At 58.2% G+C, this 56123-nt stretch carries 60 protein-coding genes (1 of these 60 running past the window's edge); 18 read left to right on the top strand and 42 right to left on the bottom strand.

Translation table 11 applies throughout. The features are described from left to right. Together BMX80_RS16195 and BMX80_RS16190 are read right to left on the bottom strand one after the other, a co-directional pair. Nucleotides 1–343: the start of a CheR family methyltransferase gene (locus BMX80_RS16195; RefSeq protein WP_074870453.1), read on the bottom strand. 494 nt of this gene lie to the left of the window's left edge; 343 of the gene's 837 nt are visible here — the first part of the coding sequence; its start codon is at nt 341–343; its stop codon lies beyond the left edge, outside the window. A gap of 38 nt (nt 344–381) precedes the next feature. Next, nucleotides 382–1314 (bottom strand): chemotaxis protein CheV, encoded by a 933-nt coding sequence (locus tag BMX80_RS16190; RefSeq protein WP_071871707.1) that lies wholly within the window; start codon nt 1312–1314, stop codon nt 382–384. A gap of 123 nt (nt 1315–1437) precedes the next feature. On the opposite strand from BMX80_RS16190, the gene flgA reads away from it, so the two are divergent. From flgA to BMX80_RS16170, 4 genes are all read left to right on the top strand, one after another. After that, the gene (gene flgA, locus BMX80_RS16185) at nt 1438–2145 is read left to right on the top strand and encodes a flagellar basal body P-ring formation chaperone FlgA (protein ID WP_074870451.1); all 708 of its coding nucleotides are present in this window, start codon (nt 1438–1440) and stop codon (nt 2143–2145) included. 150 nt (nt 2146–2295) lie between these two features. After that, nucleotides 2296–2622, top strand: a complete 327-nt coding sequence (flgM, locus tag BMX80_RS16180) for a flagellar biosynthesis anti-sigma factor FlgM (protein ID WP_074870449.1) — start codon at nt 2296–2298, stop codon at nt 2620–2622. Nucleotides 2623–2632: 10 nt separating this feature from the next. Beyond that, nucleotides 2633–3094, top strand: a complete 462-nt coding sequence (locus BMX80_RS16175) for a flagella synthesis protein FlgN (RefSeq protein ID WP_074870448.1) — start codon at nt 2633–2635, stop codon at nt 3092–3094. A 68-nt stretch (nt 3095–3162) separates the two neighbouring features. Beyond that, complete coding sequence (locus BMX80_RS16170) at nt 3163–3906, top strand: flagellar brake protein (RefSeq protein WP_074870446.1); 744 nt, start codon at nt 3163–3165, stop codon at nt 3904–3906. Here the strand turns inward: BMX80_RS16170 and BMX80_RS16165 are convergent. The 13 genes from BMX80_RS16165 to BMX80_RS16105 all read right to left on the bottom strand — a co-directional run bounded on the left by BMX80_RS16165 (nt 3903) and on the right by BMX80_RS16105 (nt 13913). After that, on the bottom strand, nt 3903–4679 hold the full coding sequence (locus BMX80_RS16165; protein WP_074870444.1) for a TatD family hydrolase: 777 nt from the start codon (nt 4677–4679) through the stop codon (nt 3903–3905). The genes BMX80_RS16170 and BMX80_RS16165 overlap by 4 nt on opposite strands. Nucleotides 4680–4687: 8 nt before the next feature. Next, complete coding sequence (locus tag BMX80_RS16160) at nt 4688–5044, bottom strand: PilZ domain-containing protein (protein WP_071871713.1); 357 nt, start codon at nt 5042–5044, stop codon at nt 4688–4690. A 69-nt stretch (nt 5045–5113) separates the two neighbouring features. Then, entirely contained in the window at nt 5114–6094 is a 981-nt protein-coding gene (locus BMX80_RS16155; protein WP_074870443.1) for a DNA polymerase III subunit delta', read from the bottom strand. Further along, complete coding sequence (gene tmk / locus BMX80_RS16150; protein WP_074870441.1) at nt 6091–6726, bottom strand: dTMP kinase; 636 nt, start codon at nt 6724–6726, stop codon at nt 6091–6093. The genes BMX80_RS16155 and tmk overlap by 4 nt, the downstream gene beginning before the upstream one ends. A gap of 1 nt (nt 6727) precedes the next feature. Further along, nucleotides 6728–7768, bottom strand: a complete 1041-nt coding sequence (gene mltG / locus BMX80_RS16145) for an endolytic transglycosylase MltG (protein ID WP_074870439.1) — start codon at nt 7766–7768, stop codon at nt 6728–6730. Next, nucleotides 7758–8588 (bottom strand): aminodeoxychorismate lyase, encoded by an 831-nt coding sequence (pabC, locus tag BMX80_RS16140; RefSeq protein ID WP_235821663.1) that lies wholly within the window; start codon nt 8586–8588, stop codon nt 7758–7760. Before pabC ends, mltG begins: the two co-directional genes overlap by 11 nt. After that, nucleotides 8585–9826 (bottom strand): beta-ketoacyl-ACP synthase II, encoded by a 1242-nt coding sequence (gene fabF, locus BMX80_RS16135; protein WP_071871948.1) that lies wholly within the window; start codon nt 9824–9826, stop codon nt 8585–8587. The genes pabC and fabF overlap by 4 nt, the downstream gene beginning before the upstream one ends. A 107-nt stretch (nt 9827–9933) precedes the next feature. Continuing rightward, nucleotides 9934–10173, bottom strand: a complete 240-nt coding sequence (gene acpP, locus BMX80_RS16130) for an acyl carrier protein (protein ID WP_071871718.1) — start codon at nt 10171–10173, stop codon at nt 9934–9936. Nucleotides 10174–10371: 198 nt separating this feature from the next. Next, a complete protein-coding gene (gene fabG, locus BMX80_RS16125) occupies nt 10372–11115 on the bottom strand; it encodes a 3-oxoacyl-ACP reductase FabG (RefSeq protein ID WP_071871719.1) in 744 nt (247 codons plus the stop codon). A gap of 12 nt (nt 11116–11127) precedes the next feature. Then, nucleotides 11128–12069 (bottom strand): ACP S-malonyltransferase, encoded by a 942-nt coding sequence (gene fabD, locus BMX80_RS16120; protein ID WP_074870438.1) that lies wholly within the window; start codon nt 12067–12069, stop codon nt 11128–11130. A gap of 107 nt (nt 12070–12176) precedes the next feature. Further along, a complete protein-coding gene (gene plsX, locus BMX80_RS16115; protein WP_074870436.1) occupies nt 12177–13184 on the bottom strand; it encodes a phosphate acyltransferase PlsX in 1008 nt (335 codons plus the stop codon). A gap of 3 nt (nt 13185–13187) precedes the next feature. Further along, entirely contained in the window at nt 13188–13370 is a 183-nt protein-coding gene (gene rpmF / locus BMX80_RS16110) for a 50S ribosomal protein L32 (RefSeq protein ID WP_071871722.1), read from the bottom strand. 12 nt (nt 13371–13382) lie between these two features. Then, nucleotides 13383–13913 carry a YceD family protein gene (locus BMX80_RS16105; RefSeq protein ID WP_071871723.1) on the bottom strand — a complete coding sequence of 177 codons (531 nt, stop codon included), beginning with the start codon at nt 13911–13913 and terminating at the stop codon, nt 13383–13385. A 110-nt stretch (nt 13914–14023) separates the two neighbouring features. On the opposite strand from BMX80_RS16105, the gene BMX80_RS16100 reads away from it, so the two are divergent. Next, nucleotides 14024–14602 (top strand): Maf family protein, encoded by a 579-nt coding sequence (locus BMX80_RS16100; RefSeq protein ID WP_071871724.1) that lies wholly within the window; start codon nt 14024–14026, stop codon nt 14600–14602. Between the two features lie 50 nt (nt 14603–14652). Here BMX80_RS16100 and BMX80_RS16095 read toward each other — a convergent pair whose 3' ends face one another. After that, entirely contained in the window at nt 14653–15474 is an 822-nt protein-coding gene (locus tag BMX80_RS16095; protein ID WP_071871725.1) for a nitrate- and nitrite sensing domain-containing protein, read from the bottom strand. Nucleotides 15475–15750: 276 nt separating this feature from the next. Between BMX80_RS16095 and BMX80_RS16090 the strand changes: the two genes are divergently transcribed. Further along, nucleotides 15751–16500 (top strand): substrate-binding periplasmic protein, encoded by a 750-nt coding sequence (locus BMX80_RS16090; RefSeq protein ID WP_074870434.1) that lies wholly within the window; start codon nt 15751–15753, stop codon nt 16498–16500. Nucleotides 16501–16531: 31 nt separating this feature from the next. Here the strand turns inward: BMX80_RS16090 and cysB are convergent, their stop codons facing one another. The 4 genes from cysB to BMX80_RS16070 all read right to left on the bottom strand — a co-directional run bounded on the left by cysB (nt 16532) and on the right by BMX80_RS16070 (nt 20016). Then, on the bottom strand, nt 16532–17506 hold the full coding sequence (gene cysB / locus BMX80_RS16085) for an HTH-type transcriptional regulator CysB (RefSeq protein WP_071871727.1): 975 nt from the start codon (nt 17504–17506) through the stop codon (nt 16532–16534). A gap of 102 nt (nt 17507–17608) precedes the next feature. After that, nucleotides 17609–18100, bottom strand: a complete 492-nt coding sequence (locus BMX80_RS16080) for a universal stress protein (RefSeq protein WP_071871728.1) — start codon at nt 18098–18100, stop codon at nt 17609–17611. A 72-nt stretch (nt 18101–18172) separates the two neighbouring features. After that, nucleotides 18173–19072, bottom strand: a complete 900-nt coding sequence (locus BMX80_RS16075; protein ID WP_074870432.1) for a 5'-nucleotidase — start codon at nt 19070–19072, stop codon at nt 18173–18175. 2 nt (nt 19073–19074) lie between these two features. Then, nucleotides 19075–20016, bottom strand: a complete 942-nt coding sequence (locus BMX80_RS16070) for a putative 2-dehydropantoate 2-reductase (protein ID WP_074870431.1) — start codon at nt 20014–20016, stop codon at nt 19075–19077. 187 nt (nt 20017–20203) lie between these two features. Here BMX80_RS16070 and BMX80_RS16065 point away from each other — a divergent pair, with 187 nt between their 5' ends. Further along, nucleotides 20204–20629 (top strand): PilZ domain-containing protein, encoded by a 426-nt coding sequence (locus tag BMX80_RS16065; RefSeq protein ID WP_071871731.1) that lies wholly within the window; start codon nt 20204–20206, stop codon nt 20627–20629. A 121-nt stretch (nt 20630–20750) separates the two neighbouring features. Further along, entirely contained in the window at nt 20751–21830 is a 1080-nt protein-coding gene (locus BMX80_RS16060) for a 3-deoxy-7-phosphoheptulonate synthase (protein WP_074870429.1), read from the top strand. A gap of 206 nt (nt 21831–22036) precedes the next feature. Here the strand turns inward: BMX80_RS16060 and BMX80_RS16055 are convergent, their stop codons facing one another. Then, on the bottom strand, nt 22037–22858 hold the full coding sequence (locus BMX80_RS16055; protein WP_074870427.1) for a hypothetical protein: 822 nt from the start codon (nt 22856–22858) through the stop codon (nt 22037–22039). 257 nt (nt 22859–23115) lie between these two features. Here BMX80_RS16055 and BMX80_RS16050 point away from each other — a divergent pair, with 257 nt between their 5' ends. Continuing rightward, nucleotides 23116–23445 (top strand): hypothetical protein, encoded by a 330-nt coding sequence (locus tag BMX80_RS16050; RefSeq protein ID WP_074870425.1) that lies wholly within the window; start codon nt 23116–23118, stop codon nt 23443–23445. Here the strand turns inward: BMX80_RS16050 and BMX80_RS16045 are convergent. Together BMX80_RS16045 and BMX80_RS16040 are read right to left on the bottom strand one after the other, a co-directional pair. Further along, complete coding sequence (locus BMX80_RS16045; RefSeq protein ID WP_074870423.1) at nt 23436–24425, bottom strand: NAD-dependent epimerase/dehydratase family protein; 990 nt, start codon at nt 24423–24425, stop codon at nt 23436–23438. The two genes, BMX80_RS16050 and BMX80_RS16045, sit on opposite strands and share 10 nt — an antisense overlap. Before the next feature lie 60 nt (nt 24426–24485). Then, on the bottom strand, nt 24486–25385 hold the full coding sequence (locus BMX80_RS16040; RefSeq protein ID WP_074870420.1) for a LysR family transcriptional regulator ArgP: 900 nt from the start codon (nt 25383–25385) through the stop codon (nt 24486–24488). Between the two features lie 101 nt (nt 25386–25486). Here BMX80_RS16040 and BMX80_RS16035 point away from each other — a divergent pair, with 101 nt between their 5' ends. Both BMX80_RS16035 and sodB read left to right on the top strand, forming a co-directional pair. Next, a complete protein-coding gene (locus BMX80_RS16035; protein WP_074870418.1) occupies nt 25487–26092 on the top strand; it encodes a LysE/ArgO family amino acid transporter in 606 nt (201 codons plus the stop codon). 167 nt (nt 26093–26259) lie between these two features. Beyond that, a complete protein-coding gene (gene sodB, locus BMX80_RS16030) occupies nt 26260–26841 on the top strand; it encodes a superoxide dismutase [Fe] (protein WP_071871738.1) in 582 nt (193 codons plus the stop codon). A gap of 76 nt (nt 26842–26917) precedes the next feature. Here the strand turns inward: sodB and pssA are convergent, their stop codons facing one another. The 4 genes from pssA to BMX80_RS16010 form a co-directional block, all read right to left on the bottom strand. Next, on the bottom strand, nt 26918–27757 hold the full coding sequence (gene pssA / locus BMX80_RS16025; RefSeq protein ID WP_071871739.1) for a CDP-diacylglycerol--serine O-phosphatidyltransferase: 840 nt from the start codon (nt 27755–27757) through the stop codon (nt 26918–26920). A gap of 102 nt (nt 27758–27859) precedes the next feature. Beyond that, nucleotides 27860–28876: a ketol-acid reductoisomerase gene (ilvC, locus tag BMX80_RS16020; protein ID WP_071871949.1), complete on the bottom strand. Its 1017-nt coding sequence runs from the start codon at nt 28874–28876 to the stop codon at nt 27860–27862. A 51-nt stretch (nt 28877–28927) separates the two neighbouring features. Then, nucleotides 28928–29419 carry an acetolactate synthase small subunit gene (ilvN, locus tag BMX80_RS16015; protein WP_071871740.1) on the bottom strand — a complete coding sequence of 164 codons (492 nt, stop codon included), beginning with the start codon at nt 29417–29419 and terminating at the stop codon, nt 28928–28930. 1 nt (nt 29420) lies between these two features. Next, nucleotides 29421–31145: an acetolactate synthase 3 large subunit gene (locus BMX80_RS16010; protein ID WP_074870459.1), complete on the bottom strand. Its 1725-nt coding sequence runs from the start codon at nt 31143–31145 to the stop codon at nt 29421–29423. A gap of 383 nt (nt 31146–31528) precedes the next feature. Between BMX80_RS16010 and BMX80_RS16005 the strand changes: the two genes are divergently transcribed. Next, nucleotides 31529–32230 carry a hypothetical protein gene (locus BMX80_RS16005; RefSeq protein WP_074870417.1) on the top strand — a complete coding sequence of 234 codons (702 nt, stop codon included), beginning with the start codon at nt 31529–31531 and terminating at the stop codon, nt 32228–32230. A gap of 92 nt (nt 32231–32322) precedes the next feature. Beyond that, entirely contained in the window at nt 32323–32763 is a 441-nt protein-coding gene (locus BMX80_RS16000) for a DUF4124 domain-containing protein (RefSeq protein WP_074870416.1), read from the top strand. A 219-nt stretch (nt 32764–32982) separates the two neighbouring features. Here BMX80_RS16000 and putP read toward each other — a convergent pair whose 3' ends face one another. The 7 genes from putP to BMX80_RS15965 form a co-directional block, all read right to left on the bottom strand. Beyond that, a complete protein-coding gene (gene putP / locus BMX80_RS15995; protein ID WP_074870414.1) occupies nt 32983–34473 on the bottom strand; it encodes a sodium/proline symporter PutP in 1491 nt (496 codons plus the stop codon). A gap of 165 nt (nt 34474–34638) precedes the next feature. After that, entirely contained in the window at nt 34639–37791 is a 3153-nt protein-coding gene (gene putA, locus BMX80_RS15990) for a bifunctional proline dehydrogenase/L-glutamate gamma-semialdehyde dehydrogenase PutA (RefSeq protein ID WP_074870413.1), read from the bottom strand. A gap of 156 nt (nt 37792–37947) precedes the next feature. Further along, a complete protein-coding gene (locus tag BMX80_RS15985; protein ID WP_074870411.1) occupies nt 37948–38949 on the bottom strand; it encodes an MBL fold metallo-hydrolase in 1002 nt (333 codons plus the stop codon). A gap of 164 nt (nt 38950–39113) precedes the next feature. Next, the gene (locus BMX80_RS15980) at nt 39114–40052 is read right to left on the bottom strand and encodes a glutathione S-transferase family protein (RefSeq protein WP_074870409.1); all 939 of its coding nucleotides are present in this window, start codon (nt 40050–40052) and stop codon (nt 39114–39116) included. 126 nt (nt 40053–40178) lie between these two features. Next, entirely contained in the window at nt 40179–40451 is a 273-nt protein-coding gene (locus BMX80_RS15975; RefSeq protein WP_235821662.1) for a GIY-YIG nuclease family protein, read from the bottom strand. Beyond that, entirely contained in the window at nt 40442–41140 is a 699-nt protein-coding gene (locus BMX80_RS15970; protein ID WP_071872031.1) for a glutathione S-transferase family protein, read from the bottom strand. The genes BMX80_RS15975 and BMX80_RS15970 overlap by 10 nt, the downstream gene beginning before the upstream one ends. A gap of 61 nt (nt 41141–41201) precedes the next feature. Then, a complete protein-coding gene (locus tag BMX80_RS15965) occupies nt 41202–41675 on the bottom strand; it encodes a nuclear transport factor 2 family protein (RefSeq protein WP_074870406.1) in 474 nt (157 codons plus the stop codon). Nucleotides 41676–41798: 123 nt separating this feature from the next. Between BMX80_RS15965 and BMX80_RS15960 the strand changes: the two genes are divergently transcribed. Both BMX80_RS15960 and BMX80_RS15955 read left to right on the top strand, forming a co-directional pair. After that, the gene (locus BMX80_RS15960; protein WP_074870404.1) at nt 41799–42740 is read left to right on the top strand and encodes a GlxA family transcriptional regulator; all 942 of its coding nucleotides are present in this window, start codon (nt 41799–41801) and stop codon (nt 42738–42740) included. Nucleotides 42741–42804: 64 nt separating this feature from the next. Next, nucleotides 42805–44205, top strand: a complete 1401-nt coding sequence (locus tag BMX80_RS15955; RefSeq protein WP_074870403.1) for a sensor domain-containing diguanylate cyclase — start codon at nt 42805–42807, stop codon at nt 44203–44205. Here BMX80_RS15955 and BMX80_RS15950 read toward each other — a convergent pair. From BMX80_RS15950 to BMX80_RS15935, 4 genes are all read right to left on the bottom strand, one after another. Next, on the bottom strand, nt 44202–45497 hold the full coding sequence (locus tag BMX80_RS15950; RefSeq protein ID WP_074870400.1) for a hemolysin family protein: 1296 nt from the start codon (nt 45495–45497) through the stop codon (nt 44202–44204). The genes BMX80_RS15955 and BMX80_RS15950 overlap by 4 nt on opposite strands. A 115-nt stretch (nt 45498–45612) precedes the next feature. After that, complete coding sequence (gene cysN, locus BMX80_RS15945) at nt 45613–47514, bottom strand: sulfate adenylyltransferase subunit CysN (RefSeq protein WP_074870398.1); 1902 nt, start codon at nt 47512–47514, stop codon at nt 45613–45615. Nucleotides 47515–47526: 12 nt separating this feature from the next. Further along, on the bottom strand, nt 47527–48444 hold the full coding sequence (gene cysD, locus BMX80_RS15940; protein WP_071872150.1) for a sulfate adenylyltransferase subunit CysD: 918 nt from the start codon (nt 48442–48444) through the stop codon (nt 47527–47529). A 140-nt stretch (nt 48445–48584) separates the two neighbouring features. Then, nucleotides 48585–49343 carry a Nif3-like dinuclear metal center hexameric protein gene (locus BMX80_RS15935; RefSeq protein ID WP_074870396.1) on the bottom strand — a complete coding sequence of 253 codons (759 nt, stop codon included), beginning with the start codon at nt 49341–49343 and terminating at the stop codon, nt 48585–48587. A 112-nt stretch (nt 49344–49455) separates the two neighbouring features. Here BMX80_RS15935 and BMX80_RS15930 point away from each other — a divergent pair, with 112 nt between their 5' ends. Then, nucleotides 49456–50589 carry a S1C family serine protease gene (locus BMX80_RS15930; protein ID WP_074870394.1) on the top strand — a complete coding sequence of 378 codons (1134 nt, stop codon included), beginning with the start codon at nt 49456–49458 and terminating at the stop codon, nt 50587–50589. A 79-nt stretch (nt 50590–50668) separates the two neighbouring features. Here the strand turns inward: BMX80_RS15930 and BMX80_RS15925 are convergent, their stop codons facing one another. From BMX80_RS15925 to BMX80_RS15910, 4 genes are all read right to left on the bottom strand, one after another. Next, nucleotides 50669–51430: an amino acid ABC transporter ATP-binding protein gene (locus tag BMX80_RS15925; RefSeq protein WP_074870393.1), complete on the bottom strand. Its 762-nt coding sequence runs from the start codon at nt 51428–51430 to the stop codon at nt 50669–50671. A gap of 11 nt (nt 51431–51441) precedes the next feature. Continuing rightward, complete coding sequence (locus tag BMX80_RS15920; RefSeq protein ID WP_071872022.1) at nt 51442–52536, bottom strand: amino acid ABC transporter permease; 1095 nt, start codon at nt 52534–52536, stop codon at nt 51442–51444. 9 nt (nt 52537–52545) lie between these two features. Further along, the gene (locus BMX80_RS15915; protein WP_074870391.1) at nt 52546–53730 is read right to left on the bottom strand and encodes an amino acid ABC transporter permease; all 1185 of its coding nucleotides are present in this window, start codon (nt 53728–53730) and stop codon (nt 52546–52548) included. Between the two features lie 151 nt (nt 53731–53881). Continuing rightward, nucleotides 53882–54910 (bottom strand): amino acid ABC transporter substrate-binding protein, encoded by a 1029-nt coding sequence (locus BMX80_RS15910; RefSeq protein WP_074870389.1) that lies wholly within the window; start codon nt 54908–54910, stop codon nt 53882–53884. A gap of 561 nt (nt 54911–55471) precedes the next feature. On the opposite strand from BMX80_RS15910, the gene BMX80_RS15905 reads away from it, so the two are divergent. Next, nucleotides 55472–55912 (top strand): alpha/beta hydrolase family protein, encoded by a 441-nt coding sequence (locus tag BMX80_RS15905; RefSeq protein WP_074870387.1) that lies wholly within the window; start codon nt 55472–55474, stop codon nt 55910–55912. After that, nucleotides 55864–56123, top strand: a 260-nt coding sequence (locus BMX80_RS15900) for a transposase (protein ID WP_139214142.1), incomplete at its 3' end; no start/stop codon positions are given. The genes BMX80_RS15905 and BMX80_RS15900, both read left to right, overlap by 49 nt.

The raw sequence follows: 56123 nt of genomic DNA, 5'->3' as shown, positions 1-56123 counted from the left end.
GCCCGGACGAGCACGCCGCCGACCAAATACGCAGGCGCATGCCGTTGGCCGCCTTAGCCACCTCGGGCAACAGGCGACTTTTCAGCACCTCAAACGGATAGGTATCGCGAAACCATAAGGTTTCATTGGTGGTCATGGCGTCCACCACCTGCTCGCGCAAACCGCCGCGCGGCATGGACTCAATCTTACGCACCAGCTCGCCCAAGCTTTGCAGGTGATTGTCTTGCATGAGCCGATTCAGGCGACTGGTGACCAAATACTGTTTATTGCTGCCCAGCACAATGCCGCAGCTCTTCTCCAGAAAAGCCCGAAACTGCTCAAAATCAGCGTTGGAGACCGTCACGCGTTAAACACCTTCTGTCATTGGAAAACAAGGGGCCATCAGGCCCCTTCGCTTAAGTTGATGCGCTCAATCACGCGCGAGGCAAGATCATCAGGACGGAACTTCGCCAAGAAGTCATTCGCCCCAACCTTCTTCACCATAGCCTGGTTGAACACGCCCGACAGCGAGGTATGCAAGAGAATATGCAAGCCCTCAAGACGCGGATCAGCACGAATCTCAGCCGTCAGGGTATAGCCATCCATCTCTGGCATTTCGATGTCGGAAACGATCATCAGCAGCTCTTTGCACGGATCTTTACCTTCCGCTAACAGCTCGCGCAGGTAGTTGTAGGCTTGGCGCCCATCATTCAGCGCCACTACTTCCACCCCAATTGTTTCCAAACAGCGCGTTACCTGCTTGCGCGCCACCGAAGAGTCATCACAAATCAGCACGCGCTTGGTGACCGCCTTGGACTGCGCCTCTTGCGTGATCACCCCTTCGGAGATCTGCTCATGGGTTGGCGAAACTTCGGAGAGAATCTTCTCGACGTCGATAATCTCAACCAGCTTTTTATCCACGCGCGTGACCGCTGTTAGGTAGTGATCACGACCGGTACCCTTTGGCGGCGGATGGATTTCTTCCCAATTCATGTTCACGATGCGCTCGACCGAACGCACCAGAAAACCCTGAATTTTCATGTTGTACTCCGTGATAATCACGAAGCTGTCTTTCAGGTTATCCAGCGACTGTTTTCCGGTCGCCATGGACAAATCCATGATCGGAATCGTTCCACCACGAATATTGGCCACCCCGCGCACAACGGGGCTCGACTTCGGCATTACGGTCAAGTTAGGGCATTGCAGCACCTCTTTAACCTTAAACACGTTAATGCCATAGAGCTGCGGGCCATCCAGGCGAAACAGCAGTAACTCCAGTCGGTTCTGGCCAACCAGCTGTGTCCGCTGGTTCACTGAATCCAACACACCGGCCATAGGGGGCTCCTGTGGTTTTAAGGGCACCTGCCGCTAGCTTAGTTCAGTTAACGGCACGTGCTTTGCTTTTTTTACATTGTAGGCCGCTTTTCGACAGTCTTTTGGCGGCAAGGAAAAAGCCTTATGCAACGACTGCTTGTTCTATTAAGCCTGACATTCTTGAGCGCAACGTACACCAGCGCTGCAAGCCTATCCGAGCAAATTATCGGCAGCGCCGAGCGCTTTCTTGAGCAACTAGTGCAGGACTATTTAGACAACAGTCAAATTACCGGCCGCACCAGCATTCCGCCCTTACGCCTTGATCCGCGTTTGCGCCTCCCCACCTGTGACAAACCCTTGGCGATTAGCCAAGAGAGCCAAGGCGAGCCCATTGGTCGCGTAACCTTAGGCGTACGCTGCAGCGGCAGCAGCCCGTGGCGAATTTTTATTCCCGCCGAAGTGCGCCTATATCGCGACGTAGTGGTCATGCGTCGCCCCATGGCGCGCAAAAGCAAGCTCGCCGCTGATGACTTAAGCCTGCGTGAAGAAGACGTCAGCCAATTGCGGCAAACCTATCTGACCGACATCAGCCAAGCGACTGGGCAAACCCTTAAGCGCGGCGTCGCCAGCGGCGATATTCTGACCAGCAATCTATTGCAGCCCAGCAGCCTCATTAAACGCGGTGATCGCGTGGTGATTGTCGCGCGCAGCGGCGACTTTTTCGTCAAGATGCAAGGCGAGGCCCTCAGCGACGGTGCTAAGGGCCAGCAAATCCGTATCCGCAATATCACCTCTGATCGCGTGATACGCGCACGCGTCGTCGGACCAAGTGAGGTGGAAGTGGCCCTCTAGGCACGCTTCTTGTATTGTTGACGTTAATAACAGCGCGCTTTGCGCTTTTGCCAAGTTAATGACGCTTTTCACATTTTTGGCCTAAAGTTTTCTTCAGTAGTGCCGATCTAGTAGGCAGTCAGACTTAAAACGCTTCGAGGCACACGCGCCATGGTTATCGATTTCAATCGCCTCAATACAGGCAACAGCAGCAACAACACGGTGAACAAGCCGTCTGTTGCGCAAAACCAGCCCCCGAGCAGCGGCACCGGCGCAGCACCAGAAGCCGCGCCCAACAAACCCGCCGGCAGTGGGGAATCCGTGCAACTTAGTCAGCAGGCTCAAGCCTTGAAACAGGCAGAATCTCGCTTAAACGACCTGCCAAGCGTCGACAAAGAACGTGTCGAGCGCCTGAAAGCCGCCATCGCTGACGGCAGCTACAGTGTCGACGCTAAGCGCGTCGCGCAAAAGCTGGCTGCCTTCGAAACCCAACGCTAAGGGCCAAGCCATGCACGCCGAGCTGTTTGAGAGCCTGCAACACGATCGCCAGCACGCCGACGAGCTGCACGCGCTGCTACTGCGCGAACAGCAAGCCCTGCGCGACCGTCAGCTCAGCACCTTGCAAGAAGAGCTTGGCCGTAAACAGTTTCTGCTTAGCCTGCTGGAAAGCGGCAGTCGTACACGCACTCAGCTGCTTCAACAACTCGGCCTTCCCGCCACGCTCAACAGCCTAAAAAAAGTCGCCCAAGACGCACCGAATGGCGAGCAGCTGTTAGAAGCCGCGCACGAGGTCGATACTCGTCTTCGCGAGTGCCGCGACGCCAACGAACTGAACGGCCGCCTGATGCGCGCCAGCCAGAATAGCGTCAACCAATTGCTCAGCGTATTACGCGGGCAAGAAAAGCCGCTGTATAACCGCTACGGCAGCAATGCCAGCGGTAATAATCCGCGCCCCCTATCAAGCGCCTGACTGGCGTTAGTCGGCACTCTGCCACTATGCTTGGATAGCCACCCACACGGTCAGGAGTTTTAAGGCCCGTGCCCAATCCCTTTGCCATTGATGATGATCCACAGCAACCGCGACTACTGAGCAGTCTCGGCGAGATCGTCGCCAACCTTCGCACGCTGATGGATAGCCATGATCCGCTGATCGTGCGCTTTGCAGAACGCAATCGGAAATTTCAAAGCTACGTGGTAGCCGTCGACAAAGACGCACAGCGTTTCGCTTTGGATGAGTTTATTCCCAACGATGGCGACAAGCTGATGCAAGCCGGCGAAGCTTTCTCGGTTGAGGCCTTTCATGACGGCGTGCGCATTACCTGGAGCTGCGAAAAAGGCCAAGCCAAGCAAGAAAAAATGGGCGGTGCGCCCTGTTTTTGGCTACCCCTGCCAACCCAGATTACTTACCACCAACGCCGCGCAGCTTTTCGGGTCAGCTTAAAGCACAGCCAGAAAGTACCGCTGCGCGTTACCGATGTGAGCCATAACGTTCAGGCCACTGGGCTACTGATGGACATCTCGGCAACCGGTTGCCGCTGCTTATTCAAGGGCGATCTCACCGGCAAACTACACCCCGGCGAGCGTTATGATCAGCTGACCATTGCGATGGATAACACCCGGGTTAATTGCCAAGCAGAGATACGCCACGTAGCCCATGACAGCGCCCGCAACTTAAGCGTTGTCGGCTTGCGTTTTGTTGAGCTGAACGGCTTAGACCAACGCGCTATCGAGCGTTTTGTTTATCAGCAGCAGCGCGAAGCACGCCGTACCGAAACCGACTAGCGCGCCAGCGGGAATAAGCACTCGAAGTTTTGGGTAGTCTGCTCCGCGAGCGCTTCCAAGCTCACGCCACGCAACTCGGCGATAAACTCTGCCACATCGCGTACAAACTGCGGCTCGTTACTCTTGCCGCGATGCGGCACGGGGGCGAGATAGGGCGAGTCTGTTTCTACCAGCAGGCGATCTGCAGGGACTTTTCTCGCCACATCGCGCAGTGCCTCGGCATTACGGAACGTCACAATGCCCGACAACGAGATGTAATAGCCCATATCCAAGGCTGCCTCGGCCATGGGCCAATCTTCGGTGAAGCAGTGCAACACGCCGGCATTGGGCAAGCCCGCCTCACGCAGCTGCGTCAAAGTATCTTCTTTCGCCGCACGCGTATGGATAACCACCGGCTTGCCGGTTTGCTTAGCCGCCTCTAAATGCAAGGCAAAAGCTCGCTGCTGCAGCGGCGCCGAATCTGGCTGATAGTGATAGTCGAGGCCAGTCTCGCCAATCGCCACGACTCGTGGGTCGTTAAGCTCGGTGAGTAGCCAGTCCAGATCGGGCTCTTTGCCCTCTTGCAAGTCCAGCGGATGCACGCCAACGCTGGCAAACACATCGGCGTATTGATGAGCTAACTGCTTAACCGCCTGCGCGTTATCCGCGCTCACACCAATACACAGAAAACGACTCACCCCGCGCGCGCGCGCAGCGTCTAAGGCCGCGGACAAGTCGCCGCCGTACGGCGCAAGATCAAGCCGATCGAGATGACAGTGGGAATCTACCAACATGACAGCAATTACATCGTATGGGTGGGACGATCCGACTTCAGCGCGCCGGCCAGGTAGGTTTCGATCTTATTGCGAGCGGTGGGGTCACCTTCATTGAACTGCACGCCGATACCGGCAGCACGGTTGCCCTGCGCACCTTTGGGGGTGATCCAGATGACCTTGCCGGCTACCGGAATTTTCTCTGGCTCGTCCATTAAGTTCAGCAGCATGAACACTTCATCACCCAACTTGTAGCTTTTCGCCGTGGGAATAAACAGCCCGCCGTGCTTAACAAACGGCATGTAGGCGGCATACAGCACGGATTTGTCTTTGATGGTGAGCGACAAAATTCCGTTACGCGGGCCAAGATTGGGCGGCAGACTCATAGGCAATCCAAAACCATTAGTTACGCGTTATGAAGTTACCTGAAATAACTTCAGCATCCTTTAGGCATTCTAGCCTTTTGCCGCCAAGCTTGCCCACCGCAACAACAGGGCTTCGAGAAGCAGCACACGATTGAGATTAGCCTTACCCAGCACCTTTTGACGCTGTTCGAGCAACCATTGCTGCAGCGTTAGCACATCCTGTTGCGAGCTACGCTGCGCCAGATAGCCCAGCACTTTGTGCATTTCTGGCTCGAGTGCCTCGTCGCTAACCCCGGCCAATTGCTGACGCACTATGGCTTGGCTCCAGGCAAAAAACCAATCGAACACGCGGGCCAAGTCGAGCTTATTCCAGCTCTCAGCCAGCTGACTGGCGGTTTGCTGATTTTTCAGCAAAGCCTTCACGCCCTCCACCACGGCACTGCGCTGGGCTAAACCGTCTGCTTGGAGCAGGGTTTGCGCCAACAGCGGCGAACCGCCAGCCCAGTGCAGCGCCTGAGCGCACAGGGCTGGGTCTTGCTCAGGCACTTGCTCGCTTAACCACTGCAAGCTTTGTGCGCTGCTGGGGTGCGGGCACGCCTGCTGCAAGCAGCGACTGCGAATGGTCGGCAACAAACGGCTCGGCGCGTCGCTGAGCAACACCAACACCGTATTACCGGATGGCTCTTCAAGGCTCTTGAGTAGCGCATTGGCGGCGTTAAGGTTCATCGCTTCTGCCGGCGCCAGCAAAACCACCTTACGCCCGCCTAACTGCGCGGTTTGCGCGACGAAATCCACCAGCGCACGTACTTGGTCAATTTTGATTGGTTTATCCGCTTCCTCCGGCAGTACGCGCTGCAAATCGGGATGCGTGCCCGCCTGGCGCAGCAAACAGGCTTTGCACGTCTCACAGGCCTGGCCACCCTCAGGGCGCTGGCATAACAGCAGCGCCACAAAGGTTTCGGCAAAAGCACGCTTGCCCGTACCGCCCTGCCCATACAGCAAATAGGCATGCGCATGCTGAACACGCTGACTGAGCTGCTGCCACAGGCCTTGCTGCCACGGATAAATCATCGCGCAGCCACCTTGGCGAGAATTTCTGGCAGTAAATCACGCACCGCTTGCTGCACCTGCTCTAGCGTTTGACTGGCATCTAGCAAACGGTAACGCTCGGGGCTGGCCTTGGCTTGGGCTAAATAGCCCTGGCGTACCCGCTGGAAAAACACCTGCGCTTCTTGCTCAAACCGATCCAAACGGCCACGCGCCGCAGCACGTTGCATACCAACCTCGATCGGCAGGTCGAACAACAGCGTCATATCCGGGCGTAAATCGCCCTGCACAAACTGCTCAAGCGCGGCGATACGCGTTTCGGGCAAGCCACGGCCAGCGCCCTGATAGGCGTAGGTGGCGTCGGTAAAGCGATCACACAGCACCACGGCCCCACGGGCTAACGCCGGCTTGATCACCTGCGCAATGTGCTGCGCACGGCCAGCGAAGACCAAGAGCAACTCGGCATCCACAGCCATCGGCTCTTCGCGCGGGGTTAGCAGCAACTGGCGGATTTCTTCTGCCAGCGGTGTGCCGCCCGGCTCGCGACTGAGCACTACCTCTAGCCCGGCAGCACGCAGACCTTCGGCTAACACCTCACGGTTAGTGGTTTTACCAGCCCCTTCGGGGCCTTCTAGGGTAATGAACAGGCCGGGCATGTTAGTTCCTAGGCGCGGGGCTTGAGCGGTAGTCCGCACGGCGTTTGAGCTGGTATTGGCGCACGGCACGGTTGTGCTCGGCCAAGGTATTAGAAAACTGGTGGCTGCCATCGCCCTTGGCGACAAAGTACAAACTCTTTCCTGCCGCAGGTTTTAGCGCCGCCTCAATGGCAGCTCGCCCCGGCATGGCAATCGGCGTGGGTGGCAGACCACTGATCACATAGGTGTTGTACGGTGTTGGGCGGCGTAAATCGGCGCGCGTAATGCGACCTTGATAACGCTCGCCCATGCCGTAGATAACCGTCGGGTCAGTTTGCAGCAGCATGCCTTTTTGCAGGCGCCGCACGAACACACCGGCAATTTCTTCACGCTCGTCGGCCACCCCGGTTTCGCGCTCGATGATCGAGGCCATGATCAAGGCTTGATAAGGCTCTTTATACGGCAGACCTGGAGCACGCTCGGCCCAAGCGCTCTCCAGCGTTTTAGCTTGTGCCTGATAGGCTTGGCGCAAAAGCTCACTGGCTTTGATGCCATAGGTGTACGTGTAGGTATCGGGGGCAAAGCGGCCCTCAGGGTGCTGCCCGGCAAAGCCTAGCTGCGCCATGACCTCGGCATCGCTGAACTCAGCCAAATCATTGTCGAGCTTTTCTGCCTGACTGAGGCTCTCGCGCCACTGCGCAAAGGTGCGCCCTTCGACTAACGTCAGCCGATACTGGATGACTTCGCCCGAACGCAAATACGCCAGCAGCTCATAAGCTGTCATTTCAGGCGTGATGGCGTATTCGCCTTGATGCAAGCGCGGATCTTGCCAACGCCAGCGCCAGAACAGCCCCAGCCAGCGCGCGCCATGCAACGTGCCTTGTTGTTCCAAGTTATGCAGCACACGTGTTGGGCTATCGCCAGCGCGTACTAAGACGCTGCCTGCGGCTGTCACCTGCAATGGCTGCTGCAATAACCAACGACCCGCTAACAACGCGGCTAACGCCATAACAACCAACAGCAACACGGCTGCTATAAGAATTTTTAGCGCTTTACGCTTCACACGACCCGACCATTAACCCCTGAGCAAGAGCTTGGATTTTACGGGTCACAGGCCCAACTGGCCATGTTCGATCGCACAGCGCGCGCACCGGCCAAACGCCGTACAGGCTGTTGCAGCAAAACACTTCGTCGGCTGCCAACAATTGCGCCCGACTCACCGTCGCCACCTGCACGGCGAAACCTTGTTGAGCAGCAGCTTGCAGCAACGCAGCACGCATCACCCCGGCCACACCTGACTGCGACAAATCCGGTGTAATCAGACTGCCCTGCTGAACGATAAACAGGTTACTGAACACCCCTTCGATGACATCACCTTGCTCATCACAGAGCAAGCCTTCGGCATACGCAGGATCATCCCACTCACTGCGCGCCAACACCTGCTCAAGACGATTTAAATGCTTCAGCCCGGCCAACAAGGGCTGACGCGCCAAGCGAGTTTGGCAATCAAACAGGGCAATACCCTGCTCGGCATTCTGTGCGGGATAAGCCGGCAGCGCAGCAGTCTGCACAATGCGCCGCACCATCGCAGCTTGAGGCATGGCATAACCGCGCAAGCCATCGCCACGAGTGATGATCAGCTTCAACACACCTTCACCTAGGAGGCGTGCATGACCAAGCAACTCAGTGATGATGAGCTCAATGTCAGCGGCTAAGCGCAAGCGCTGACAGCCCTCGGTTAAGCGCTGGCGATGAAACGACAACAGGGGCATCTGCCCCTGTTGTACGCGAATGGTTTCAAACAGCCCGTCGCCATAAGCCAAGCCGCGGTCTTGTACCGGCAGCGTGGCAATGGCTTGACCATCAACCCATATCGCCGTCACGCAAACCGCCGGAACACCAGGGTGCCGTTGGTGCCGCCAAAACCGAAGGAGTTGGACAGTGCCACCTCAATCGCGCGCGACTGCGCGGTGTGCGCCACTAAGTTCAGGTCGCAACCTTCGCTGGGGTTATCCAGATTGATAGTTGGTGGCGCCACTTGGTCGCGCAGTGCCAAGACGCTGAACACCGCCTCTACCGCACCCGCTGCGCCGAGCAAATGCCCGGTCATGGATTTGGTCGAACTCATCGCCAGCTGATAAGCATGATCGCCGAACACCGACTTTACCGCGCCAATTTCAGCGATATCGCCCGCAGGCGTCGACGTGCCATGGGCATTGATATAGCCCACTTCCTGCGGATTAACGCCGGCGTCTTTCAGTGCATTGGCCATGCAGCGCGCCGCGCCCTCGCCGTTTTCTGGCGGCGCGGTCATGTGGTAGGCATCACCGCTCATACCAAAGCCTATCAGCTCGGCATAAATGGTCGCGCCGCGGGCTTTGGCATGTTCTAACTCTTCCAGCACTAAAGCGCCGGCGCCGTCAGACAGCACGAAGCCATCGCGGTCTTTATCCCACGGACGGCTCGCTTTAGTGGGCTCGTCGTTACGGGTCGACAAAGCACGCGCGGCGCCAAAGCCACCCAGCCCTAAGCCCGTGGTGGCCATTTCCGCGCCGCCAGCCAGCATCACATCGGCTTCGCCATAGGCGATATTGCGTGCCGCCATGCCAATGCAGTGGGTGCCGGTGGTGCACGCCGTGGTAATGGCATAGTTGGGGCCTTTTAAACCCAGTTGAATCGACAAAAAGCCCGACACCATATTGATGATCGAACCCGGCACGAAGAACGGCGAAATTTTCCGCGGCCCAGACTGGCTGAGCGCGTCGCAGTTCTTCTCAATATTGGTCAGACCGCCGATGCCTGAACCCATGGCCACACCAATGCGCTCAGCATTGGCCTCGGTCACTTCCAGCCCGGACTGCTGAAAGGCTTGCAAACAAGCAATCAGGCCGTACTGGATAAACAAATCTTGTTTGCGGGCCTCTTTCGCGGAGAGGTACTGCTCCACATCAAGGCCCCGTACAGAGCCACCGAAACGGGTAGCAAAGGCACTGACATCCATATGTTCGATTGCCGCGATGCCGCTGCGCCCAGCCAAAATACCTGCCCAGCTGGCAGCCACATCGTTGCCCAACGGACTGAGCATACCCATGCCCGTCACGACTACTCTTCTGCGCGCCACAATCATTCCTCACGCCTATCCGTTACATCCAACTCAACTGGCAGCCGCAATAAAAAGGCCGCACGCCCGAAGACAGTGCGGCCTTTTTGGCTGCGCAGAACGCTCGCTTACTTGGCCTGGTGGGCCAGAACGTAATCGATAGCTTCCTGAACAGTGGTGATCTTCTCGGCGTCTTCGTCCGGGATTTCGGTCTCGAATTCCTCTTCCAGGGCCATCACCAGCTCAACGGTGTCAAGCGAGTCAGCGCCGAGGTCCTCGACGAAGGAAGCAGCATTGGTTACTTCTTCTTCTTTAACGCCCAGTTGCTCAGCAACGATTTTCTTGACGCGTTCTTCGATGGTGCTCATAAGGTATTTTCACTCCTAGGTACGGAATTCGTGCAGCCACGCTGCGAGTAAGTTTATAAAAACAATTTTCAGCTTTTCAAGCTGGCCGCCGAAACCCGGATAATGCCATATTTACAGAATATGTCAGCAAGCATCCGGCGAATTCTACGGCGATCCTAATGTGCCATTGTGACAACGCCCTTACAGGCAAAGTCACAATTAGCTCATATACATGCCACCATTGACCGGAATCGTTGCCCCAGTCACGTAGGCTGCGCCGTCGGAAGCCAAGAACGCCACCACTTTGGCAATCTCTTCAGCTTCACCCAAACGACCCAACGGAATCTGCCCCAACATGGCCTCGCGCTGCGCATCGCTCAGCTCTTTAGTCATGTCGGTATCAATAAAGCCCGGCGCTACGGCGTTCACCGTAATAGCGCGCGAACCCACCTCACGCGCCAAGGCGCGGGTAAAGCCCTCAAGACCAGCTTTGGCTGCTGCGTAGTTACACTGCCCGGCATTACCCATGGCGCCCACTACCGAGCCAATGCTGATGATGCGCCCCCAGCGGGCCTTGGTCATGCCACGCAGCATGGCCTTACTCATGCGGTACAGACTGTTGAGGTTGGTGTTGATCACGTCAAACCACTCATCGTCTTTCATCCGCATCATTAGATTATCGCGGGTAATGCCGGCGTTATTGACCAAGATCAGCGGCTGGCCCAAATGCTCTTGCACGTGCTTAAGAGTCTCCGCTACCGACGCATCATCCGCCACGTTCAGGCACAGACCAGCGCCTTCGATGCCGGCCGCTTTCAGGTATTCGGCGATCTGCTCTGCACCACGATCGGTAGTAGCAGTGCCGATAACCACGGCGCCGTGGCTACCCAACTCCAGCGCGATGGCGCGCCCGATACCGCGACTAGCGCCAGTGACCAGCGCTACCTTGCCTTGCAAACTCATCGTTTTGTCCTCTTAGAGTGCGGCGAGCGCAGCTAGCGCTTGCGCAAATGCATCCGGGGTATCGGTGCTGTAGCCGTTAATGCCTTTCACACAGCGCTTGTTCAAGCCGCCCAGCACCTTGCCTGGGCCACACTCCACCAAGTGCTCGGTACCCGCGGCATGCAGCGCTTGCACAGACTCAACCCAGCGCACTGGGCTATACAGCTGCGCAATCAAATCGGCACGCAGTGATTCAAGATTACCAGCCACCTGCGCACTGACGTTTTGCACCAAAGGAATAGCCGGCGCCGACCAATCGGCCGCGGCCAAATCGGCAGCAAATTGTTCTGCCGCCGGACGCATCAGGGCGCAATGCGACGGCACACTCACCGGCAGCGGCATGGCGCGCTTAGCACCACGTGCTTTACAAGCTTCAACTGCACGGGCCACGGCTTCAGCACTACCAGCAATAACGACTTGGCCGGGGGCATTAAAGTTTACCGGGGCAATCACATCACCTTGCGCGGCTTCTTCACAGGCGGCGCGCACATCGGCGTCTTCCAAACCCAGAATCGCCGCCATGCCGCCTTGACCAGCCGGCACAGCCTGCTGCATTAACTGACCACGACGCTGCACCAAGCGCACGGCCTGCGCAAAAGGCAGCGCCTCGGCAGCGACCAACGCGGAATACTCACCCAAGCTGTGGCCTGCCACCTGGGCAGGTTTAGCACCACCTTGGGCCTGCCACAAACGCCACAGCGCAATCGAGGCGGTGAGAATCGCCGGTTGCGTGGTGTCGGTTTGATTGAGTTTGGTTTCGTCGCCTTGGGTGACTGACCAGAGGTCATAACCCAGCGCCTCGGAGGCCTCGGCGAAGGTTTGTTGAATAAGCGGCTGCGCCTCGGCGTGCTCAGCCAACATACCCAGAGCCTGAGAACCCTGCCCGGGGAATACGAAAGCAATGGAGGAAGTCATGCTGCTTTCCCTGTCTGATTAATCGATAGCCTGAAGCGCGCTTCAGAGCTTAAAACTGACTGTTGGATGAAAACTCCGTCGCCAAGGTCACACGCAAGGCACGAAGATTACAACAGCAAGTCTCCCAAATGACCGTGGAGCTTTTGTGGCAGGTTCTCCGCCACCGCCTGTTTGGCGCGCCGTATGGCGCTTAAAAACGCCTGCTGATCAGCACTGCCATGGCTTTTAATCACCACACCGGGCAAGCCCAAAAAGCTCGCACCATTATGCGTGGCAGGCGACAGCTCATCCTGCAAACGCTTGAGCAGCGGCAAGGCTATGCCACCGACCAAACGCCCAGTGAGCGACTCTTGAAACACGCGCCGAATGCGCTCGGTAATTAACTGCGCCAAGCCTTCGCTGGACTTGAGCAGCACATTGCCGACAAAACCATCGCACACCACCACATCGGCCTCGCCACGAAACACCGCATCGCCTTCAATAAAGCCGATGTAATTCAGATGCTCGGCTTGCTCCAGCAAACTGGCGGCAAATTTGACCTGCTGATTGCCCTTGATCGCCTCGCTGCCAATATTCAGCAGCGCCACACGCGGATTAGCCACACCCATGCTGGCCGCCGCCAACGAACCCATCACAGCGAACTGATACAGGTGTTCGGCACTGCAATCGACATTGGCGCCCAAATCAAGCAAATGGCATTCATCCTGCTGCGTGGGGATCGCCGTCATCATCGCCGGTCGATCGACCCCGGGTAGGGTTTTCAGCGTGAAGCGCGCCAAGGCCATTAAAGCCCCGGTATTGCCCGCACTGACACAGCCTTGCACACGCTGGTCACGCAGCAGCTCCAGAGCAATGCGCATCGATGAATCGGGCTTGCCGCGCAGCGCGCTGCTGGGCTTCTCGGCCATGCTGATCACTTCGCTGGCGTGCTCAACGTGCAGGCGCGCGCGATCCCAGCCGGAATGCTGAGTTAACAGATCTGAAAGCAGTGAGGCATCGCCAACCAAGGTGAGGGTTAGCGAACTGTCTTCAGCCAGAGCGGCTAGACAGGCGGGAATAAGCAAGTGGGGACCGAAGTCCCCACTCATTGCATCGATCGCGATATGCGCGCTCAAGGATTACTCTTCAGTACCCTTGTCGATGACTTTACGGCCACGGTAAACGCCTTCCGGGCTTACGTGGTGACGCAGGTGTACTTCACCAGTGCTCTTTTCTACCGACAGAGCGCTGGAAGTCAGGGCATCGTGCGAACGACGCATGTCACGTGCAGAACGAGACTTTTTGTTCTGTTGAACAGCCATAATTAAAAACTCCTAAGCGTTGGGGTCACGTTTCAACTGCGCCAGTACGTCGAACGGGTTGGACCGCTTAACCTCGTTCTCGCGCGGCTCAGGCGCGGTTGCAAAACCCGCCGGATGCTGGCATTTGTCGCTGTCGTGCATAGGCACAATGGGCAGTGCCAGAATCAACTCATCTTCAACCAATTCGGCCAAGACAAGCGGTTCTTCACCCAGCTCCAGCGCATCATAATCCTTGGGCAGTGCCTTACCCTGCTCTTCTGACCACACTATGGCGTAGTGGCAATCAGCTTCGACAGGGAGCGTCACTGGCTCCAAACAACGTTGACAGTGCATCTTTGCCTGCACGGTGAAGTGGCCTTGCACAACAATGAAGTTCTGCTCGTCCCGATCAAACACCAGACGCACCTGTACCTCCCCGACATTGTCAACCAGCGCACTGGTCAAACGTGTCATGGGAGCCAGCGGCAGGCTGCCCTCAACGACTGCGCCGCGATCGGCGAGTTTGCGAGGATCAACCTGGGAAGGAATAGGCCCGGTCAACATAAGCGCGCGATTCTAGGGATGCGGGGGGCGTGTGTCAAAGAAAATCCGCCGTATTGTGCTGACATTTCAGACGCTTAGAATCAGCGACTGGTACAAATAGGAAATAAGCCATGCTGCCTTTATTACTGGCATCTTCATCACCCTATCGCCGAGCGCTGCTTGAGCGCTTGCACTTGCCTTTTAGCTGCGCCTCGCCGGATATCGATGAAAGCGCACACGCTAATGAAACGCCAGAGGCACTGTGCCGGCGCCTGGCTATCAGCAAGGCGCAGGCCTTGGCCGACAGCCATCCACAGCATTTAATCATTGGTTCTGACCAAGTTGCGGTACTCAACGGCCGCGTACTGGGCAAGCCCCACACCGCTGCCAACGCGTGTCGGCAGCTGGCGGACTGCTCAGGGCAAACCGTGCAGTTTTTAACCAGCCTGTGCTTATTAAATAGTGCTAGCGGCAACTACCAGTGCGACGTGGTGCCGTTCAGCGTGCAATTTCGCCAACTGAACCAGGCCGAGATAGAGCGTTACGTAGCACTGGAACAACCGCTGGACTGCGCCGGCAGCTTTAAGGTGGAAGGCTTAGGCATTAGCTTGTTTGCAAGCACCCACGGTGAAGACCAAAACAGCTTGATCGGCTTGCCGCTGATTGCCCTGTGCCGCATGTTGCGCGAAGCGGGCTGGCAGATTCCTTAAGAAGACGCCGCGCCGCTCGGCATCTTCTCTGCTTATTTATAGGTAACCGATTAGGCGACTTCGGCGTAGAGCAGATCCAGCCCGTCTTCGATCACCACCTGAATCGCCTGCATCACCAAAGAGATACGGTCGAAAATCACTTCTACCGGCAGCTGCACCAGCTCTACATCAAGGATCTCGTGCTGCACCATGCGGCTTAGATCGGCGATTTGCCGGCGCACATCAAAGCTTGAGGGTAAGTCTTTTAACTGCACCTGCGCCGGTCCCTGAATATCCGCCAAGCGCTGCAGCATGGCCTGACGAACCTCCGGCGAGCAACTGCCCGACTGCGCGCAAATGGCGCTGTAGGCGCGCAGCTGGCCGCAGTTTTCCACTAACTGCGGCAAGGTACGCACGCAGTAAATAGCCAGTGTTCGCTGAAAATGGCTGCCGGCACTGGTTAAGCCGGCGCTATCGGCGGTCTTCTCGACACACTCAAATAGCCGCGCGATGACTTCGGTATGGCAATGCATGCTTTCCAGCGCCGCTTGCTGATCACGCATTTTGGCGAGGTTAAACAGCCCCACCGAGGCCTCTTGCCAAGCACGCTTGACCACATGCGCGGTGCCATCTTGCAGAAGACGGGTCATCTGCCGTGCTTCTTCGGCCACCTGCTGCTCGATAGATTTCAACTGCGGCAACGCGTTCTGCTTACCGCTCAGGTAGCCGGTGGTCAAACCACGATGGCGCTGCACCCAGTTGATAATGCGCATGAGACTTTGCAGCTGACGCAAGCTCACCTCACCACGGGCGCCGCGCAACAAGCGCAGCCACCACGCCAACACTAAGCCTGCTACCAGCAGCACTATGACTGCCCACACACCTTCTTCCATCGAAGCGCTCCTCCACGCATGCCACCTCAAGCGGGCGACTTAGCGTTTTCTCAGCAGGCTTTATGCCAAGCCGCAGCGAGCGCTCTAGATCAACACTTCCACGCGAGCCAAGCCAATCGCGCGCACCAATTCAGCGCACCCCAATAGCGCAGCAAACTTTACGCCGCATAAAGGTGCAACTAGGCTAAAAAGACCGTTTACAGCGGCGAGATCACCTGCGTGAGAGCCTTACTAGCACTGTTTTCGGCGCTGCTGTGTGTATCACCTGCAGCAGCCATGACGCTCTGCATCGAAGATGCCGACTACAGCCCGTTCATCCTGCCTGATGTGCCTGCGCAGCACGCCGGCGTTTTACCGGCATTAGCGATGCACGCTGCCGAACAAACCCAGCAACCGCTGAAGCTGATCCGCCACCCATGGAAACGCTGCATTGATATGGTGCAAAAGGGCCAAGTTGATCTGATTCTGGCGGCCATTTGGCTACCCGAGCGTGACGTTTGGGGGCAGTACCCCAAACACGCCAACGCCCCCAGCGGCCCGCCTGATCGCAGCAAACGTCTTTGGACTGCCGAATACCCAGTGTTTGTCGCCAACAACAGCAGCCTGACTTATGACGGAAAAGCCTTTAACGCCACAAAAGTCGGTTTAGCCGGCCCGCCTGGCTACGTGGTGACCAAACGCTTAGCCGCCATGGGCCTGCTGTACGCCCAACCACTCATGCCAGCCACCGGCCTACGACTGGTCGCGCTGGAGCGTTTAGATGGCTACGCGGTCGAGCGGCATATCGGCACCCACCTGCTGTATCAGCAAAACCTGCAAAACAAAGTGCGCACGCTGAGCCCTGTGTTTCAGCGTGATGATTGGTATGTGGTGTTTTCCTACCCCTTTGCTGAGCAGCACCCCGAGCAGGTGGCGGCTTTTTATGCCGCGCTGGAGCAAGCTCGCGAGCGCTTTGGCCAAGCGCTACTAGAGCGCCACCTTAATCAAGCCAAACGCCAGTACTCAGCAACGACAACGCCGCGCTAAGTAGCGCGGCGTTGTTAATCGCGGCAACCCGCTAGTAAACCGGCAAGTCGGTTTCAGCAAACAACTCATCCAGCTCAGTGCGGCTGTGACACTGCACCGCGGCATCAACACGCTCGCGGGTTAAGTGCGGGGCGAACTGCTCGATAAAGTCGTACATATAGCCGCGCAAGAAGGTGCCCTTACGGAAGCCAATTTTGGTGACGCTGGACTCAAACAGCTCGCTGGCATCCAGCACCACTAAGTCTTTGTCGATCTGCTCATCCACCGCCATGCGCGCGACAATGCCGACACCCAAGCCTAAGCGCACATAGGTTTTGATCACGTCGGCATCGGCAGCGGTAAACACCACCTTCGGCGACAGACCTTTGTGGGTGAACGCCTCATCGAGCTTAGAACGCCCGGTGAAACCAAACACATAGGTGACCAGCGGATGCTCGGCCAAGGCTTCTAACGTCAACTTTGGCAAACGTGTGAGCGGATGGCCCTGCGGCACGATCACGCAGCGATTCCAGCGGTAGCACGGCATCATGATCAGATCGCTGAACAGCTCCAGCGCTTCGGTGGCAATGGCAAAATCCACCGTGCCGTCAGCCGCCATTTCCGAAATCTGCATAGGCGTGCCTTGGTTCATCTGCAGCGCCACATCGGGATACTGGTCAATAAAGCGGCGAATCACCGGCGGCAAGGCATAACGCGCCTGGGTATGGGTGGTGGCAATCGACAGCGTGCCTTTTTTCTCGTTAGAGAACTCTTGGGCAATCTGCTTGATGCTTTCGACTTTGCGCAGGATCTCGCCAGCGGTTTGAATAATCCGCTCGCCGGCCGGGGTAATACGCGTTAAATGCTTACCCGAGCGGGAGAACACTTCCACGCCTAGCTCGTCTTCCAGCAAGCGAATTTGCTTACTGATACCCGGCTGCGAGGTGTACAGACTTTGCGCCGTGGCCGATACGTTGAGATCGTGATGCGCGACTTCCCAGATGTAGCGCAGTTGCTGCAATTTCATTCCCTAACCCCTTACACCTTAGCCCGCCGCTTGTAACCGCAGCGTTATAACCAAGGCTGTGCATATTCAAAAGCTAGACGATATTTTAGGCGCTGCACAGTTTTACGCCGAGCGGTGTTGCAGCATCGGCACCAGATAAACCGGCACCTGTGACAGCTGTAACAAACGCGCGGCGGTGCGCCCCAGCGACGAGTGCAACGAGTCGCCATGACTGTGACTGCCAATCACTAATAGATCGACACCCAGCACTTCGGCCTCTTGCAGAATCACTTGGGGTGGATCGCCCTGCACCACCCGCACGCCTTTGAGCGAGTCTAAATCGGTGAGCCCCTCGGTGAGGTCATCACGAAAGGCTTCCAGCACACGCTCTTCGATACTCGACATCACCACTGACAAGCCGTTTTCGCGCAGCTCATCGAGCACGCTGTCATCCAGATAGGTTTGTAAAACTGACTCCGCAAATAATCCCAATGGCTCAACCGCATGAATCACGTGCAATTGCGCCCCGTGCGCGCGGGCCAGTTGCAGCGCGTGCTGCAACACATACGGCGCATACAGGCCCAGATCGGTGGCATACAGAATGGAACTGATCATCAAGCCTCCAGCACAACAGGGAGTCCTGACCTCAGCTTAGCAGGGCTTTACGCTCGGCACGTTTTCGCTGGCCTAGCGCTGATTGCTGATGCCGTGCGGCACATGCCCGGTGCTGACCACGCCGCTGGCGGCCTCGCAGTGGCCTTGCTGGTCATCAAAAAATAAATCGGCGCCAAAGGCCTGCAAAAATTCGGCTTTGCTTAAGCCGCCCAAAAACAGCGATTCATCCAAGCGAATATCCCACTCACGCAAAGTACGAATCACCCGCTCGTGCGCCGGCGCCGAACGCGCGGTGACCAGCGCGGTGCGAATCGGGCACTCCTCGGGGCTGAACTCTTTTTGCAGCTGATTAAGCACGGTTAAAAACGGCTTGAACGGCCCACCACCTAACGGCTTGCGCGCCGCTTGCTGTTCGCTGTTTTGAAAGGCGGCTAAGCCTTCGCGCTGAAATACCTGCTCGGACTCATCGGAAAACAGCACCGCATCGCCATCAAAGGCAAGCAATAAAGGCCCATCGGCGCGGTTTTTCGGCCCACCGGGGATAATCGTTGCCGCAGCAAACCCCGCCTGCAGCGCCAAGCGCACATCGTCGGCATGGGTGGATAAAAACAGCTGGCAGTTGAACGCGCGCAAATAGTTATGCGGCGTGCGCCCGCCGGAAAACGCCGCACGGGTGATGTTCAAACCGTAATGCTGAATCGAATTGAACACCCGCAGCCCGGTATCGGCGCTATTGCGCGACACCAACACCACCTCGACTTTGTGGTTATCCAGCTGCTGGTTAATCCGCAGCAGCTTTTCCACCATGGCATAGGCTTCGCCCTTACCGAGCACTTCGTCTTCGTGATCGATTTGAAAGCGCCGGTAGGCCTCGACGCCCTCTTGTTCGTACACCGCGTGACTGTCATCCAAGTCAAACAATGCACGGGAGGAAATCGCCACCACCAGTTTGTCCTGCAGGGTGACGGGCATGCTTAATCCTCAGCTTGGGTTTTAAAACGCAAACAGTTGAGCAGCATCTGCACCTGCGGCATGTTCACCCCGTTACCTATGGCGGCCTTGAGCGGCGCGGCATAAATAGCGGCTAGTTCCAGTGGGCGCTGCTGTGCGTAGTCGTGATACATGCTGGGGAAGTAGTCCGGCATGCGCTCGGTGGCGGCGAGCATTTTTGCCACCAAATCAGCCGGCAAGCTGGCACCGCAAGCGGCAGCGCCGGCCATCACCTCGGCCATCATCTGCGCGATCAAGGCGCGACTGTCCGCATCGGCCATCAACTCGCCGGTGCTGGCGTCCAACAATACCGACAGACCGTTATAGGGAATATTCCACACCAACTTCTGCCACCGCGCGGTGGTGACATCCGGCAGCACATGGGAGTCGATAGCGGCCGCTTTAAAGCGCGTCGAGAGTGCTTTGGCAAGCGCCGCACCATCGGCCGCCGGGCCGGAGTGATAAGCCAGATTCAAACCGCCATAGGCCTGATGGCAAACCCGCGCCGGCGCTTTGCGGTGCACGCAGATAAAGCACAAACCGGCCAGCAAGTGCCGATCGGCTGGCAGTTGCGCGCGCAGCTCATCCTCCACGGCATAGCCGTTTTGCAGCAAAACCACCGCGGCACTGGGGGCAGCCACTTGGTTAATCAGCGGCGCCATCTCGGCGTTATTAGTGGTTTTGTTGCACACCAGCACGATATCGCACGGCGGCATGTCTGCCGCGCTTTGGTAGACCTGCGCGGGGTTTAAGGTCAGTTCGCCTTGCTCGGCATGTTCAATCACTAAGCCCTGCTCGCGCGCGGCAACAAAGTCGCTACGTAATAAAAAGTGCACATCGGCACCGGCGCGGGCCAGCAACACCCCATAGAAAGCACCGATAGCGCCGGCACCCAACACGCCAATGCGCGCGTTTGTGTAATCCATAACTCCCCCTCACCGTCGGTCGCTTGCCACTTAAGAATGGCGCAAGCCAGCCGTCGTCTAAAATATGCCTTGTGCTGTGCTTTCATCGCACAGCCGCGTGCCCAGCATGCGACCGATGGATCTGCCGCATTAGCAAACGCAGCCACCAAGCCGAGTCTTGGCCCGCTGCATGGCCTAGGTAACTCCCATGCGCCAGTACATACGTCACCCCAGCAACATGCCTGTTGAGCTGCATATTGCCGAGCACGGCGCCGAGCAACAAGCTTTGCAAGACATCAGCCTTGGCGGCGTCGCCTGCCACTGCGATGCCCCCGCCGATGTTGGCAGCCCGGTCGACCTAACCATTCCCCTGCCCGAAGGCGATACCCAGCACAGCGGTGTGGTGGCTTGGTGTAAAGAGGATGAGCCGGGCTATCTGATTGGCATCAGCTTTTGCGATCAAGACAGCCTGTACCACATCCGCATGATCGAACAACTGTGTGCCATCGAGGCCTATCGCAAGGCATTGGAGCAAGCCCTTGGCCGCCCGGTGGATAGCGAAGAAGCCGCCAAGCAATGGATTAAAGAAAACGCTGCCGATTTTCCGCAAATGCATGCCGCCACGCTGCATTGACAGGCGCCAGCCATTGTCGTGCACCACGCTTTAACGGTAAGGTTGCTGCTCCCCGGAACACTGATCCTGCGGTGCAGCCTGCCAGCTTAGCGCCACGCGGATCGCGCTTAAGAGTTGCACAATGGCTGAATTACTGCTCGACGATCTGAACGTATCTTCCAACGAGGCCTTGATCACGCCTGACCAGCTCAAGCACGAGCTGCCGTTAAGCGATGTGGCACGCAATACCGTGACCGCCGGCCGCCAAGTGGTGCGCGACATCTTGGACGGCAAAGATCACCGCCTGTTTGTGGTGATCGGCCCCTGCTCCATTCACGACATCAAAGCCGCTAAAGAATATGCCAGCCGCCTGAAAACCCTGGCCGCCGAGCTGAGCGACACCCTGTACTTGGTCATGCGTGTGTACTTTGAAAAGCCACGCACCACGGTAGGCTGGAAAGGCCTGATCAACGACCCGTACATGGACGACTCGTTCAAGATTCAAGACGGTCTGCACATTGGCCGCCAGCTGTTGCTGGAACTGGCAGAAATGGGCCTGCCGACCGCCACTGAAGCGCTCGACCCAATCTCCCCGCAGTACCTGCAAGACCTGATCAGCTGGTCGGCGATTGGCGCGCGTACTACCGAATCGCAAACCCACCGCGAAATGGCCTCGGGCCTGTCTTCTGCAGTGGGCTTTAAAAATGGCACCGACGGCAGCCTGACCGTGGCCATCAACGCGCTGCAATCCACTTTAAGCCCGCACCGCTTCTTGGGTATCAACCAAGAAGGCCAAGTGTCGATCGTCACCACCAAAGGCAACCCTTACGGCCACGTAGTACTGCGCGGCGGCAACGGCAAGCCCAACTACGACTCGGTGAGCGTGGCGCTGTGTGAGCAAGAGCTGAACAAAGCCAAGATCATGCCCAACATCATGATCGACTGCAGCCACGCCAACTCCAACAAAGACCCATCCCTGCAGCCGCTGGTGATGGAAAACGTTGCCAACCAGATTCTGGAAGGCAACCAGTCAATCGTTGGCCTGATGGTGGAAAGCCACCTGAACTGGGGTAGCCAGTCGATTCCTAAAGATCACAGCCAGCTGCAATACGGCGTGTCGATCACCGATGCGTGCATCGACTGGGAAACCACCGAGCGCACCCTGCGCAGCATGGCCAGCAAGTTGAAAGATGTGCTACCGAAGCGTCAGCGCGGCCAGTAAGGAACACGTCGATTTAATGGCTGCACAGCTCAATAACCGCGTTACTCGGTGCTCGCAATCTCGCCTACCACACGGTATGTCTCGCTTGCTGCGCGCCGAGTGCCTTGTTCCTAAGCTGTTCGCCGATTAACTCAACGCGCCCTCAGCAGAAAGCATAAAAAAACGCCGGACTTTCCGGCGTTTTTTTATGGGTCAGTGAAACGTGTTTACTGCCGCGCTTGCACTTCTAGCTGCAAGTTACGCAGCTGCGTTTGCAAGGTGGCGATATTGCCGGTGACCTGCTGGCGGAAGGCATCCATCGCCGCTTGTGACTCGTTTTGCGTGCTGCGGGTTTCCAGCTCGCTGCGCAGAATCAACAGGTCGTCTTGCACTTGCTGCAACTGCGGATTGTTCTTCGCCAAGCCTTCAACGCGCGTTAGCTGAGCCTGTAGCTTATCCAGCGCGGGGCGCAGTTCGTTCAGCGAGGCCAAGCGCTTGTCCTGCGCGCTTTGCGCATCGGCCAAGGCGTTTACCTGCGTGGCGGTGGCAGCTTGGGCGGCTTGCTGCTGCTTCACACTGTCTTGCAAGTGACCCTGCTGCTGCGCGGTTTGTTTTTGCTGCTCGCTCAAAACTTGCTGCTGACGCTGGATATTGCCCAGCTGCGTTTCCAACTGTTTAACACGCAGCTTGAGCGCTTCGTTTTCGGTGGTCACGCTGGACTCGGTCTCGACCACCTTGCCACTCACCTCTTGCAGGCGACCGGCGGCTTCTTCACTAATGCGGGCAAAACTTTCCTGCGTGGCGACCAGTTGTCGCTGCAACAGAATGATCTGCTGAAAGCTCCACCAGCCAAGCCCGGCCAGTACTGCGGCCAAAACAGCCACCAGCAACCAAATAGGCGCGGTCGAGGCCGGCTTTACCGGCGCCTGCGCGCTACGTGACGTTGCCGCCGAGGCACTCGCCGGTGGCGCTTCGGGCGGCGCATCGGACTGATCAACCGCGCTTAGGCTCGGCAGTTGAGTGATCTCATCATTGACATCGTTACGCATGACTTCAGTCCCACGGCGGGCGGCTAATAAAGCGCGCCAGTATAGCGATTAAGCCCCGGCACCGGGAGCACCGCCAGTCCCGCCGCAACGCACCAAAACGTTCACCCAACGCACGCAAACGCCCCAAATAGAGGCATTACTCCCCGCTGCGCCAATCTCTGCGCAACAACAAGTAGTGCAACGACTCAGCAAAGTGTGAACAGGCACGCCGTTTGCGTAGGCAAACGCTAGTCAAACGGTTCAGCAAGGACTCCGCCATGGAAATGACCAAACCCATCATTGATTGCATGCAAAACCTGCGTCGCCGCATTCGCGCCGAACAGGGTAGCGATATCCGTTTGAGTCAGGCCGATGCCATTGCGCAAATGCTCACGCTGGCGGTGAAATCACGCGACGAAAAAACCCGCGCGCTAGGCAAAGAGCTCAGCCAGCTGACCGGCAGCGAACTGCCCGCCAGTCAACCGCTCGCCAGTGCCACCGCAACACCGAGCAATACCTACCGTGGTGCCATGGTGCAGAGCGAAGAAGCCCACCCGGCACACACAGCCAGTGTGCGCATTTACCGCGGGCAAAAGGTTTACGCCTGATTCGCTTGCCAGTGGTCGCAAAACTCATCGATGGCATCCCACAGGCTGTGCTCGGCGCGGTAATCCAAGTATTGCTGCGCACGAGCGATATCCAACGAGAAGTCTTTGGCCATCACATCGATACCTAAGCGAAACAAACCCGGCTCCGGCTTACCCGGTAACAGGTGACAAACACCTTCGTTCAAGGCCGCCGCGCTATAGGCCAGCGCGTAAGGCAAACGCCCACGCACGCTGCCCAGTTCTAAGCGGCGCAGCACATAATTGACCACATCCCAAAACGGCACTGGCTTGCCATCGCTGATGTTGTAGGCCTTGCCGAGCGCCTCGCCTTCGGCCTGCAGGGCGCTGAACAGCGCATCGCAAAGATTGCCGATACTGGTGAAATCGACCCGATTCAGGCCGTCACCAATCATGCGTAACTGCCCGCGCTGCTGGCGGGCAATCAAGCGCGGAAAAATGCTCGTATCCCCGGCACCGGTGACAAAGCGCGGGCGCAGTGCCACCACTTTCAAACCAAACTCGCCGGCGGCAAACACCGCTTGTTCGGCCAAGTATTTGGTTGCGCCGTAATGATCGGCAAAGCGCTTGGGGATATCGCCTTCTTGAATGCCGACACGTTTGTGCCCACCGAAATAAATCGACGGCGATGACAAATGCACCAAGCGCGGCACATTATCTTTAATGCAAGCGTCGACGATTTGCTCGGTGAGCTGAATATTGCCCGCCACAAACCGCTCACGCGGCCCCCACACACCCACCGCGCCGGCGCAGTGAACCACGGCATCCACACCGCGGCAGGCCTGCTGTGCCACCTCGGCATCGGCCAAATCGCCTTGGCATAACTCGGCACCGCGGGCGAGCAGCGCCGCCACACTCTCTGGCCGGCGCGCATTGACGCGCACTTTTAAGCCTTGCTGCAGGGCAAACAAGGCAAACCGCCCACCAATAAAACCACCGGCGCCTGTCACTAAGATGTGCATGTGTGTCTCCCTCTGGGTTTGCCCGGCATCCTCGGCCATGCCGCGCAGCGCGTCACTGTCTCACGCGGCCAAATAGTGCTGTGCTACGTGCTGCACATGTTTGGCCAAGGCATCTAACAGTGCACCGCCCTGCCGCCAATGATGCCAATACAGCGGAATACTTAAGTGCCAGCCTGTTACCACATCCAACAAGCGCCCACTGGCTAACGCGGGCTCGATTTGGATCTGTGGAATCAAACCATAGCCCAAGCCGGCGGCCACCAACTCGACATAGCCTTCGGAAGCCGGGCAGACATGCTGGGCGAATTCCGCACGCAAGCCTTGCTCAAGCAAAAAACGGTGCTGTAGGCGGTCATCCGGGCCAAACACAATCGCTGGTGCGGCTTGCAGTTCGCTCGCCACCAGCTGGCCGCTCGCCTGCGAAGCGGGCAAGTAACGCTGCGCAAACGCCGGGCTACACACGGCGCGATAAACCATCTGCCCCAAATACACGCTGCGCGCACCAGCCACCGGCTGAGCATGCTCACAAATGCAGGCGGCCACTTCACCGCTGCGCATACGTTCCAGCCCCACCGCTTGGTCGGCCACCACATGATCCAACAGCAACTCATGGCGCTGGCTAAAGCTGGCCATCGCCTTGGGCCACCACGTGGCCAAGCTATCAGCATTAATCGCCAAGCGCAGATTGTTGAAGGCGCCATCCTGCAGGCTAGGCACCTGACGGGTGAGCTGCGCCTCTAATAAACGCACCTGCTGCCAATGGTTCAGCAACTGCTGGCCGAGCGCAGTGGGCTGCGGCGGGGTACTGCGGATCAACACCGCCTGCCCTAGACGCGCCTCCAGCAAACGTAACCGCTGCGAGACCGCCGATTGCGAGATGTGCAACTGCTGCGCCGCACGCTCGAAACCGGCTTGCTCAATCACCGCCGCCAACGCATGCAGCAACTTGTAATCAACCATTAGCTTTTCTTATATCCGTTAAGCAGTATTTGTTTAACTTATCAGCGCAGTTTACCTAGCCTTGATGCCCATGACAGCCCCACGACAGATTCGAGGTGACCATGTGGCAAAGTTATTGGAATGGCCTGGCCGTTGCTGCCGGCCTGATTATTGCGATCGGCACGCAGAATGCCTTTGTGCTCGGGCAGAGCCTTAAGCGCGAGTTTCACTTAAGCGCCGCCACGCTGTGCATCCTCTGCGATGCGCTGATGATTTGCTTAGGCGTGTTTGGCTTAACCCGCGTTTTGCAGCAGCACCCTGATGCGTTAGAGGCCATTCGCTGGGCTGGGGTGGTCTTTTTACTCGCCTATGCAGGGTTTGCTGCGCGACGGGCGGTGCGCCCCAACAGCCTCAAACAACACGAACAGCGACGCTTAAGCCATGGCGCGGTGCTGGTCACCACCTTAGCGGTGACCTTACTGAACCCGCACTTTTATTTGGATACCGTGCTGCTGATCGGCTCGCTCGGCGCGCAGCAAATTCACCCCGGTGCCTATGCCGCTGGCGCTACCTCAGCCTCGGCATTGTGGTTTATCAGCTTAGCGCTGGGTGCAGCGTGGCTCGCCCCGTATCTGGCACGCCCGATCACTTGGCGCCTACTCGACAGTGCTATCGCCGCGCTGATGCTGTGGATTGCCTACGGCTTAGCCTTTCCCGCGGGGGCATAACGGGCGCTCTAGAGCCTGCGCCAAGCTAAAGCCTTACAGTTCTCGCGTGGATAGGCCAAGGCTTGCTCTGCTATTATCCAGCCGTTGTACTCACAACTGCCCGGCCCCGTGAAGCCGGCACCTGCGCCTCGCGCAGGCCTGATCGATAAAGAAAATGGAGATAAGCCATGGCTTTCGAACTGCCGCCGCTGCCTTACGCGCAAGACGCTCTTGCCCCGCACATTTCTGCTGAAACCCTCGAGTTTCACTACGGCAAGCACCACAACGCTTACGTGGTTAACCTGAACAACCTGGTACCGGGTAGCGAATTCGAAGGCAAAACCCTGGAAGAGATCGTTAAAACCTCTTCTGGTGGTGTCTTCAACAACGCTGCTCAAGTATGGAACCACACCTTCTACTGGAACTGCCTGAGCCCCAACGGCGGTGGTCAACCCACTGGCGAACTGGCTGCTGCCATCGACAAGGCCTTCGGTTCTTTCGACAAGTTCAAAGAAGAGTTCACCAAAACCGCTATCGGCACCTTCGGCTCTGGCTGGGCGTGGCTGGTTAAGAAAGCTGACGGCTCGCTGGCTCTGGCTAGCACCATCGGCGCTGGCTGCCCGCTGACCAGCGGCGACACCCCGCTGCTGACCTGCGACGTTTGGGAACACGCCTACTACGTTGACTACCGCAACGCACGTCCGAAGTACGTCGAGGCGTTCTGGAACCTGGTCAACTGGGACTTCGTGGCTAAGAACCTGGCCGCCTAAGTCCTTCTGTTACCGAGTTTTCGGTAACAGCCAACAAAAAACCCGCCGCGGCGGGTTTTTTGTTACTTACAGTTTTTTACTGCTCGCTATTACCTTCGGCTACCGGCGCCTTCTTGCGCAGGCTTAATGCATGTTGCACTGGGCCCGAGCAAGCGTAGATCAAGAACACCAGCAGCAGCACGCGCGCCGGGTCAGTGAACACCACGGCAAACACCAGCACGGCAATCAGAATCACAAAGAACGGCACGCGGCCTTTGAGGTCGAGGTCTTTAAAGCTGTAGTAGCGGATATTGCTGACCATCAGCATGCCCGCCAATGCGACGATCACGGCAATTAAGAAGGCGATGTCTTTACCCGCCACATCCCACTCGTGGAAGCCCCACACCATACCGGCCACCAAGGCCGCTGCGGCAGGGCTGGCCAGACCGGTAAAGTAGCGCTTATCCGCCTTGCCCACTTGCGTGTTAAAGCGCGCCAAACGCAGCGCTGCACCGGCCACATAAATAAAGGCGACCATCCAGCCGACTTTGCCAAGGCTACCCAGCGCCCATTCGAAGGCTACCAGCGCCGGCGCCACCCCGAAGGCGACCATGTCCGACAGCGAGTCGTACTCGGCCCCAAAGGCGCTTTGCGTGTTGGTGAGACGTGCCACACGGCCGTCCATGCCATCGAGAATCATGGCGACAAAAATGGCAATCGCCGCCTGCTCGAAGTTACCGCTCATGGCATTAATGATGGCGTAGAAGCCACTGAACAACGCCGCCGTGGTGAACAGATTGGGCAGCAAATAAATCCCGCGATGGCGCACTTTGCGGCCTTCGGCGTCGAGCTCTTCTTCGATGTGCTCATCGATGGGCAGCAAGCCTTCAAACTCGTCGGCTTTGTTAGTGGGCTGCTCGTTTGCACGATCGGTCATGGTGGTTTCCTTGCACTTCAAAGTGAGGGCTTTGTACCAGAAAGCCCAACAAAAAAAAACGCGACCCCGAAGGGCCGCGCTTTTAGACCAGACGCGAGCGAATTAGTTTTTGCTCTTGTCGACGATCTTGTTGGCCGAAATCCACGGCATCATAGCGCGCAGCTTCTCACCCACCACTTCAATGCCGTGCGCGGCATTGTTGCGACGGTACGCGGTCATGGAAGCGTAGTTGCTCTGACCTTCGAGGATGAACTTCTTCGCGTACTCGCCGTCCTGAATGTCTTTCAGGGCCTGACGCATCGCCGCGCGGGACTCGTCGTTGATCACTTTCGGGCCAGTCACGTACTCGCCGTACTCCGCGTTGTTGGAGATCGAGTAGTTCATGTTGGCGATGCCGCCTTCGAACATCAGGTCAACGATCAGCTTCAGCTCGTGCAAACACTCGAAGTAAGCCATTTCCGGCGCGTAACCGGCTTCCACCAGGGTTTCGAAACCAGCTTTAACCAGCTCAACGCAACCGCCGCACAGTACTGCCTGCTCACCGAACAGGTCGGTTTCGGTTTCGTCTTTGAAGGTGGTTTCGATGATGCCGGTACGGCCGCCGCCTACACCGCAGGCGTAAGACAGGGCAACGTCTTTGGCCTTGCCAGAAGCGTCTTGGTAGATAGCGATCAGGTCAGGAATACCGCCGCCTTTGACGAACTCAGAACGCACAGTGTGGCCCGGGGCCTTCGGTGCGATCATGATCACGTCCAGGTCAGCGCGCGGCACAACTTGGTTGTAGTGAATCGCGAAGCCGTGAGCGAAGGCCAGAGTAGCGCCCTTTTTCAGGTTCGGCTCGATCTCTTCTTGGTACAGCTTGCCCTGGAATTCGTCCGGGGTCAGGATCATCACCACGTCAGCCGAGGCCACAGCATCTTTAACCGGCTGCACGCGCAGACCGTGTGCTTCGGCTTTGGCAACAGTGGCGGAACCGCTACGCAGACCAACCACAACGTCAACGCCAGAGTCTTTCAGGTTGCACGCGTGCGCGTGGCCCTGCGAACCGTAACCGATGATGGCTACTTTCTTGCCCTGGATGATCGACAGGTTGCAGTCCTTGTCGTAGTAAACATTCAAGCCCATGGAAATTCTCCTCTTTACTGGCCGTGCGGCCCTTCAATTCGTTGTTTAAACGCTCAAAATCTTGTCGCCACGGGCAATGCCGGTGACACCACTGCGCACTACTTCGAGAATCGAAGCGGTGCCAACTGCCTGGATGAAGCTGTCCAGTTTATCGCTGGTGCCCGACAGCTGCACGGTGTACACGCTGCTAGTCACGTCGACGATCTGGCCACGGAAGATGTCCGTGGTGCGCTTGATTTCCGCACGCTGGGCACCGGTGGCCTTAATTTTGATCAGCATCAGTTCACGCTCAACGTGGGCGCTTTCCGACAGATTCACCAGTTTGACCACTTCGATCAGCTTGTTCAGCTGCTTGGTGATCTGCTCGATCACTTCGTCGTGACCTTTGGTGGTCAGGGTCAGACGCGACAGGGTCGGGTCTTCGGTCGGCGCTACGGTGAGCGATTCAATGTTGTAGTTACGCTGCGAGAACAGGCCAACCACGCGCGACAGCGCACCCGGCTCGTTTTCCATCAACAGGGAAATGATATGCCGCATGTTAGGTACGCTCCGTCTTGCTCAGCCACATGTCGCGCATCGAGCCGTCTTTGATCTGCATCGGATAGACGTGCTCGCCCGGATCAACCACGACGTTGACGAACACCAGTCGATCTTTCATCGCAAAGGCTTCCGCCAGCTTGGGTTTTAAGTCTTCCAAGCGCTCGATCTGGATGCCCACATGGCCATAGGCCTCGGCCAGTTTGACGAAATCCGGCAGCGACTCCATGTACGAGTGCGAGTAACGGCTGCTGTACTGCATGTCTTGCCACTGACGCACCATGCCCAAGGCATTGTTGTTCAGGTTGATGATCTTCACCGGCAAGTCGTACTGCAGACAGGTCGACAGCTCTTGGATGTTCATCTGGATGGAGCCTTCGCCGGTCACACAGGCGACTTCCGCATCCGGGTAATGCAGCTTGATACCCATCGCCGCGGGGAAACCGAAGCCCATGGTGCCCAGGCCGCCGGAGTTGATCCAACGATTGGGCTTATCAAAGCGGTAGTACTGCGCCGCGAACATCTGATGCTGGCCCACGTCGGAAGTCACATAGGCATCGCCTTGGGTGACTTCGTACAGCGCTTCGATCACCGCTTGTGGCTTGATGATGCTGCCGTCGCCTTCGTCGTAGGGGAACATCTTGCGCTCGCCGCGCCACTCGTCGATCTGCTTCCACCAGCTGTTCAGCGCTTCTTTGGCCGGCTTGTCACCGGTTTCCGCCAACACGCTGTTCATCTCGCTCAGCACCGCTTCAACCGGCCCTACAATCGGGATGTCGGCACGAATGGTCTTGGAGATAGACGCCGGGTCAATGTCGATATGGATGATCTTGGCGTTCGGGCAGAACTTGCTCGCACCGTTGATCACGCGGTCGTCGAAACGGGCGCCGACGGCCACAATCACATCGGCATGGTGCATGGCCAAGTTGGCCACGTAGCTGCCGTGCATACCGAGCATGCCAAGGAACTGTCGATCCGAACCTGGGAAGCCGCCCAAACCCATCAGGGTGTTGGTGACCGGCAGGTTGAGGTTCTTCGCCAGTTCAGTCAGCGGCTCAGCGGCTTGGCCGAGAATCACGCCACCACCGGAGTAAATGATCGGGCGCTTGGCGCTGGTTAACAGCTCAGCGGCCTTACGAATCTGCCCAGAGTGACCACGGGTGGCTGGGTTGTAAGAACGCAGCTTGACCTTCTTCGGGTACTCGTACTCGTATTTCTTGGTCGGGTCGGTCATATCTTTCGGGATATCGACCACCACCGGGCCCGGACGACCGGACTCCGCCAAATAAAACGCCTTCTTGATCACCTCAGGGATTTCGCGCGGGTCTTTGATCATGAAGCTGTGCTTCACGATGGGGCGCGAAATGCCGACCATGTCGGTTTCTTGGAAAGCATCGGTACCCACCATGGCGCTCGGCACCTGGCCGGAGATCACCACCATGGGGATTGAGTCCATGTAGGCGGTGGCCAAACCGGTGATCGCGTTGGTCGCGCCGGGGCCAGAGGTGACCAGCACCACACCGGCTTTGCCGGAGGCACGTGCATAGCCATCGGCCATGTGGGTCGCAGCCTGTTCGTGGCGGACCAGCACGTGGGTCAATTCTTCTTCTTTAAACAGGGCGTCATAGATGTGCAGCAAGGCACCGCCCGGATAACCGTAGATGTACTTCACGCCTTCGTCGCGCAGTGAACGCACGACCATTTCAGCGCCAGATAAAAGCTCCACGTTGTCTACCTCAACTAGGCTGCCAACAGCATCGGCAGCGAGATTCAACAAGTTTTTCGCCAGACACGGCAACAGAACGCTCGACATTCCGTTCGGCGTTCGCAAGGAAGAAATTGGGGGGAGCTCAGGAAGATAGCGAGAACCCGTCCAACCCAACGCGCGGTAACGCAGAAAGGGTACGGTCGTCATGTCGGCGTGGTGTGCGCCTCGTGACCAGCCCGGCTGCTTGCGGTAAGCGAGTCAACCAGTGAGCGGCGATTCTGCGCAATAAGCGCGCAGTGCGTCAACCCTTGCGCAGAAAAAAGTCGCGCAGCGCGCGGCCAAACCGCTAATTTGTGCGACAGTTGCGCCCCACCAACCTCGCTCACACACAGGAACAGCGCATGTCAGACAGCCGTTGGCAAACCCTCGAACAGCACCCTGAGCTCTCGTGGGCGCGCTATAAAGTGCCGAACTTTGCCAGCAACTGCATGGTGCTAAAACACGGCGACGGCCAGTGGACAGTGCTTAGCCCCGGGCAAGAATTGCTCGACAATTGGCCCGGCGCCGACGACACCGTCACGACGCTGAATATTGTGATGCCCAACGGTTTTCACTACATGGGCGTCAGCGCTTGGCAAGCGCGTTACCCTAATGCGCGCTTGTTCGCCAGCCGCCAAGCCATCGCCCGCTTAACCAGCAAAGGCCTGCGCAATATTCTGCCGCTGGAAGACGGCCAGCTGGCATTACCCGCCGACTACCAATGGCTACTCCCACCGGGGCACCGCGCTGGCGATGTGTGGCTGTGTAAACGCAGCGAACACGGCAATCTGTGGATTACCTGCGACAGTTTTCTTAATTACGCGCGTTACTCGCACCAACCGGTGGCTCGCCTGCTGCAAAAAACCTTAAATGCCGCGCCTGGGTTAAAAATCAGCCAAGTGGTGAAGTGGTTTATTCTCACCCAGCGCAGTGCGTTTAAAACGTGGGCGCTGCAGCGGCTTGCCGACTTTCCCCCGCAGTTGCTACTGCCTAGCCATGGGGAACTTGACCAAGCGGCCAATCTGGCCGAACGTTTACAGCAGTTACTGGAAAGGCGCCTGTGACGGCGAATTTAGCCCGCCACGTGAACTTACCAGCAGGTTTGCCGACACTTTTTCCGTATAGTGATCGCCAGCACAACATAAGGAATGCCCTGATGCGTCAACTGATTCTGGCCACCGCGCTACTCACCGGCCTTAGTGCTCCGGCATTGGCCGCCCAAGTGTATAAATGGGTCGATGAGAAAGGCGTCACCCACTTCACGGCTGAACCGCCGCCGGGCCAGCAAAGTGAGCAGCTGAACATCAAAATCGCGCCTGCCAAAGCCAGCGCCCCCAGCACCGATGCCTTGAAAGAAGCGCAAAGCAAGGCCGATGAGCAGAAAGCTCTGGATGACAAGGTTAAAGCCGATGTCGCCAAAGAAAATAAAGAGCGTGCTGAGTACTGCCAAGCCAACCGCGAAAACCTCGCCCAACTACGCAATAACCCGCGCGTACGCGTGGAAGATGACAAGGGCGAAGTTCGCGTTTTAGGTGAAGACGAACGCCAAGAGCGTATTGCCAACGCCGAGAAGAATATCGGCGAATACTGTAACTAAGCCCTCAAGCGACAAAGCAAAGGCGACCCCTGCGGTCGCCTTTTTTATTGCGACTAGGGGCAAATCACGGGCAAAAAAAACCGACACCCGGGAGTGGTATCCGGGTGTCGGTTGAGAAGTGGTCGTCACGTGGAGCTTGAACGAAACTGGACGACCGTCAGCTCGTTCCATCGAACACTGCGCTTGCCTACCGACAGTGCTCGATGAGGGTTAAACGCGTTATGCCAGTTGGCGGTTAACGCGATCGAAGGTATCCAACACGACCCCTTGTGCGCCGCCGGTGGCCTTACTGACCACGACAATGGCCAGCGTCGCGAGGATGACTCCGGGAATGATTTCATACAGGGCAAACACGCCGCCCAGATCAGCCAGCTGCTTCCACACCACCACGGTGATGCCGCCAAGCAAAATGCCGGCAATCGCGCCGCTGCGGTTCATCTGACGCCAGAACAGCGACAACACCACCGCCGGGCCAAACGCCGCACCGAAACCGGCCCAGGCATAGCTCACCAAGCCCAGCACACTGCTGTCCGGATCCAGCGCCAGCAACAAGGCGATCAGAGCGATCACCACCACCGCAGCGCGGCCAATCCACACCAGCTCAGTTTGGGTGGCGTCTTTACGCAGAATGGCTTTGTAGAAGTCTTCGGCCAGCGCCGAGGAGCTCACCAGCAGCTGCGAGTCAGCGGTCGACATAATCGCCGCCAGCACCGCTGCCATCAGAATGCCCGCCACTACTGGATGGAACAGGCTGTTGGTCATCACCAAGAAGACCTTCTCGCTGTCGCCCAGCTCTTGCGGCAGATAACCAATCGCCACCCAGCCGATAAACAGCGCTGCGACTAAGGTCACGGCGGTCCAGCTCACCGCAATGCGCCGGGCGGTCGGCAGGTCGCGCTCATCGGCCACCGCTTTAAAGCGCGCCAAAATGTGTGGCTGACCGAAATAACCCAAACCCCAACCGAGCAGCGAGAGAATCGCAATCACGCCCAGCGGCTCACCTTTCACATCGTTAAAGAAGGTCAGCAGCTCAGGGTTCTTGGCCTGCATGGCAGTATGTGCCGCTTCCCAGCCGCCCATGGCATTCAAGGCGAACACCGGCACTAGCACCAATGCCACGGCCATCAGCAGGCCTTGCACTACGTCGGTCCACGCCACGGCGAGGAAACCACCAAACAGGGTGTAGGAGATCACCGCCAGCGTGCCGATCACCACCGCTATGCGGTAGTCGTAGCCGAACACGGTTTCAAACAGCTTGCCCGCTGCCACCAAGCCAGAGCTGGCGTAGAAGAGGAAGAACAGCAAAATGAAGCAAGCGCAGATCACCCGCAGCAGATGGCTGTGATCATTGAAGCGGTTGCTGAAATACGCCGGCAAGGTGACGGCATCACCGGCCACGTGCGAGTACACGCGCAGACGACGCGCCACCAGCAGCCAGTTCAGCCAAGTGCCGACTAACAGGCCCAGGGCGATCCAGGTGGCTTCGTAACCGGCGGCCAAGGCATAGCCCGGCAGACCCAGCAGCAGCCAGCCGCTCATGTCCGAAGCGCCGGCCGACAGCGCGGCAGTGGTGGGGCCAATACTGCGGCCGCCGAGAATGTAATCCGACAGATTAGCGGTGCGGCGATAGGCGAGGATGCCAATGCCGAGCATGACGATCAGGTAAACGACAAAGGTCGCCCCGACCACGAACAGGTTGGTCTCTTGCATTTCTTGTTCTCAATTGTGTGCGACTGCAACGCGGTCGGCTGCCCGAAGCCGCGTGCTGGAGCCATCGTTTCTCGGTTTTGGCAAGCGCTGTGCACCTACCCCCTGCCCTGCCGCCTTGTGAGCGATCAGGCTGGCATGGCCTGCGCGGTAGCGCAGACCAACGCCTTACACCTCGCTACCCAGGGAGAGCAGCGTGGCATTGCCGCCCACGGCGGTGGTGTTCACCGTGGTGGTTCTTTCGCTGGCAAAACGCGGCAAGTAGTTCGGCCCGCCCGCTTTGGGGCCGGTGCCGGACAAACCGCGTCCGCCGAAGGGTTGCACCCCGACGACCGCACCGATCTGGTTGCGGTTGATGTAAAGGTTGCCAACCCGCGCCAGCGCCTCGATAGTGCTGGCGGTTTGTTCATTGCGGCTATGCACACCCATGGTGAGGCCATAGCCGGTGGCATTGATCGCGTCGATCAAGGCCGGTAATTCTTCAGCCCGATAACTCAGCACATGCAGCACCGGGCCAAATTGTTCTTTGCCTAGCTCAGCTAGGCTGTTTAAGCGCAGCGCCACCGGGGCCATAAAATGCCCGTTGAGCCCTGCCGGCAGCGGGCTTTCGGCAATCAGCCGCCCAGCTGCGCGGGCCTCAGCCACATAAGCCTTGAGCCCCGCTAAGGCCTCGGCATCGATCACCGGGCCCAGATCACTCTTGCGCAGGCTCGGCACGCCGACCTGCAATTGCGCCATGGCACCGACCAACAAGGCCTCGATACGCGGCGCAATATCGGCCTGCACGCACAACACGCGCAGCGCCGAACAACGCTGCCCAGCACTGGTGAAAGCCGACTGCACGGCGTCTTTCACCACTTGCTCAGGCAAGGCAGTGGAGTCCACCAGCATGGCGTTCTGCCCGCCGGTTTCGGCGATCAGCGTGGCGATTGGCCCGTCACGCTCAGCGAGCAGACGGTTAATCACCCGCGCCGTGTCGGTCGAGCCGGTAAAGGCCACCCCCACCAAACGCGCATCGCGGCAGAACACCCCGCCAAGCTCCGCACCGTCACCCGGTAGCAGGGCCAACGCCGCTGGCGGCAAACCGGCCTCCAGCAGCAACTCGATGGCGCGCATGGCGATCAAGCTGGTTTGCTCGGCCGGCTTGGCCAGCACGGTATTACCGGCCAACAGCGCCGCACTGATCTGGCCGAGGAAAATCGCCAAGGGGAAATTCCACGGGCTGACACAGGCAAACACGCCACGGCCTTCATAAAACAGCTCGTTGCGCTCGCCGGTTGGCCCCGGCAAGGTCACGCGTTGCAAACGCTCACGCGCCTGCTCGGCGTAATAACGGCAAAAATCCACCGCTTCACGCACTTCATCAATGCCGTCTTGCAGGCTCTTGCCCGCTTCGCGGCAACACAGCGCCATCAACTCGACGCGGTGCTTTTCCAATAAATCGGCCAACCGCTCGAAAATCGCCGCGCGCTCGACCACCGGCACGGCATTCCACGCAGGCCATGCGGCACTTAAGGCATCCATCGCCTGCTGGGCTTGCTCGGCACTCGCCCACTGGGCTTCGCCGACCACCTCATTCAAGGCATACGGCGCCAGCACCGCCTGCACCTTACCCGGCAAGCGTTGGCCATTAATCAGCGGCTGCGCCTGCCAACGCTTAAGCAGTTGGCTGTCCAGCTCGGCTTTAAGCGGCTGCCATTGGCTGGCCACGTTGAGGTTAAGGCCCGCCGAATTTTGCCGTTTGCCGAACAAGTTCAATGGGTTAGGGATTTTCCGGTTGGCGAGGCTGCTGTGCTTGCCCAATTGCGCCACCGGATGTTGCAGGAGCGACTCCACCGGCACACGCGGGTCGACGAGCTGGTGCACGAACGACGAATTGGCGCCGTTTTCCAACAGGCGACGCACCAGATACGGCAGCAAGTCTTTGTGCGCACCCACCGGCGCGTAAATGCGCACGGTCTGCCCGGTTTGCGCCAGCACTGTGTCGTACAGCGCATCGCCCATGCCGTGCAGGCGCTGGAATTCGAAACGCTTGCCCTGCCCCATCGCCTGCAGGCAGCTGACGGTGTGTGCGTTGTGGGTGGCAAATTGCGGGTAGATCACCGCCTGCGCGGCATCGCTTAACAAAAAGCGCGCACAAGCCAGATAGGCGGTGTCGGTGCCTTCTTTGCGGGTGTACACCGGGTAGCCCGGCAGGCCATGCACTTGCGCGTGTTTGATTTCGCTATCCCAGTAAGCGCCTTTGACCAAGCGTACGGGGATCTGCGCCTGCAGCTCGCGGCCCAGCAGGGTCAGCCAGATCAGCACAGGCATGGCGCGCTTGGAATACGCCTGTACCACCAAGCCAAACTCGCCCCAACCGGCAATCGCTGGGTCTTGCAGAAGTTTGGCAAACAGCTCCAGCGATAGCTCAAGGCGGTCGGCCTCTTCGGCATCGATGGTGATGCCCACGCCTTGCTCGCGAGCAAACTGCGCTAAATCGCGCACGCTGACGAACAACTCGCTGAGCACGCGCTCGTACTGCGCGCTTTCGTAGCGTGGGTGCAATGCCGACAGCTTGATCGAGATCGACGGCCGTGGCGCTTTGCCCACCTGCGGTGCCTTACCCACGGCGGCAATCGCCGCGCGGTAGTCGGCCAAATATTTATCCGCATCGTCTTGGGTCAGCGCGGCTTCGCCGAGCATATCGAAGGAATAGGTATAACCCTGCTCGCGGCAGCTGCGGCCGTTTTTCAGCGCTTCATCGATGCTACGGCCGAGCACAAACTGCCGGCCCATGAGCTTCATCGCTTGGTTCATCGCGGCGCGAATCACCGGCTCGCCCGAGCGCTGCACTAAGCGGCTGATAATGCTCGTTGGTTTGCCATCACCAGCGACGGGGTTGACCACCTTGCCGGTCATCAACAAGCCCCACGAGGCGAAATTGACCAGCAGGTTATCGCTGTTGCCCAAGTGCGCATTCCAGTCGGCAGTGGACAGCTTGTCGCGAATCAGCGCATCGGCGGTGGCGCTATCGGGGATACGCAGCAGCGCCTCGGCCAAGCACATCAGCAGGATGCCTTCTTGGGTATCCAGGCTGTATTCGCGCAGCAGCGCATCGAGGGTATCCACCGCGTTGTCTTGGGCGCGCACTTGCTCGATCAACTGGCGGGCATCACGCTCGATGCGCAACAAGCCTTCCGGGCCGGGGTCGGCCAGCTGCATCCATTCTTTGAGCAGAGCTTCTTCGTCCACACAGAAGTGGGCGCTGATGGTGGGGAAAAACGCGGTGGCCGATTGCGTTAAGCAATCGCCGGCCAGAATCTTGGCGGCGGTCAACATGGGGCATGTCCTGCGCGGGGCTTATCTCTTGTTATAGCCAACGCAGACGACGGCGCCGGCCTGTATGCCCCCGATTGTCGGAGGCACAGCGCCGGCGCGTCTTGCCAAAAACACGGATTGTTTTGTTAAAAACGCGGGAGTTGCCCGCTCAACAGCTTACTGCGGTGCAGGTAAGGCCAGCTGGGCAAACGGCACCGGCAGCTTTAACTCGCCGCCCTCAGGCAGGTTCTCGCGGGTAATGCGCACCATGGCCTGAATATCTTGCAAGCGCAGGCCTTGTGGCTGACGTGGATCGTTACCGAAGAAGTCTTCCCAGTGGCCGAGCACGGCTAGACGCGGCTGTAAGCGCTTGAGCAGCACTTGGGGGTAAGCCGGCACTTGATCCCACGCGCCAACACACAGAATCGCCACATCCACCGGTTTCACATCGCCCGCCAAGAACGGCGGCAAGCCCAGCGGCGCGGTGCTGGCGGCATCTTGATAGTGAATGCGGTAACGCACCTCGCCTTGCTCATCCAAGAGGTCAATCAAGAAGGCCAGCGTTTGCCCCTCCGGCCAACCCCAGACGCTTTTCGGCAGGCTGGTTAGGTCTTCATTGAGCTCGCCGGTGAGCAACTTGATGCCCATGAAATGCGGCGCGTGCTCGCTTTTAATCGCCATGATGCGCACGCGTTTTTCCGGTGAGTAAAACCACTGCCCGGCCGAGGTGCCCACCGCCATGTGGCTTTCCACATCGACAATGCGCTCACGTTTAACCGCTGCCGCCAAGATATGCCCGGTGGTTTTCGAGCCATACACTTTGGCCTTGGGGGTGTGCTTGTTCAGCACATGCGGCACGTCGAGCAGGTGGTCGTAATGCGCATGCCCCACCAGCAGCATGCTGACATCGGCGGCCTCGGGCATCAGCTCATCGATCTTTGCCGTATCGGCCTCGACCATCAGCGGCGGCTGCCCCAATGTGGCGGGGTTAGAAAACGACGGTGCCATGACGATGGCCTCGCCCTGCCAGCGCAGTAAGTAACCACCCACGCCAAGATATTGCAGCGCTGGCGGCGCCACGGCTTGCTCGCGGGTTAGGGGTAAATCGGCGGGGTTCTGGGCACAACCGGTGAGTAACAAAGCGCCACCGAGCAACGCCAGACGCAACACAGCAAACATGGGCAATCTCCTTAAAGCCAGCGCACAGCCTAAGTACTGGCCTTTCAAGAAACCGCCCATCCAACGGCGGGAAACGGGCGGCATATCAAGCCACTGTGTTACCGCTACGGCACGGCGCCACAGCAACCTAGGTCTGCATAGCCGTGCCGGTTTGCCCAGCCTTTTTAGTTCGCTGGCGTTACGACAAAATTGATCCGCGGAAAGTGCACATGCACAGTGCCGGCGCGCTCGTCGGTGCGGCGAATAATCAGGCTTTCGCTATCAGCATGCAGCAGTTCGCCGCTCACCGCATCCACCCCGTAATCGCTGGCCGCAACCTGCACGGTTTGCCCCAGCGTAACGCCCGGCAAAGGCCATACTGGCGTATCAGGCAAGGCTTGCGGGGTCGCCTGCGCGGCAATCGCCACCGCCTCGTCGCCTTTAAGCGGCTCGAACGCACCATGCCCAAAGGCCATCACCCGCTGGTACCAAGCATTGATGGTCTCATCGCCATCCACCAACGGCGCGGTGACTGGGTTTTGCATGAGGAACCACACCGGGTGTGCCATGGCGATATCCGCCAAGCTTGGCTCGCCCAGCAGATAATCCCCGGCCCCACGTGCTAATTGCTGGCTAAGACGCTGCATAAAAGTGGGCCAGTGCTGCTTGGCCTGCTCTAGCGGCACCCGCTGCGCACTGCCGCCACTGAACAAGCCTTGGCGGTCTTTGATAAACGCCTGCGCCATCTCTGGCGGCATGCTGGCCATACGCAAAGCGATGGCCTCGGGTTGAAAGGCCAGCGCCACTGCATGCAGAAACAACGTCGAATCGGCCCAAGCGGCCATGGCGCTGACAGCAAGCTCCTGCCCTTCGGGGAACAGCGCGGGGGTGTGTTTTTCCGCCTCCAAACGCCGGGCGATTAACGCCGTATCACAATAAATATCGGCGCCCACTTGCAGCACCGGAGTCTTGCGGTAGCCGCCAGTCAGCGCGGTGAGATCCGGCTTGGGCATGATCGGCGGGATCAGCACCGAACGCCACGACAGCTGCTTAAAGCCCAACAGTAACCGGGCCTTCTCGGCAAACGGCGATTGCGGGTAGTGATGCAAAATCAACTCATGCATGGCGGGCATCCTTTAGCCAGAAAGCCTGAGCATAGCGCGACTGACCGCTTAAGCCGCGTCGCGCGGCAGGAAAAATAGCCCGGCATAACCATGTCCATGGCCGCACAGACTACCGCCGCGAGTGACTTAAGGTGCTGTAAATCCATTAGCAGCGGACAGCACTAACGCCTCTTTGGCGGCTTTTTTTAGCGCTTTAATCGCCCGCTCGCGCTTTAACGCGGTGGATTTATCCGCGCAGGCTTCGCGGTACACCAAAGCCTGCGCGGGGCTGGTGGCAAAAAAGCGCGCGCCGCGCCCGCTTTGGTGCTGGGCGAAGCGCTTATCCGGGTCGGGGCTGATGCCGCAGTACAAAGCGTTGTTCTGCGCCCGCACCAGATACACGTACCACGTTACGGCCACAGACGCGCCTGCATGCGTTGGCAGTACGCCGTGAGGGTGGGGAATTCGCTGCCCAGCGCATCCAACGGGGTTTTAAAGCTGCTCGTCAATGCGTTGGCCAGATGGCCGTAAGCGCAGGCATCCACACTAGACGGGGCTTGCCCGCCGAAAAACGCCTGCTCGCCGAGCAAGTCGGCACAGGCTTGCAGGTCGCTACGGGCAAACGCCAACAGCTCTGCCGGGCTATGCCGCCCCAAGCCCTGCCCTTGCAGGTCGCGGCGCACCTGCGCACGCGCCACTTTCGGCACCAGCCATTTTAGCGGCGCGGGAAGATGGCCAAAAAACTGCGGGCACAGGCGCGGCCACGCGTCATCGTCCAGCCAGCGGAAGTACACCACCAACCAGTAGAAATGTTCATCCAACAGGCGTGTCAGGGCCACATCTTGGCCGCGCTGTTGGGGGCTGCGCTGGGCGTCGAGTTCAAGCTTAAACTGGCTCGTCAAGCGCGCTTGGATATGCGCCGAGTCGCACAGGCGCTCGCCATCCAAATCAATCATCGGCAGCTTGGCTTTGGGCGCTTTACGCGGATCGGTAAGGTCTTTGACCTGATAGGGCAAGCCGGCCAAGCGCAAAAAGGTTTCCAGCTTTAAGCAAAACGCACTGGGATTCGGCAAACCAAACGCAGCGGGAAACTGATAGAGGGTAATCATGGGCACATCCTTGGCTGTGAGGTGTGCCCGACAGCCTACCAGCTTATGCCTTAGCGTTGGCCTACTGAGCACGCTGCCACTGCGCCAAGCCGGCCATGGCTTTAGTGCTGATGGCCTTTTGCACCGGCGGCAGCCAACCCAGCAAAAGCCCCTTAAGGCCCAGTGCTTGAGCACTCCAGCGCCACAGATTGAAGTGATCACGGTGTTCGATGATCAAGCCATCGGCGAAACGAAACTCGGCTTCAATGTGATTCACCACACGCCGCCCGGTTTGGCTAAAGCGATAGCTGGCCACCCAACGCGCCCGGCCTTGTTGGCTATCGGCCTGTAGCACCTCAAAGGTGAGGGAAAAGTCCTCTGCGCGGGCACACAACATGTGCCACATACCCGCAGCGGCCTGGCCTTGCAGGCCCTGAAACGCCGGGTCGCTAAAACGCACCTGGGGGTGATAACACGTCGCCATACTGCGGCTATCAAGCTGCTGAAAGGCGCTGTAAAAGCGCTGGATGAGTTCGGCATTCGGGTGCTGAGTCATAACGTCTGCCCTGTGAAATGAGCTAAGTAAGCAAAGTGGGCACCAGTGTGACGGATTTTCGCGCTGGCCTATAGCGTCGCTATTGACTATCTTGTGTTTGATTTCGCCACACAGCCTTGAGCCATGCACGTTGCCATCTGGATTGCCCAGCACACCTTAAGCGCCAGCATCAGCCTGACCTTAGATGCCCTGCAACTGGCCAACCAATGCGCAGGGCGCACGCTGTTCACCCTGCGCCGCGTGAGTAACGATGGGCTCCCAGTGGCGCTGGATTGGTGCCAGATGCCAGTAGACGGCGCACTGCCCAGCGCGGCAGACGCTGACTTGTTATTGATCCCCGCGATTGGCGCACGCCCCGAGCGGGTGATTGCCGCGCAAAGCCAACTGATCGACTGGCTGCGGCAGACCGCCGACAGCCCGCAACAACGCGCCAGCTTGTGCAGCGGGGCCTTTCTGCTCGCCGCCGCTGGGCAATTCGATGGCCATCGTGCGACCACCCATTGGCGGTTGGCCGAACAGCTGCGGCAGAACTTTCCCGCCGTGCAAGTGTGCGCCGATGCGCTGTATTGCGCCGATGGCCAGCGCTTTAGCTCTGCCGGCGCGCAAGCCATGCTCGACTTATGCCTGCACCTGATTGCGCGCCAAGGCGGCAGCGCCCTCGCCCAGCAAGTGGCCGATCTGCTGGTGTTTGATTACGGTCGCGGCAGCCAACAACGCTTTGGCAGCTTGCTGCCGGCCACCGCACACGACCAACCCGTGCTCGCTCAGGCCCAGCAGTACTTACAGCAACATTATGCGCAGCCCCTGGCCTTAGAGCAGCTGGCCGCGACCTGCCACTGCTCAACGCGCACCCTACTGCGGTTGTTTCGCCAACACCTGAACATGACGCCCGGCGCTTACCAGCAACGCTTGCGTGTGGCCGCCGCACAAAGCCTGTTGCGCCAAGGCCAGATGAGCTTGGAACACATCGCCGAACAGGTCGGCTATCAAGAACGCGCCAGCCTCGCCAAAGTGTTTAAACAGCTCACCGGGCAAACGCCGGCGCAGTATCGACGGCACGACTAATGGCGCTTAGCCAGTCGAACACGCAGCTATAGTGTTTACAGGGCCATTGTCTTGAGACGTAGCGATGAATGTGCCGAGCCTAGAACGCGTCAAGCTGCTCAACCTGTTGGAAAACGCCAACATTGGCGTCGTCATTCATGCTCACGATACGTCTATCGTTTATGCCAACCCGGTGGCACTGCGCCTGTTGCGCCTGACCTACAACCAAATCATCGGTAAAGACGCCCTAGACCCGCAGTGGCGCTTTATCGATGAGCACAACAACACGCTGCCGGTAGACGACTATCCGGTAAGCCGCGTGCAACGCAACCAGCAACCTTTGTACAACGAAGTGCTCGGCGTGGTGGATAGCCAGCACCAAGACATTTCGTGGTTCAGCGTTAACGCCTACTGCGAGGGAGATCTGCGTGATGGCCACGGTTTTATCGTGGTCAGCTTCGTGGACATCACCGACAAGAAGAATTTGTTCTCATTCGAAGACATCCTGCATAACACGCAAGATATCGTGGTGGTCACTGAGGCCGATAACATCGACGCCCCTTTTGGCCCGAAAATCGTTTACGTCAACAAAGCCTTCGAGCAACTGACCGGTTACAGCGCGAAAGAAGTGTTGGGCGAAACGCCACGCATCCTGCAAGGCAAAGACACCGATCGCGACACAACAGCACGGATTCACGCCGCACTTAAGCGCCGCGAGCCCTGCCAAGAGAAGATTCTTAACTACTCGAAAACGGGCCAACCTTATTGGCTAGAGCTGCACATCATTCCGCTAAAAAATCGCTTTGGCGAGGTGACCCACTTCGCCGCGATTGAGCGCGACGTCACCTTAAGCACGCACTATGAGGCAGCACTAGAGCAGCGCAACAGCGACCTACGCACCCTCAAACAAGAACTGCAGAATGTACTGAACGAACGCACTGAAGCGCTCCGGCAAAGCAATACACAACTACTGCGCATGGCCCATGAAGATCCCCTAACCGGACTCGCCAATCGCAAAGCCTTCTTTGAGCAAAGCCAACAGCAGCTGGCACGCATGCGCCGGGGCGCGTCCTGCTTAGCAGTCGCGATTGTGGATGTAGACCATTTCAAGCGCATCAATGACCAATTCGGCCACGACGTAGGCGATCAAGCCCTGCTGCACGTTGCCCAAGCCTTGCGTCAGGGACTTCGCCAAGAGGACGTTCTCGGGCGCTTGGGCGGTGAAGAATTTGCCATTAGCATGCTCTGCCCAAGCCGCTTGATTGGCGAAGAAAGCCTCGACCGCTTGCGTGAAAGCATCGCGCAAAGCTGCGCAGAACAAGCCTACGCCCCTCTGACTGTTAGTATCGGCTTAAGTTTTGCGGAAAACCAAACGCCGCTAGCCCTAGAGGCGTTACTAAAACAAGCCGATCAGGCCCTGTATCAAGCCAAAGATGCCGGGCGCAATCGGCTGTGCTGTTTCTCGCCGCACGACGGCGAGCCTTAATCTTCCTCGGCAAGCGCCTCAGGCGTGGCCAGCACTTTATCGATACGCCGCCCATCCATATCCACCACTTCCAGCTGCCAGCCCTGCCAGTGCACGCTGTCGCCTTCTTGCGGTAAGCGGCCGGCGAGCACCATGAACAGGCCTGCCAAGGTGTGGTAACGGGTTTGCCCTTGCTCGGGCAGGCTGCGCAGGCCTAAGCAATCTTGCAGCTCGGGCACGGGAATACTGCCGTCGAGCAGCCAGGTGCCGTCGCTGCGCTGCAGCGCCCACGCGTCATCTTGATTGCTGGGGGTAAATTCGCCGGTAACCGCTTCAAGCAGATCACGCAGGGTGACTAAGCCGACGAAGTCGCCGTACTCACCCACCACGAAGGCCATGCTCAGGTTGTCTTGCTGAAAGCGCGCTAACAGCTCCAGCGCGGTGAGGCTTTCCGGCACAAACACGCCCGGTTGCAGCAGCGCGGCGAAGTCTGGCGTTTGCCCTTGGGCCAAACAGGCCAGCACTTGCTTGCTTTGCACTAAGCCGACAATGCGATCCAGCCCGCCCTCACACACAGGAAAGCACACATGCGGCGCAGCCACGACCACCGCCAAGTTATCGGCCAGCGGCTTGTGCAAATCCACCGCCTGAATATCGGCACGGTGCACCATCAGCGTTCCCAGCTCGCGGTCATCGAGGCGGAACACGTTGCGCAACATAGTATGCTGCTGGCGTTCAATTTCGCCGCTTTCGGTGCCCTCATCGAGCAGGGCATGGATTTCTTCTTCGATGGCACCGGCATCCTTGCGCTGCGCCACGCCCAGCAAACGCAGCAGCGCATGGGTGGAGGCGCTAAGCAGCATGACAAACGGCCGAGTGATAAACGCCAGCCACTGCATGGGCCGCGCCACCAACCGCGCGATGCGCTCGGCCTGCATCTGGCCGATACGTTTGGGCACCAGCTCGCCGACCACAATCGACACGTAGGTAATTACCACCACCACAGACACCGTGGCCAGCACGCTGGCGGTTTTCGCCGCCATGCCTTGGGCGATAAACCACTGCGCCAGTGGTGCGGCCAGCACGGCCTCACCAAAAATACCGTTAAGCACGCCAATCGAGGTGATGCCGATCTGCACCGTGGACATAAACCGCGTCGGGTCTTCGGCCAGTTTTAAGGCCACCCGCGCGCCGCCGTCACCATCGGCGCTGAGCTTCATCAGGCGTGCGCGCCGCGCCGCCACCAAGGCGATCTCCGACATAGCAAACACACCGTTGAGCACAATCAACAGCACCAGAATCAAGACTTCCACGGGCCAACCTCAATAGGCAACAGACATAGAAAAGCCGCAGCACAAGGCTGCGGCTTTCATCCGGAGAACAGCTTACCTGAGCGCGTTAGACACACCAGCGCTCGGCAACATCCGGTTACAGACTACCGCGCGCTTTCAGCGCCGCCAGTACCTGCTTAACGCCCTCTTCGACGCTGGTGCTTTGGGTGTCGATCACCAGATCGGCATCCAGCGGCACGTCGTAGGGGAAGGACTCACCGGGGATGTTGTCCTTACCGGCGGCGTACAGGCCTTGCGGATCACGCTCACGGCAAGCCTCTGGCGACGCTTGCACGTACACCGTCAGCAGGCGCTCGGCACCGACAATCGCCTTGGCCGCTTCACGGCCTTCGGCATTCGGCGCTACGAAGGCACACAGACTGATCAAACCGGCTTCGTTGAACTGCTTGGCGATGCGTGCGCCGCGCTGCCAGTTTTCGTTACGGCCGCTGCGATCTTGCTCCAGACCTTTGTTGATGTCTTTACGCAGGTTCTGGCCATCCAGCACGTACACGGCACGGCCCATGTCGAACAGCTTGCGCTCGACGGCATAAGCCAAGGTGCTCTTACCCGCGCCCGAGAGGCCCGAGAACAGCACAGTGGCAGGCTGCTGACCAAAGCGCGCGGCGCGTTCTTCGCTGGAAACATGCGCCGACTTGCCGTGATGGCCAGCGGTGTTCTGCCCAGCCAGCGGGTCGGCGATGATCATGCCGGCGCCGACGGTGACGTTAGTCAGACGGTCGATCACGATAAACGCACCGCTGGTGCGGTTTTGCGCATAGCCGTCGAAAGCAATCGGGGCGTCCAGGCTGACCTTGATCTTGCCAATCTCGTTCAGCGCCAGTTCGCTGGCGGCGCTTTCTTCCAAGGTGTTCACATCCACGCGATGCACGATGCTCGGGATGCTGCCCGGCACGTAGCTGGTGGCGCGCTTGAAATCGTATTTTTTGCCTGGGCGCATGGGTTCTTCACCCATCCACACCAGCATAGCTTCGAAGCTATCGCCAATTTGCGGACGGTTATCAACGTGCACCAGCATGTCGCCGCGCGATACGTCGATCTCGTCTTCCAGGGTCAAGGTAATCGCTTGCCCTGGGGTGGCCTGCTCCAACTCACCATCGTGAGTCACGATGCTCTTCACACGGCTGGACTTGCCCGACGGCAGCACCACCACCTCGTCGCCTTTGTTCACTAGGCCCGAGGCCAAGGTGCCGCAGAAGCCACGGAAGTTCAGGTTCGGGCGGTTCACGTACTGCACCGGGAAGCGCATGTCGGTGAGGTTACGGTCGGCGGCAATCTCGACGCTTTCGAGAATCTCCATCAGGGTCGGGCCCTGATACCACGGCGCTTGTTCGCTGCGGTTGACCACGTTGTCGCCTTTAAGCGCCGACATGGGCACGAACTGGATGCCGTATTTATTCAGGTTTAGCTGATCGGCGAAGGCCAGATAATCGGCTTGAATCTTGTCGAACACGGCCTGATCGAAGCCCAGCAGGTCCATCTTGTTGACGGCCACGACCAAGTGCTTGATGCCCAACAGCGAGGCAATAAAGCTGTGGCGACGGGTTTGCGTCTGCACGCCGTAACGGGCGTCGACCAAGATGATCGCCAAGTCACAGGTCGAGGCACCGGTGGCCATGTTGCGCGTGTACTGCTCGTGGCCGGGGGTGTCGGCGATGATGAACTTGCGCTTGGCGGTGCTGAAATAACGGTACGCCACGTCGATGGTGATGCCTTGCTCGCGCTCGGCTTGCAGGCCGTCGACCAGCAGGGCCAAGTCGACCTCTTCGCCGGTGGTGCCGACTTTCTTCGAGTCGCGGGTGATGGCTTCCATATGATCTTCATAGATCATTTTTGAGTCGTGCAGCAGGCGACCAATTAAGGTGCTCTTGCCGTCATCGACGTTGCCGCAGGTTAAGAAGCGCAGCAGCTCTTTGCGTTCGTGTTGGGCCAGGTAGGCAAGGATGTCCTGGCCGATCAAATCAGACTGATGACTCATGGTGCGAAATCCTTAGAAGTAACCTTGGCGCTTTTTCTCTTCCATCGAGCCGGCGGCATCGTGGTCGATCACCCGGCCCTGACGTTCGGAGGTACGGGTCAGGAGCATCTCCTGAATAATCTCCGGCAGTGTGGTGGCGGTGGACTCCACCGCGCCGGTCAGCGGGTAGCAACCCAGCGTACGGAAACGCACCATCTTCTTGGTAATACGGGCTTTTTCTTCGTCCGACAGGTGCTCAAGAATGCGCTCGTCGTCGATCATGATCAGCGTGCCGTTCTTCTCGATCACTTCGCGCTCGGCGGCGTAGTACAGAGGCACAATCGGAATGCCTTCGAGGTAGATGTATTGCCAGATGTCCAGTTCGGTCCAGTTGGAGAGCGGGAACACGCGGATCGACTCGCCCTTCTTGACCTTGCCGTTGTACACATTCCACAGCTCGGGGCGCTGGTTTTTTGGGTCCCAACGGTGCTTGCTGTCGCGGAACGAGTACACACGCTCTTTAGCGCGGGATTTTTCTTCATCGCGGCGCGCGCCACCAAAGGCGGCGTCGAAGCCGTATTTATCCAGCGCTTGCTTTAAGCCTTCGGTCTTCATCACGTCGGTGTGCTTGGCACTGCCGTAGGTGAAGGGGTTCATGTCCTGCGCGACGCCATCGGGGTTGATGTGCACCAGCAGGTCGAGGTCCATTTCCTCAGCCATGCGTGAGCGGAACTGATACATCTCTTGGAATTTCCAGCGCGTATCCACGTGCAGCACCGGGAACGGCAGCTTGCCGGGGAAGAAGGCTTTCTTCGCCAGATGCAGCATCACCGCCGAATCTTTACCGATGGAATACAGCATCACGGGGTTATCGAACTCAGCCGCCACTTCACGAATGATGTGGATACTTTCGGCTTCCAGCTCTTTGAGGTGCGTCAGTTTGTCGACCATGGCCTTCTCGTTAAGCAAGCGAATAAAGCAGGCACGCCGGTGCCAGTGTGCTGCGCACTCTAACACAGGCTGTTTCTTCTAATAAGATCGGTTTTTAGATCAAAAAGCTATCAAGATATAGCCTAGGCATAACCCCAAGATCACACCGGGTTAGCGCAATCAATAAACTCATGCGCAATGGCAAAGTGGCGTGCCAAGTACTCACCCAAGGCCTGCACGCCGTAGCGCTCGGTGGCGTGATGGCCAGCAGCAATAAAGGTGATGTCGTTCTCGCGGGCAAAGTGCACGGTGGGCTCCGACACCTCGCCGGTAATAAAGGCATCTACCCCGGCGGCCAAAGCTTTGTCGATGTAACCCTGCGCGGCGCCGGTGCACCACGCTAAACGGCGAACCGGTTGGCTGCCGGCAATCAACAAGGGCTCACGGCCCAGCGCCAGAGCTAACTGCGCAGCCAACTCCTGCGGGGTTTGCACTTGCGCCGGTGCGCCCACCAAACCGACTGAGCGCGGGTTATCGGCCTCCAGCCCGCCTTCAATGCTCCAACCTAGGCGCTTGGCCAACTGCACGTTGTTGCCTAGCTCGGCATGCACATCCAGCGGTAGGTGGTAAGCCACTAAGCTAATGTCGTTGTCTAGCAGGGCCTTTAAACGGCGCTGTTTCATGCCGGTCACGCAGGGGTTTTCGCCTTTCCAGAAATAGCCGTGATGGACCAACAGCACATCGGCCTCGGCCTCAATGGCGGCATCCACCAAGGCTTGGCTGGCGGTGACACCCGAGACAATCTTGCTCACATACGGCCGCCCTTCTACCTGCAAACCATTGGGGCAATAGTCGTTGAAGCGCGCCGCATCAAGCAGCTGATCGGTTTCGGCAATGAGTTGGCTGAGGGCGATGGCCATGGCGAATCCTCGTGTGTCTGTGACGCGACAAAACGCGCGCGCCATAATTAATCCGTATAATGGCCGCCACCTTAAAGGCCATCCCTCAGCCCGACAAGCCCAAGGACCTCGCATGAAATCCATGCTCAAGGCGCTCGCCTGGCCCACTGTGTGCGGCGTACTCGCTGCGTTGTTAATCAGCCATTACCTGCCGCAAACCGCGCACACCGACAGCAATACCGTTGAGGTACGCCAAGTTAATCCTTGGACTGCCCTGCAAAGCGCCCCCACCAGTTACGCCCAAGCGGTTGAGCAAGCCGCACCGGCGGTGGTCAACCTATACACCACCAAGTTGGTCACTGCATCGCAGCGCAATTTAACCCCGCTGCAAGAGCTGTTCGATAACAACCCCTCGCAGCAAAAACGCTTGGAGTCGAGCCTCGGCAGCGGCGTGATCATGAGCGCGCAAGGCCATATCCTGACCAATAACCATGTGATTGCTGGCGCCGAGCAGATAGTGGTCGCCCTGCGCGATGGCCGCGAAACCGTGGCGCGCTTAATTGGCAGCGACCCCGAAACTGACTTAGCCGTGCTGCAAGTCGAGCTTGATAACCTCCCCAGCATGACGCTCGGTCAGTCCGACCAAATTCGTATTGGCGATGTCGCCTTAGCCATCGGCAACCCGTTTAGCGTGGGGCAAACCGTGACCATGGGCATTATCAGCGCCACCGGCCGCCACCAGCTGGGGCTAAACACCTACGAAGACTTTATTCAGACCGACGCGGCGATTAACCCCGGCAACTCCGGCGGTGCGCTGGTGGATGCCTACGGCAATTTAATCGGCATTAACACGGCGATTTTCAGTAAGAGCGGCGGCTCACAGGGCATTGGCTTTGCCATCCCCACTAAGCTGGCGTTGTCGGTGATGGAGTCGATCATCGAAAACGGCCGAGTGATTCGCGGCTGGCTGGGTATCGAAGTACAGCCATTGACACCTGAGCTGGCCGAATCCTTTGGCCTTGAGCAAGCCACCGGCGTGGTGGTGGCTGGCATTTATCGCGGCAGCCCGGCGGCGCAAGCCGGCATCCAACCCGGCGATGTACTGCTTAAGATTGCCGGTAAAACCGTGACCGACGAGCAAAAAGCCATGAACCAGATCGCCCGCAGCCAACCCGGCGATGTGCTGGAACTCACCCTGCAACGGCATGGCCAAGCCCTGCAAGTGCCGATCACCATAGGTGTGCGGCCGCAAATTAAGCGCGGCTAAAGCCGACTTAAATACACAACCAATAAAAAGCCCCGCTGGATCGCAGCGGGGCTTTTTGTTTCAGCAAAGGGCTAAATTCTTAGTGCAAGATTTGCCCTAAGAACAACTTAGTCCGCTCGTTTTGCGGGTTATCGAAGAAGGTATTGGGCTCTGCCTGCTCGATAATCTCGCCACGGTCCATAAAGATCACGCGGTTCGCCACGGTACGGGCAAAGCCCATTTCGTGGGTTACGCAGAGCATGGTCATGCCGCTTTCAGCCAACTCGATCATGGTATCGAGTACTTCTTTGACCATCTCAGGGTCTAGCGCTGAGGTAGGTTCGTCGAACAGCATGATTTTTGGCTTCATGCACAGCGCACGGGCAATCGCCACACGCTGCTGCTGACCACCGGACAACTGCCCTGGGTACTTATGCGCCTGCTCTGGAATGCGCACGCGCTCCAAGAAATGCATGGCCACTTCTTCGGCCTTGCGCTTGGGCATCTTGCGCACCCACATCGGCGCCAGCGTGCAGTTTTGCAGCACGGTTAAGTGCGGGAACAAGTTGAAGTGCTGGAACACCATGCCCACTTCGCGGCGGATGGCTTCGATCTGCTTTAAGTCAGAGGTCAGCTCGACACCATCGACCACAATGCGGCCTTGCTGGTGCTCTTCCAAACGGTTGAGGCAGCGAATGGTGGTCGACTTACCTGAGCCCGACGGGCCGCACAAAACGATACGCTCGCCCGGCTGTACTTGCAGATTGATGTCTTTCAGCACATGGAACTGGCCGTACCACTTGTTGACGCCCTGCATGATGATGGCAGGTTCTTGTTGTTGCTTCTTCTCGGCTTCACTCATACGACCGACTCCTAACGCTTGTGCCCGGTATGCAGCTTGCGCTCAAGGTGCATGCTGTAGCGGGACATGCCAAAACAGAAAATCCAGAACACCAACGCGGCAAACACGTAGCCTTCGACCGCGAAGCCCAGCCATTCGGGGTTAACCGTGGCTTGGTGGATGATGGTGAACAGGTCAAAAAGACCAATGATGATGACCAGACTGGTGTCTTTAAACAGCGCAATAAAGGTGTTCACGATGCCGGGAATTACCAGCTTCAGCGCCTGCGGCAGAATCACCAAGCCCATCATGCGCCAGTAACCTAAGCCCACCGCAGCGGCGGCTTCGTACTGGCCTTTGGGGATGGCCTGCAAACCACCGCGCACCACCTCAGCCATATAGGCCGACTGGAACAAGATGATGCCGATTAGCGCGCGCAGCAGCTTATCGAAGCTCATGCCCTCGGGCAGGAAGAACGGCAGCATCACCGAGGACATGAACAGCACGGTAATCAACGGCACACCGCGCCAGAACTCGATGAAGGTCACGCACAGCACGCGGATCGCTGGCATGTCCGAGCGACGCCCCAGCGCCAGCAAGATACCCAACGGCATCGCGCCGGAGATACCCACCACGGCAATCACTAAGGTCAGCATCAAGCCGCCCCACTGGCTGGTCTCAACGATATCGAGACCAAAACCGCCGTACATCAGCCAGAAGGCCAACAGCGGGAAGATCACCAAGTAAGCGGCGCCATACAGCGCTTTACGCGGCATCACCGGAATAAACAGCGGCGCAGCACCGATGATGGCCGCCCATGCGGTTAAATCCACCCGCCAGCGCAGCTGTTCGGGGTAGAAGCCGTACATAAACTGCGCCAAGTGTTCTTTGACAAACACCCAGCACGCGCCATCGGCGGTGCAGTCGGTACGGCTCGTACCTACCCAGTTGGCATCGAACAATGACCACTGCAGTGCCGGCGGCACCATCAGCCAAATCAAGTACAACGCGAACAAGGTCAGCAGGCTGTTAAACCAGTTGGAAAACAAGTTACTACGCAGCCACGCCACAACACCGACCGACATGCTTGGCGGTGGCTGGTCGGGCTTAAAGGTATGAGTTTGCATGCTGCCCCCTTAGCGCTCGACCAACGCCATGCGCTTGTTGTACCAGTTCATCAGCAGCGAAATCGCCAAGCTGATCGCCAGATACACGCTCATGGTGATGGAGATGGTTTCAATCGCCTGACCGGTTTGGTTAAGCACCGTACCGGCAAACAGCGACACCAAGTCGGGGTAGCCAATGGCCGCCGCCAGTGACGAGTTTTTCGCCAAGTTCAAATACTGGCTGGTTAGCGGCGGAATAATCACCCGCAGCGCCTGCGGAATGATCACCAAACGCAGGGTGATGCCCTTGCGCAGCCCCAGCGAATCGGCCGCTTCGGTTTGCCCGTGACTCACGGACATAATCCCCGCGCGAACGATTTCGGCAATAAAGGCGGCGGTGTAGATCGACAGCGCCATGGTCAGCGCCACCAACTCAGGAATCACCACAAACCCGCCTTGGAAGTTAAAGCCTTTCAGCTCTGGTATTTCCCAAATAAACGGGTTGCCAAAGATCAGCCCCACCACCGCTGGCAAGCCAAACACCAGTGCCAAGGTGGTAATCAGCACCGGGAAGCGCTGGCCAGTGGCTTCGCGACGTTGCTTAGCTTTGATGCCGATAAAGATGCTGATCGCCACGGCAACTAAAAACGCGACCAGCGCCGCCCAAAAACCTTCGGTCGGTGTCGGCGATGGCAAGTACAGGCCGCGAATATTGAGGAAGACCGTCTCGCCCACATCCAGACTTTGCCGTGGCCCCGGCACGTTGCGCAGTACCGCGAAGTACCAGAAGAAGATCTGCAACAGCGGCGGGATATTACGGAAAATCTCGATATACAGCGTCGCCAGCTTGCTGATCAGCCAGTTGTGCGACAAACGCGCCACACCCAACAAAAAGCCCAGCAAAGTAGCGAAGATAATTCCCAGAACCGACACCAACAAGGTGTTCAGCAGGCCGATCACGAACACGCGACCGTAGCTGTCTGTCTCGGTGTAATCGATCAGGGATTGCAGAATCCCGAACCCGGCACTTTGCTCCATAAAGCCGAAACCGGAAGAAATCCCGCGGCTTTGCAAGTTGTGCTGAGTGTTATTGAAGAGATACCAGCCCAAGGCGACCACCGCGATGACGGCCAGTATCTGAAAGATCCACGCGCGAAACTTCGGGTCGGTGAGTAGCGACCCCGTCACACGCGGGCTATTGGCATTAGGTTGCATAGCAGCCCTCGAAAACCAGAAAACCAAGGGAAGCGCTGACTCAGCGTAGCCAACGACCCAAACACCACACAAACCGTGTTTGGGCTGTTGCTACTCATCCGTGCTGCCCAAAAGCACCACTGCCGCAAGGGCGGCAGTGGTGAGCTTGGTCTTAGCGGACCGGCGGAGCGTACTGCAGGCCGCCTTTGTTCCACAGGTCGTTCAGACCGCGAGCAATTTTCAGCTCAGAGCCGGCACCGACGTTGCGGTCAAAGGACTCGCCGTAGTTACCCACTTGTTTAACGATCTGTACTGCCCAATCTTTCGGCAGCTTGAGGTCTTTACCGAACTCACCTTCGGCACCCAGCAGACGACGTACGTCAGGGTTGGTGGAGCTCTTCGCCAAGTCTTCCACGTTGCTCATGGTCACACCCATTTCCTCGGCGTTAACCATTGCGAACAGGGTCCACTTAACGATGTTGAACCAGTCGGCATCGCCTTGACGCACAGCGGGGCCCAGCGGTTCTTTGGAAATCACTTCCGGCAGCACCACGTAGTCATCCGGCTTGGCCAGCTTGATACGCTGTGCATACAGCTGCGACTGGTCTGAGGTCAGCACGTCGCAACGGCCAGCTTCCAGCGCCTTGGCGCTTTCGTCCGACTTGTCATAAGTGATTGGGGTGTACTTCATGTTGTTGGCACGGAAGTAGTCGGCCAAGTTCAGCTCAGTGGTGGTACCGGCTTGGATACACACGGCAGCGCCGTCGAGTTCCTTAGCACTGGTCACGCCCAGCTTCTTGTTCACCAAGAAACCCTGACCGTCGTAGTAGTTCACGCCGGCAAAGTTCAGGCCCATCGCCGCATCACGCGAGCTGGTCCAAGTGGTGTTACGCGACAGCATGTCAACTTCGCCAGACTGCAGCGCCGTGAAACGCTCCTTAGCGGTCAACGGGGTGTATTTCACCTTAGTGGCATCGCCGAACAGAGCTGCAGCAACGGCGCGGCAGACGTCAACGTCCATGCCCACGTACTGGCCCTTCGAGTCTGCGTAAGAAAAGCCCGGCAGACCGTCACTGATACCGCACTGAACGAAACCCTTAGCCGTGATAGCGTCCAGGGTGGCACCTGCCTGCGCCTGGACGGATACGCCCAGAGTTACCGCAGCAGCCAGAGCAGCCAACGTCGTTTTGGCGAATTTCATTAGTACCTCCAATCCTTATTGTCATTTATGGAGAAAGGCTCCACTGCGTGCCCTTGTGGGGCGGGCCTAAAAGGTGTGTTCGCAATGGATTCCTGCATGGGAGTCTAGACCGGGGTAGGCAAACGGCAAGACAACCACTGAGTTTCTGCAGCACGCTGCAAGCACTCGATCACAACCAGAGCTGCGCCCATTGCCAGCGACAAAAACGCCACTAAGCCACTCAGCTGTAACACCCCCAGTGTTACCCAATGCGCAACAACCCTCGTATCGCCGGTGGTTTACCCTCGTGTAAGAGCACGTCCACCTGCTTAGCCTAGGTAGCAGGCAATTAGCCTGCCAACCTCGATTCAATGACTTTGCTAACACACTGATCCACAAGCAAAAATCATTAATACCATGGCTAAACTTTTATACCCTACGCCCAGCCAGCAAGAAGAAAAAGGCCATTTTTGGAAGGTTTTTAGAACCATGCGACATTTTCAGACATTTTTCGCAATGCTGAATTTGACCGCCTAAGCAGCGCCGCAATAACCGCACATAGCCAATCAAGGGCCACGCCACATGTCTGCATTCAACACATCACCCTTAGTGATCGAGCCAGCAACAACTGCCAACGCTTGTCTGATCTGGCTGCACGGTCTTGGTGCGGACCGCTTCGATTTTGAGCCACTGCTGAGCAGCCTCCAGCTGCCGGCAACAATCGCCTTACGCTGCTTGCTGCCCCAAGCACCCGAGCGTGCCGTGACCATCAACGGCGGCTGGGTAATGCCGGCGTGGTACGACATTGTTTCCGTCAGCCCCGAGCGCGAAGTGGCGCAGGCCGATGTAGCCGAGTGCGCCGTGTACATTCAGCAATTAGTTGATGAGCAAATAGCTAGGGAAACGCTGATTTATTCCTCAGCAGCTCTCTTGGCTGGCACAATCGCGGGAAGCCCATCGCCTGAGTCAGCCGCATGCAAAAAACCTTTTCCGAAGCCGAATATGCCGGCAAGAAAAAGCTGACACGCCGCGATCGATTTCTCAGCGATCTTGAGCAGCTCACGCCTTGGACCTTGCTTGAAGCTCAGATTGCCCCCTTCTATGCAGACAACACGGGCAAGCGTGGGCGTCCCAGCATTGGTTTGCCACGCATGCTTCGCTTGTACGTTGTGCAGCAGTGCTTTGGTCTTTCGGACGAAGGCACAGAAGATGCGGTTTACGACAGTCAGGCTAT

The organism is Atopomonas hussainii (genome assembly GCF_900109735.1).
Taxonomy (GTDB): domain Bacteria; phylum Pseudomonadota; class Gammaproteobacteria; order Pseudomonadales; family Pseudomonadaceae; genus Atopomonas; species Atopomonas hussainii.
This window is presented reverse-complemented; position numbering and strand designations above follow the sequence as displayed.

What these genes read in the sequence shown, in the direction of transcription:
- BMX80_RS16005 (WP_074870417.1), top strand. Translation starts at nt 31,529, where the DNA reads ATGTCAGACAGCCGTTGGCAAACCCTCGAACAGCACCCTGAGCTCTCG.
- BMX80_RS16050 (WP_074870425.1), top strand. Translation starts at nt 23,116, where the DNA reads ATGGAAATGACCAAACCCATCATTGATTGCATGCAAAACCTGCGTCGC.
- BMX80_RS16000 (WP_074870416.1), top strand. Translation starts at nt 32,323, where the DNA reads ATGCGTCAACTGATTCTGGCCACCGCGCTACTCACCGGCCTTAGTGCT.
- putP (WP_074870414.1), bottom strand. Translation starts at nt 34,473, where the DNA reads ATGCAAGAGACCAACCTGTTCGTGGTCGGGGCGACCTTTGTCGTTTAC.
- BMX80_RS16045 (WP_074870423.1), bottom strand. Translation starts at nt 24,425, where the DNA reads ATGCACATCTTAGTGACAGGCGCCGGTGGTTTTATTGGTGGGCGGTTT.
- BMX80_RS15915 (WP_074870391.1), bottom strand. Translation starts at nt 53,730, where the DNA reads ATGCAACCTAATGCCAATAGCCCGCGTGTGACGGGGTCGCTACTCACC.
- BMX80_RS15925 (WP_074870393.1), bottom strand. Translation starts at nt 51,430, where the DNA reads ATGAGTGAAGCCGAGAAGAAGCAACAACAAGAACCTGCCATCATCATG.
- BMX80_RS16090 (WP_074870434.1), top strand. Translation starts at nt 15,751, where the DNA reads ATGACGCTCTGCATCGAAGATGCCGACTACAGCCCGTTCATCCTGCCT.
- fabD (WP_074870438.1), bottom strand. Translation starts at nt 12,069, where the DNA reads ATGACTTCCTCCATTGCTTTCGTATTCCCCGGGCAGGGTTCTCAGGCT.
- BMX80_RS16060 (WP_074870429.1), top strand. Translation starts at nt 20,751, where the DNA reads ATGGCTGAATTACTGCTCGACGATCTGAACGTATCTTCCAACGAGGCC.
- cysB (WP_071871727.1), bottom strand. Translation starts at nt 17,506, where the DNA reads ATGAAATTGCAGCAACTGCGCTACATCTGGGAAGTCGCGCATCACGAT.
- BMX80_RS16080 (WP_071871728.1), bottom strand. Translation starts at nt 18,100, where the DNA reads ATGATCAGTTCCATTCTGTATGCCACCGATCTGGGCCTGTATGCGCCG.
- BMX80_RS16190 (WP_071871707.1), bottom strand. Translation starts at nt 1,314, where the DNA reads ATGGCCGGTGTGTTGGATTCAGTGAACCAGCGGACACAGCTGGTTGGC.
- BMX80_RS15985 (WP_074870411.1), bottom strand. Translation starts at nt 38,949, where the DNA reads ATGTTTGCTGTGTTGCGTCTGGCGTTGCTCGGTGGCGCTTTGTTACTC.
- BMX80_RS16035 (WP_074870418.1), top strand. Translation starts at nt 25,487, where the DNA reads ATGTGGCAAAGTTATTGGAATGGCCTGGCCGTTGCTGCCGGCCTGATT.
- BMX80_RS16075 (WP_074870432.1), bottom strand. Translation starts at nt 19,072, where the DNA reads ATGCCCGTCACCCTGCAGGACAAACTGGTGGTGGCGATTTCCTCCCGT.
- BMX80_RS16155 (WP_074870443.1), bottom strand. Translation starts at nt 6,094, where the DNA reads ATGATTTATCCGTGGCAGCAAGGCCTGTGGCAGCAGCTCAGTCAGCGT.
- flgA (WP_074870451.1), top strand. Translation starts at nt 1,438, where the DNA reads ATGCAACGACTGCTTGTTCTATTAAGCCTGACATTCTTGAGCGCAACG.
- BMX80_RS15980 (WP_074870409.1), bottom strand. Translation starts at nt 40,052, where the DNA reads ATGCATGAGTTGATTTTGCATCACTACCCGCAATCGCCGTTTGCCGAG.
- pssA (WP_071871739.1), bottom strand. Translation starts at nt 27,757, where the DNA reads ATGACCGATCGTGCAAACGAGCAGCCCACTAACAAAGCCGACGAGTTT.
- BMX80_RS16065 (WP_071871731.1), top strand. Translation starts at nt 20,204, where the DNA reads ATGCGCCAGTACATACGTCACCCCAGCAACATGCCTGTTGAGCTGCAT.
- acpP (WP_071871718.1), bottom strand. Translation starts at nt 10,173, where the DNA reads ATGAGCACCATCGAAGAACGCGTCAAGAAAATCGTTGCTGAGCAACTG.
- BMX80_RS16100 (WP_071871724.1), top strand. Translation starts at nt 14,024, where the DNA reads ATGCTGCCTTTATTACTGGCATCTTCATCACCCTATCGCCGAGCGCTG.
- putA (WP_074870413.1), bottom strand. Translation starts at nt 37,791, where the DNA reads ATGTTGACCGCCGCCAAGATTCTGGCCGGCGATTGCTTAACGCAATCG.
- BMX80_RS16055 (WP_074870427.1), bottom strand. Translation starts at nt 22,858, where the DNA reads ATGCGTAACGATGTCAATGATGAGATCACTCAACTGCCGAGCCTAAGC.
- rpmF (WP_071871722.1), bottom strand. Translation starts at nt 13,370, where the DNA reads ATGGCTGTTCAACAGAACAAAAAGTCTCGTTCTGCACGTGACATGCGT.
- BMX80_RS16070 (WP_074870431.1), bottom strand. Translation starts at nt 20,016, where the DNA reads ATGGATTACACAAACGCGCGCATTGGCGTGTTGGGTGCCGGCGCTATC.
- BMX80_RS15965 (WP_074870406.1), bottom strand. Translation starts at nt 41,675, where the DNA reads ATGACTCAGCACCCGAATGCCGAACTCATCCAGCGCTTTTACAGCGCC.
- ilvN (WP_071871740.1), bottom strand. Translation starts at nt 29,419, where the DNA reads ATGCGGCATATCATTTCCCTGTTGATGGAAAACGAGCCGGGTGCGCTG.
- BMX80_RS15935 (WP_074870396.1), bottom strand. Translation starts at nt 49,343, where the DNA reads ATGGCCATCGCCCTCAGCCAACTCATTGCCGAAACCGATCAGCTGCTT.
- BMX80_RS16175 (WP_074870448.1), top strand. Translation starts at nt 2,633, where the DNA reads ATGCACGCCGAGCTGTTTGAGAGCCTGCAACACGATCGCCAGCACGCC.
- BMX80_RS15955 (WP_074870403.1), top strand. Translation starts at nt 42,805, where the DNA reads ATGAATGTGCCGAGCCTAGAACGCGTCAAGCTGCTCAACCTGTTGGAA.
- BMX80_RS16040 (WP_074870420.1), bottom strand. Translation starts at nt 25,385, where the DNA reads ATGGTTGATTACAAGTTGCTGCATGCGTTGGCGGCGGTGATTGAGCAA.
- cysN (WP_074870398.1), bottom strand. Translation starts at nt 47,514, where the DNA reads ATGAGTCATCAGTCTGATTTGATCGGCCAGGACATCCTTGCCTACCTG.
- BMX80_RS15905 (WP_074870387.1), top strand. Translation starts at nt 55,472, where the DNA reads ATGTCTGCATTCAACACATCACCCTTAGTGATCGAGCCAGCAACAACT.
- BMX80_RS15970 (WP_071872031.1), bottom strand. Translation starts at nt 41,140, where the DNA reads ATGATTACCCTCTATCAGTTTCCCGCTGCGTTTGGTTTGCCGAATCCC.
- flgM (WP_074870449.1), top strand. Translation starts at nt 2,296, where the DNA reads ATGGTTATCGATTTCAATCGCCTCAATACAGGCAACAGCAGCAACAAC.
- cysD (WP_071872150.1), bottom strand. Translation starts at nt 48,444, where the DNA reads ATGGTCGACAAACTGACGCACCTCAAAGAGCTGGAAGCCGAAAGTATC.
- fabG (WP_071871719.1), bottom strand. Translation starts at nt 11,115, where the DNA reads ATGAGTTTGCAAGGCAAGGTAGCGCTGGTCACTGGCGCTAGTCGCGGT.
- BMX80_RS16160 (WP_071871713.1), bottom strand. Translation starts at nt 5,044, where the DNA reads ATGAGTCTGCCGCCCAATCTTGGCCCGCGTAACGGAATTTTGTCGCTC.
- BMX80_RS16095 (WP_071871725.1), bottom strand. Translation starts at nt 15,474, where the DNA reads ATGGAAGAAGGTGTGTGGGCAGTCATAGTGCTGCTGGTAGCAGGCTTA.
- BMX80_RS15930 (WP_074870394.1), top strand. Translation starts at nt 49,456, where the DNA reads ATGAAATCCATGCTCAAGGCGCTCGCCTGGCCCACTGTGTGCGGCGTA.
- BMX80_RS16165 (WP_074870444.1), bottom strand. Translation starts at nt 4,679, where the DNA reads ATGTTGGTAGATTCCCACTGTCATCTCGATCGGCTTGATCTTGCGCCG.
- tmk (WP_074870441.1), bottom strand. Translation starts at nt 6,726, where the DNA reads ATGCCCGGCCTGTTCATTACCCTAGAAGGCCCCGAAGGGGCTGGTAAA.
- BMX80_RS16105 (WP_071871723.1), bottom strand. Translation starts at nt 13,913, where the DNA reads ATGTTGACCGGGCCTATTCCTTCCCAGGTTGATCCTCGCAAACTCGCC.
- BMX80_RS15910 (WP_074870389.1), bottom strand. Translation starts at nt 54,910, where the DNA reads ATGAAATTCGCCAAAACGACGTTGGCTGCTCTGGCTGCTGCGGTAACT.
- sodB (WP_071871738.1), top strand. Translation starts at nt 26,260, where the DNA reads ATGGCTTTCGAACTGCCGCCGCTGCCTTACGCGCAAGACGCTCTTGCC.
- BMX80_RS15920 (WP_071872022.1), bottom strand. Translation starts at nt 52,536, where the DNA reads ATGCAAACTCATACCTTTAAGCCCGACCAGCCACCGCCAAGCATGTCG.
- BMX80_RS15960 (WP_074870404.1), top strand. Translation starts at nt 41,799, where the DNA reads ATGCACGTTGCCATCTGGATTGCCCAGCACACCTTAAGCGCCAGCATC.